Annotated in this window: 55 protein-coding genes and 2 pseudogenes (2 of these 57 running past the window's edge); 33 read left to right on the top strand and 24 right to left on the bottom strand. The window is 62.8% G+C overall.

Annotated elements, in window-relative coordinates:
- Both BHD07_RS21010 and BHD07_RS21005 read right to left on the bottom strand, forming a co-directional pair.
- Positions 1-325, bottom strand: partial view of a GGDEF domain-containing protein gene (locus tag BHD07_RS21010; protein WP_338282941.1) — the 5' end (the start) only. The gene continues 872 nt to the left of window position 1, outside the view; the window shows 325 of its 1197 coding nt (coding positions 1-325); it begins with the start codon at positions 323-325; its stop codon lies off the left edge, out of view.
- Positions 326-412: 87 nt separating this feature from the next.
- Positions 413-1561: an anhydro-N-acetylmuramic acid kinase gene (locus BHD07_RS21005; protein ID WP_338282940.1), complete on the bottom strand. Its 1149-nt coding sequence runs from the start codon at positions 1559-1561 to the stop codon at positions 413-415.
- Positions 1562-1705: 144 nt separating this feature from the next.
- On the opposite strand from BHD07_RS21005, the gene tyrS reads away from it, so the two are divergent.
- On the top strand, positions 1706-2959 hold the full coding sequence (tyrS, locus tag BHD07_RS21000) for a tyrosine--tRNA ligase (RefSeq protein ID WP_338282939.1): 1254 nt from the start codon (positions 1706-1708) through the stop codon (positions 2957-2959).
- Positions 2960-3009: 50 nt separating this feature from the next.
- On the opposite strand, the gene BHD07_RS20995 is transcribed toward tyrS, so the two are convergent.
- Positions 3010-6426: a YhdP family protein gene (locus BHD07_RS20995; RefSeq protein WP_338282937.1), complete on the bottom strand. Its 3417-nt coding sequence runs from the start codon at positions 6424-6426 to the stop codon at positions 3010-3012.
- A gap of 385 nt (positions 6427-6811) precedes the next feature.
- On the opposite strand from BHD07_RS20995, the gene BHD07_RS20990 reads away from it, so the two are divergent.
- From BHD07_RS20990 to BHD07_RS20970, 5 genes are all read left to right on the top strand, one after another.
- Positions 6812-7279: a peroxiredoxin gene (locus BHD07_RS20990; RefSeq protein WP_338282936.1), complete on the top strand. Its 468-nt coding sequence runs from the start codon at positions 6812-6814 to the stop codon at positions 7277-7279.
- Positions 7280-7296: 17 nt separating this feature from the next.
- On the top strand, positions 7297-8124 hold the full coding sequence (locus BHD07_RS20985; RefSeq protein ID WP_338282935.1) for a ferritin-like domain-containing protein: 828 nt from the start codon (positions 7297-7299) through the stop codon (positions 8122-8124).
- A gap of 45 nt (positions 8125-8169) precedes the next feature.
- Entirely contained in the window at positions 8170-9573 is a 1404-nt protein-coding gene (locus tag BHD07_RS20980; RefSeq protein ID WP_338282934.1) for a M23 family metallopeptidase, read from the top strand.
- Positions 9574-9772: 199 nt separating this feature from the next.
- Entirely contained in the window at positions 9773-11272 is a 1500-nt protein-coding gene (locus BHD07_RS20975; protein ID WP_100673166.1) for a DEAD/DEAH box helicase, read from the top strand.
- 10 nt (positions 11273-11282) lie between these two features.
- Positions 11283-11690, top strand: coding sequence for an NUDIX hydrolase (locus tag BHD07_RS20970; RefSeq protein WP_100673165.1), 408 nt, complete (start codon positions 11283-11285; stop codon positions 11688-11690).
- A 15-nt stretch (positions 11691-11705) separates the two neighbouring features.
- On the opposite strand, the gene BHD07_RS20965 is transcribed toward BHD07_RS20970, so the two are convergent.
- Genes BHD07_RS20965 through BHD07_RS20935 form a run of 7 tightly spaced genes read right to left on the bottom strand, consistent with a single transcriptional unit; the run spans position 11706 to position 17476 of the window.
- Positions 11706-12023, bottom strand: coding sequence for a TfoX/Sxy family protein (locus tag BHD07_RS20965; protein ID WP_100673164.1), 318 nt, complete (start codon positions 12021-12023; stop codon positions 11706-11708).
- 3 nt (positions 12024-12026) lie between these two features.
- A complete protein-coding gene (locus BHD07_RS20960) occupies positions 12027-13643 on the bottom strand; it encodes an NTP transferase domain-containing protein (protein ID WP_338282933.1) in 1617 nt (538 codons plus the stop codon).
- Positions 13640-14347 carry an XdhC family protein gene (locus BHD07_RS20955; protein ID WP_100673162.1) on the bottom strand — a complete coding sequence of 236 codons (708 nt, stop codon included), beginning with the start codon at positions 14345-14347 and terminating at the stop codon, positions 13640-13642. The genes BHD07_RS20960 and BHD07_RS20955 overlap by 4 nt, the downstream gene beginning before the upstream one ends.
- Before the next feature lie 3 nt (positions 14348-14350).
- Positions 14351-14683, bottom strand: coding sequence for an XdhC family protein (locus BHD07_RS20950; protein WP_018095058.1), 333 nt, complete (start codon positions 14681-14683; stop codon positions 14351-14353).
- Between the two features lie 43 nt (positions 14684-14726).
- Positions 14727-15989 carry a vWA domain-containing protein gene (locus BHD07_RS20945; RefSeq protein WP_338282932.1) on the bottom strand — a complete coding sequence of 421 codons (1263 nt, stop codon included), beginning with the start codon at positions 15987-15989 and terminating at the stop codon, positions 14727-14729.
- A gap of 5 nt (positions 15990-15994) precedes the next feature.
- Entirely contained in the window at positions 15995-16924 is a 930-nt protein-coding gene (locus tag BHD07_RS20940; protein WP_100673160.1) for an AAA family ATPase, read from the bottom strand.
- A gap of 24 nt (positions 16925-16948) precedes the next feature.
- The gene (locus BHD07_RS20935) at positions 16949-17476 is read right to left on the bottom strand and encodes a flavin reductase family protein (RefSeq protein ID WP_338282931.1); all 528 of its coding nucleotides are present in this window, start codon (positions 17474-17476) and stop codon (positions 16949-16951) included.
- Between the two features lie 159 nt (positions 17477-17635).
- On the opposite strand from BHD07_RS20935, the gene BHD07_RS20930 reads away from it, so the two are divergent.
- The 7 genes from BHD07_RS20930 (at position 17636) to BHD07_RS20900 (ending at position 23589) form a co-directional block, all read left to right on the top strand.
- Positions 17636-18724, top strand: coding sequence for a branched-chain amino acid ABC transporter substrate-binding protein (locus BHD07_RS20930; protein WP_338282930.1), 1089 nt, complete (start codon positions 17636-17638; stop codon positions 18722-18724).
- Positions 18721-19728 (top strand): P1 family peptidase, encoded by a 1008-nt coding sequence (locus BHD07_RS20925; protein ID WP_338282929.1) that lies wholly within the window; start codon positions 18721-18723, stop codon positions 19726-19728. Before BHD07_RS20930 ends, BHD07_RS20925 begins: the two co-directional genes overlap by 4 nt.
- Before the next feature lie 62 nt (positions 19729-19790).
- A complete protein-coding gene (gene rpe, locus BHD07_RS20920) occupies positions 19791-20471 on the top strand; it encodes a ribulose-phosphate 3-epimerase (RefSeq protein ID WP_275597864.1) in 681 nt (226 codons plus the stop codon).
- Positions 20468-21205, top strand: coding sequence for a DUF2259 domain-containing protein (locus BHD07_RS20915; protein ID WP_275599837.1), 738 nt, complete (start codon positions 20468-20470; stop codon positions 21203-21205). The genes rpe and BHD07_RS20915 overlap by 4 nt, the downstream gene beginning before the upstream one ends.
- Positions 21205-21762, top strand: a complete 558-nt coding sequence (locus tag BHD07_RS20910) for a hypothetical protein (protein WP_338282928.1) — start codon at positions 21205-21207, stop codon at positions 21760-21762. The genes BHD07_RS20915 and BHD07_RS20910 overlap by 1 nt, the downstream gene beginning before the upstream one ends.
- A gap of 63 nt (positions 21763-21825) precedes the next feature.
- On the top strand, positions 21826-23133 hold the full coding sequence (gene purB / locus BHD07_RS20905) for an adenylosuccinate lyase (protein WP_338282927.1): 1308 nt from the start codon (positions 21826-21828) through the stop codon (positions 23131-23133).
- Between the two features lie 150 nt (positions 23134-23283).
- Positions 23284-23589 carry a PilZ domain-containing protein gene (locus BHD07_RS20900; RefSeq protein WP_100673155.1) on the top strand — a complete coding sequence of 102 codons (306 nt, stop codon included), beginning with the start codon at positions 23284-23286 and terminating at the stop codon, positions 23587-23589.
- A 63-nt stretch (positions 23590-23652) separates the two neighbouring features.
- Here BHD07_RS20900 and BHD07_RS20895 read toward each other — a convergent pair whose 3' ends face one another.
- Positions 23653-24462, bottom strand: a complete 810-nt coding sequence (locus tag BHD07_RS20895; protein WP_100673154.1) for a DUF2189 domain-containing protein — start codon at positions 24460-24462, stop codon at positions 23653-23655.
- Positions 24463-24626: 164 nt separating this feature from the next.
- Between BHD07_RS20895 and BHD07_RS20890 the strand changes: the two genes are divergently transcribed.
- Complete coding sequence (locus BHD07_RS20890; protein WP_100673153.1) at positions 24627-25181, top strand: RBBP9/YdeN family alpha/beta hydrolase; 555 nt, start codon at positions 24627-24629, stop codon at positions 25179-25181.
- A 26-nt stretch (positions 25182-25207) separates the two neighbouring features.
- Here the strand turns inward: BHD07_RS20890 and BHD07_RS20885 are convergent, their stop codons facing one another.
- On the bottom strand, positions 25208-26446 hold the full coding sequence (locus tag BHD07_RS20885) for a LysR substrate-binding domain-containing protein (protein WP_338282926.1): 1239 nt from the start codon (positions 26444-26446) through the stop codon (positions 25208-25210).
- A 112-nt stretch (positions 26447-26558) separates the two neighbouring features.
- Between BHD07_RS20885 and BHD07_RS20880 the strand changes: the two genes are divergently transcribed.
- The 7 genes and pseudogenes from BHD07_RS20880 (at position 26559) to BHD07_RS20850 (ending at position 32997) form a co-directional block, all read left to right on the top strand.
- Positions 26559-27293 carry a PIG-L deacetylase family protein gene (locus BHD07_RS20880; protein ID WP_338282925.1) on the top strand — a complete coding sequence of 245 codons (735 nt, stop codon included), beginning with the start codon at positions 26559-26561 and terminating at the stop codon, positions 27291-27293.
- Positions 27290-27964 (top strand): 4-carboxy-4-hydroxy-2-oxoadipate aldolase/oxaloacetate decarboxylase, encoded by a 675-nt coding sequence (locus BHD07_RS20875; RefSeq protein ID WP_100673151.1) that lies wholly within the window; start codon positions 27290-27292, stop codon positions 27962-27964. The genes BHD07_RS20880 and BHD07_RS20875 overlap by 4 nt, the downstream gene beginning before the upstream one ends.
- Before the next feature lie 41 nt (positions 27965-28005).
- Positions 28006-28890 carry an NAD(P)-dependent oxidoreductase gene (locus BHD07_RS20870; protein WP_275597858.1) on the top strand — a complete coding sequence of 295 codons (885 nt, stop codon included), beginning with the start codon at positions 28006-28008 and terminating at the stop codon, positions 28888-28890.
- Between the two features lies 1 nt (position 28891).
- Positions 28892-30409: a tripartite tricarboxylate transporter permease gene (locus tag BHD07_RS20865; RefSeq protein ID WP_338282924.1), complete on the top strand. Its 1518-nt coding sequence runs from the start codon at positions 28892-28894 to the stop codon at positions 30407-30409.
- Between the two features lie 24 nt (positions 30410-30433).
- Positions 30434-31412: pseudogene (locus BHD07_RS20860) on the top strand (tripartite tricarboxylate transporter substrate binding protein).
- Positions 31409-31915 carry a tripartite tricarboxylate transporter TctB family protein gene (locus tag BHD07_RS20855; RefSeq protein ID WP_127710039.1) on the top strand — a complete coding sequence of 169 codons (507 nt, stop codon included), beginning with the start codon at positions 31409-31411 and terminating at the stop codon, positions 31913-31915. Before BHD07_RS20860 ends, BHD07_RS20855 begins: the two are co-directional and overlap by 4 nt.
- 23 nt (positions 31916-31938) lie before the next feature.
- Positions 31939-32997 (top strand): 4-oxalomesaconate tautomerase, encoded by a 1059-nt coding sequence (locus BHD07_RS20850; RefSeq protein ID WP_338282922.1) that lies wholly within the window; start codon positions 31939-31941, stop codon positions 32995-32997.
- A gap of 65 nt (positions 32998-33062) precedes the next feature.
- On the opposite strand, the gene BHD07_RS20845 is transcribed toward BHD07_RS20850, so the two are convergent.
- Positions 33063-33377 (bottom strand): DUF1476 domain-containing protein, encoded by a 315-nt coding sequence (locus BHD07_RS20845; protein ID WP_018095079.1) that lies wholly within the window; start codon positions 33375-33377, stop codon positions 33063-33065.
- Positions 33378-33606: 229 nt separating this feature from the next.
- On the opposite strand from BHD07_RS20845, the gene purC reads away from it, so the two are divergent.
- The 4 genes from purC (at position 33607) to BHD07_RS20825 (ending at position 35898) form a co-directional block, all read left to right on the top strand.
- Positions 33607-34371 (top strand): phosphoribosylaminoimidazolesuccinocarboxamide synthase, encoded by a 765-nt coding sequence (gene purC / locus BHD07_RS20840; protein WP_003531407.1) that lies wholly within the window; start codon positions 33607-33609, stop codon positions 34369-34371.
- 18 nt (positions 34372-34389) lie between these two features.
- Positions 34390-34632, top strand: a complete 243-nt coding sequence (purS, locus tag BHD07_RS20835) for a phosphoribosylformylglycinamidine synthase subunit PurS (RefSeq protein ID WP_003531405.1) — start codon at positions 34390-34392, stop codon at positions 34630-34632.
- Between the two features lie 81 nt (positions 34633-34713).
- Positions 34714-35385 (top strand): phosphoribosylformylglycinamidine synthase subunit PurQ, encoded by a 672-nt coding sequence (purQ, locus tag BHD07_RS20830; RefSeq protein ID WP_338282921.1) that lies wholly within the window; start codon positions 34714-34716, stop codon positions 35383-35385.
- Positions 35386-35490: 105 nt separating this feature from the next.
- Complete coding sequence (locus BHD07_RS20825) at positions 35491-35898, top strand: hypothetical protein (protein ID WP_018095082.1); 408 nt, start codon at positions 35491-35493, stop codon at positions 35896-35898.
- Positions 35899-36316: 418 nt separating this feature from the next.
- Here BHD07_RS20825 and BHD07_RS20820 read toward each other — a convergent pair.
- Together BHD07_RS20820 and BHD07_RS20815 are read right to left on the bottom strand one after the other, a co-directional pair.
- Positions 36317-36604, bottom strand: a pseudogene (locus tag BHD07_RS20820) (GIY-YIG nuclease family protein); the annotation flags it as partial.
- Positions 36605-36802: 198 nt separating this feature from the next.
- Positions 36803-37126: a DUF1127 domain-containing protein gene (locus tag BHD07_RS20815; protein WP_275597854.1), complete on the bottom strand. Its 324-nt coding sequence runs from the start codon at positions 37124-37126 to the stop codon at positions 36803-36805.
- Between the two features lies 1 nt (position 37127).
- Here BHD07_RS20815 and BHD07_RS20810 point away from each other — a divergent pair, with 1 nt between their 5' ends.
- The 8 genes from BHD07_RS20810 (at position 37128) to BHD07_RS20775 (ending at position 45709) form a co-directional block, all read left to right on the top strand.
- Positions 37128-38546, top strand: coding sequence for an aminotransferase-like domain-containing protein (locus tag BHD07_RS20810; RefSeq protein ID WP_275597853.1), 1419 nt, complete (start codon positions 37128-37130; stop codon positions 38544-38546).
- 90 nt (positions 38547-38636) lie between these two features.
- A complete protein-coding gene (locus BHD07_RS20805) occupies positions 38637-39224 on the top strand; it encodes an acyloxyacyl hydrolase (RefSeq protein WP_100673144.1) in 588 nt (195 codons plus the stop codon).
- Between the two features lie 182 nt (positions 39225-39406).
- Positions 39407-41638 carry a phosphoribosylformylglycinamidine synthase subunit PurL gene (purL, locus tag BHD07_RS20800; RefSeq protein ID WP_338282920.1) on the top strand — a complete coding sequence of 744 codons (2232 nt, stop codon included), beginning with the start codon at positions 39407-39409 and terminating at the stop codon, positions 41636-41638.
- Between the two features lie 123 nt (positions 41639-41761).
- A complete protein-coding gene (locus tag BHD07_RS20795) occupies positions 41762-41995 on the top strand; it encodes a BolA/IbaG family iron-sulfur metabolism protein (RefSeq protein ID WP_003531391.1) in 234 nt (77 codons plus the stop codon).
- Between the two features lie 7 nt (positions 41996-42002).
- Positions 42003-42245 (top strand): hypothetical protein, encoded by a 243-nt coding sequence (locus BHD07_RS20790; protein ID WP_127712535.1) that lies wholly within the window; start codon positions 42003-42005, stop codon positions 42243-42245.
- A gap of 165 nt (positions 42246-42410) precedes the next feature.
- Complete coding sequence (gene grxD, locus BHD07_RS20785) at positions 42411-42746, top strand: Grx4 family monothiol glutaredoxin (protein ID WP_018095088.1); 336 nt, start codon at positions 42411-42413, stop codon at positions 42744-42746.
- 341 nt (positions 42747-43087) lie between these two features.
- On the top strand, positions 43088-44335 hold the full coding sequence (locus BHD07_RS20780; RefSeq protein ID WP_275597850.1) for a multidrug effflux MFS transporter: 1248 nt from the start codon (positions 43088-43090) through the stop codon (positions 44333-44335).
- A gap of 57 nt (positions 44336-44392) precedes the next feature.
- Entirely contained in the window at positions 44393-45709 is a 1317-nt protein-coding gene (locus BHD07_RS20775; RefSeq protein ID WP_338282919.1) for a multidrug effflux MFS transporter, read from the top strand.
- A gap of 101 nt (positions 45710-45810) precedes the next feature.
- Here the strand turns inward: BHD07_RS20775 and BHD07_RS20770 are convergent, their stop codons facing one another.
- The 9 genes from BHD07_RS20770 to BHD07_RS20730 all read right to left on the bottom strand — a co-directional run.
- Positions 45811-46506 (bottom strand): class I SAM-dependent methyltransferase, encoded by a 696-nt coding sequence (locus tag BHD07_RS20770; RefSeq protein ID WP_338282918.1) that lies wholly within the window; start codon positions 46504-46506, stop codon positions 45811-45813.
- A gap of 300 nt (positions 46507-46806) precedes the next feature.
- Positions 46807-47631, bottom strand: a complete 825-nt coding sequence (locus tag BHD07_RS20765) for an inositol monophosphatase family protein (protein ID WP_018095093.1) — start codon at positions 47629-47631, stop codon at positions 46807-46809.
- On the bottom strand, positions 47628-48512 hold the full coding sequence (gene ttcA / locus BHD07_RS20760) for a tRNA 2-thiocytidine(32) synthetase TtcA (RefSeq protein WP_100673138.1): 885 nt from the start codon (positions 48510-48512) through the stop codon (positions 47628-47630). Before ttcA ends, BHD07_RS20765 begins: the two co-directional genes overlap by 4 nt.
- Positions 48513-48661: 149 nt before the next feature.
- Complete coding sequence (locus BHD07_RS20755) at positions 48662-49609, bottom strand: glutaminase (RefSeq protein ID WP_018095095.1); 948 nt, start codon at positions 49607-49609, stop codon at positions 48662-48664.
- Between the two features lie 144 nt (positions 49610-49753).
- On the bottom strand, positions 49754-50371 hold the full coding sequence (rpsD, locus tag BHD07_RS20750) for a 30S ribosomal protein S4 (protein WP_003533017.1): 618 nt from the start codon (positions 50369-50371) through the stop codon (positions 49754-49756).
- A gap of 253 nt (positions 50372-50624) precedes the next feature.
- Entirely contained in the window at positions 50625-52139 is a 1515-nt protein-coding gene (locus tag BHD07_RS20745; RefSeq protein ID WP_338282917.1) for an ATP-binding protein, read from the bottom strand.
- Positions 52140-52305: 166 nt separating this feature from the next.
- A complete protein-coding gene (gene murI, locus BHD07_RS20740) occupies positions 52306-53142 on the bottom strand; it encodes a glutamate racemase (protein WP_338282916.1) in 837 nt (278 codons plus the stop codon).
- The gene (locus BHD07_RS20735) at positions 53129-53959 is read right to left on the bottom strand and encodes an RNA methyltransferase (protein ID WP_018095098.1); all 831 of its coding nucleotides are present in this window, start codon (positions 53957-53959) and stop codon (positions 53129-53131) included. Before BHD07_RS20735 ends, murI begins: the two co-directional genes overlap by 14 nt.
- Before the next feature lie 50 nt (positions 53960-54009).
- A protein-coding gene (locus BHD07_RS20730; RefSeq protein ID WP_338282915.1) for an FUSC family protein crosses the window boundary here: on the bottom strand, positions 54010-55779 show its 3' portion. 246 nt of this gene lie beyond the right edge of the window; only the last 1770 of its 2016 coding nucleotides appear in the window; its start codon lies beyond the right edge, outside the window; its stop codon occupies positions 54010-54012.

Below are 55779 nucleotides of genomic sequence, written 5' to 3'. Positions count from 1 at the left end.
ACAGATCGAGGATTACCGAAGCGGCGAAGAAAACAGCAAGGGCCCACGGCTTTGACGGTACGCCATAAAAGAGCCCGAGGCCGAAACGCAGGAGACAAAAGCCGGCAAGGACACTTGCGAAAGCCCCGACGGCGAACAGCTTGGGTACAGGCGTAAACGGCAGAACGGCTTCACAAATCGCAGCCAGAGAAGCTATGGCAAATCCAGCGGCGCACCAGGCTGCCGGCCGCCCCGGACGGCGTTTCGCGGCGATGACGAGAAAAGCCGCCGCGAATGTCTGGGCAATGACGAAATTCACCGCCAGAAGTGAAAGTGCACCACCCATCGAAGTTCCGAAAGTCCTTCCGCGGTCAACGAGCCCACGGCTCTCCGCTGTCGTGGCATAGGTTAGCGAAGGCGCGCGAAGAAATCATTAAGCCGACTCGGCTTGTGCGGGTTTTGCGGCCTGCCGACCTCCGCTTACCGGGCGGCTGACGCCGGTCGTCCCCGGATAGGTCAAAGGCAATCCGTACCGCGATCTCACGGCGAGGTAGGCCCAGGCCTCCGCTTCCATCGAATCCCCGTTGAGACCCGCCGCTTCCGCGGCAAGCACGCGCGCGCCCTCCGCTTCCGCAAGCGCGCGAAGGTCGCTCATGATTACGGAATTCAGGCGGCCGCCGCCGCAGACAATGTAGGTTGCCGGACTTGCCGGAAGATGGCGTGCGGACCGGACGATGCCGGCAGCCGTCACATGAGCGAGGGTACGCGCGCCATCCTCGAGGCTGGCATCGCTTGCCGCCGGAGGCGCGAAGTCGTTACGGTCGAGCGAGCGGCGTTTCTCAGCACTGAAGAACGGGTGAGAAAGATAACGGTCGGCGAGTTCCGGCAGGACGCCGCCCTCGCTCGCGATCATGCCGCCCTGATCGTAGGGAATGCCGGCGTGAGCCTCTACCCACTGATCGATCAGCGTATTGCCGGGTCCGCTGTCATAAGCGACGATTTCTTCGCCTGCGCCTATGTAGGTGAGATTGGAAATGCCGCCGATATTGACGAAGACGACGGGAGTGGCGAACGCCCCGATCTCGGAGAGACCGCGCGCCAGGGCGGCGTGATAGGCGGGAATGAGTGGCGCGCCCTGGCCTCCATTGGCCATGTCATTGGCCCGCATGTCATAGACCACGTCGAGCCCGGTCTCCCGCGCCAGCAGATCGCCATCGCCAAGCTGTACCGTCAAGGCTTGGTCAGGGCGATGCAGGACGGTTTGACCGTGAAAACCTATTACATCAACATTATCGGGTAAAATATTGTTTTCATGCAGAAACATCCGGACGGCCAGTGCGTGCCGCAACGTCAGGTCGCGCTCAAGGTCTGCGAGAGTACCCGGCCGCTCTTCTCGTTTGACAATCGACCGGGCATCTTCGAGGCCCTGTTTCAGGCGTTCCCGGAACTGCGGATCATAGGCATATCCGGCGGACGGGCCGCGATCGACGATGGTGTCACCGTCCGTTCGCACGACTGCGATATCTATGCCGTCCATGCTCGTGCCGCTCATCAGGCCGATCGCCGCCAATACCTTGCCCATGCATTATCCTCCGCCGAACGCGCGCCGCTTCCTACCCGCGTCTGCGTTCATAGCAAAACACCCGCCAAGCAAAAACGTGCACTTTCGAAGAAACAGTGATAAAGGCCCGGCGCACACGTTCTACCCAGCCGAAAGAGACAGGTTATGTCCGAGTTCAAGTCCGATTTCCTTCATACTCTCAGCGAACGCGGTTTCATCCATCAGACATCGGATGATGCCGGCCTCGACCAGCTGTTCCGGACGGAAACCGTGACCGCCTATATCGGCTTCGACCCCACGGCTGCGAGCCTGCACGCCGGCGGGCTCATTCAGATCATGATGCTGCACTGGCTGCAGGCGACCGGACACCGTCCTATTTCGCTGATGGGCGGCGGCACGGGCATGGTCGGCGACCCGTCCTTCAAGGACGAGGCGCGGCAACTGATGACGCCCGAAACGATTGCCGCCAACATAGCGAGCATCAAGACGGTCTTTTCGAACTACCTGAGATACGGCGACGGCCTCAGGGACGCGCTGATGATCAACAATGCCGACTGGCTGCTCGGCATCAATTACCTCGAATTTCTGCGCGACGTCGGGCGGCATTTCTCGGTGAACCGCATGCTGTCTTTCGACAGCGTCAAGATGCGGCTCGAGCGCGAGCAGTCGCTGTCCTTCCTTGAATTCAACTACATGATCCTGCAGGCCTACGATTTCGTCGAGCTCTATGAGCGCACCGGATGCCGGCTCCAGATGGGCGGTTCGGATCAGTGGGGCAACATCGTCAATGGCATCGATCTCGGCCACCGGATGGGAACGCCGCAGCTTTACGCCCTCACCTCGCCGCTGCTGACCACGGCCTCCGGCGCGAAGATGGGCAAGTCCTTGAGCGGTGCCGTGTGGCTCAATCCGGATATGCTCGGACCCTACGAGTTCTGGCAGTACTGGCGAAACACCGAGGACGCCGACGTCGCACGCTTCCTCAAACTCTACACGACGCTGCCGATGGCTGAAATCGACCGGCTGTCGAAGCTCGGCGGTTCCGAGATCAACGAGGTCAAAAAGGTTCTGGCAACCGAGGTCACCGCCATGCTGCATGGGCGGGCGGCGGCGGAGCAGGCCGCCGAGACGGCGCGCAAGACCTTCGAGGAAGGTGCGCTTGCCGAGAACCTGCCCTCGGTCGAGGTCCCGGCTCCCGAACTCGAATCGGGGCTTGGCCTGCTGACGCTTCTGGTCCGCGCCGGTCTGGCCGCTTCGAACGGCGAGGCGCGCCGCCATGTTCAGGGCGGCGCCGTCCGGATCAATGACGATCAGGTCAGCGACGAACGCCGCATCATCGGAAGCGGCGACGTGACCGGCGACGGCGTCATCAAGCTCTCGCTCGGCAAGAAGAAGCACCTGCTCGTTCGGCCCGTGTGAGCGGGTGACAAGGCAATGGGAACCTGAGGCCGGCCGCAGCGCCGGCCTTTTTATTGAAACTCGAAAATGTTGCGGAAGACGCCCGGCGCTATGATCGACAGCGGGTTGATCGTCAGATTCGGCTGGCTGAACGGACCGGTGAGTTTGAACGTGATGCCGAGCAGACCGCGGTCACGGCCATTTCCGAGCAGGACACCGATCAGCGGCAGCTCGCCGAAGAGCCGGTTCAATCCATAGGCCGGCATGAACGTTCCCGTCATGTCCATGCGGCCGTTTGAGTCGCGGACGGTACCCTGGAACGTCGCGCCGACGTCGACGCCGCGGACGACCCCGCTGCCGACGCGGATCGCGCCCTGATCCAGCAGGAGTTGCGCGTAACCACGCTCGAACTGAGCCGTACTCACATCGATATCGCGCCGGACCGCCTCATTGAGGCTGCGCCCGTCCTGCCCCGCCCGCGTCGAGACCATCGATTGCAGCCTCTGCTCCCCGACGAGCGAGAACTTGCGGATATCCACGGTCCCACGCCAGGAATTTGCCCCGCGATCACGCAGTCGCAGATTGAGGAGGCCGCCGCGCATATTGCGATAGATATCGATGAAGCGCGCGAAAGCCCCGGCATCGCTTGTCGTCAGTTCCAGTGTGTTGTCCGCCCCGGCCTTTACCAGTCTGGCGACGACGGCCTGACCGCTTGCAGTCAATGCAGAAAGATCGACATCGTCGATCTGCTGGCCGCGGCTCGAATAGGCCAGGTTTACATTCGAGAGCACTTCGCCATTAAAGCCGGTAACCCGATCGAGCCGCGCATTGATCTTCACATTGCCCGACCCTTTCGACCCCGATCCGCTCTTCACGCGGGCGAGCGCCGGCCGGATGTCAGCCGCAGTGCCGGTCAGGTCCACCGAATAGCCTCCATTGCTGCGCCCGACCGTGACGGCGAAATCGTCTCCGCTTGCGAGGCGCACGCCGCGCAGCCGCGCAGCCGCAAGACCCGATTCGTCGACGCGCAATTCGCCGGTGCCGCCAAAACCCTCACCGGTGAGCCGGAGGTCGTTTATTTCCGTGATGCTGCCGACGGGCCGGATTGTGAACGCCGCCTGTGCGGCGATGCCCGCCCCCTTGCTCCAGCCGATCCAGGGAAGCGACAGGACGGCCTTGCCGAGATCGGCCTTCACCGCCTGACTGCCGTCTTCCGCAAGCGATACGTCGATGCCGACGGGCCCCTTGACGATGCCGGACAGCGCCGGGGCGATTTTCGCCCGCGCCGCATCGTCGAGCGTCCCCGAGATTTCTCGCGTTCTCGTCACACCGGCCGAGCCGTCCACCGGTTCGGTGAGCGCGACACGCATCTTCGCACCGTCGATGAGGGCATTCGCCTGAAGCACCGCACGCTCGTTGTCGATCCGCATCTTACCGTCGAGATTGGCGATCGATCGTCCCGCTATGGGCCGCTTTATCGTGACGTCCTCAAGCTGCATTTCCACCTGCCACAGCGGTGGCGGCGGCATCTGGTCGGATATGAGGCCAAACCGCGCGCCCACCAGCGCCGTCATAGGTCCGGCGAAATCCTCCGGCGCGAAAGGCGTCTTCTGAAGGGCCTGGATGGGCTTGTAGCGAACGAGCTCCGCTATCGCGTCCGCCTGTCCGGCGACCTCGATCTTCATTTCCGCCATCAGCGGCTTCTCATAGACGTCGGCGATAACGAAATCCCCGCCGTTCAAGGCGACGGACCGCCCGGACGGGAAAAAGGCGGCACCCTTCCGGACCGCAACGGACATGCGCTCGCCGCTCAGGCTGAAGTGCCCGGCCGTGTCGCGCAGCGGCGGGATCTCACCGGCGATGTTGATGCGCGTCTCGTCGATGGCGAAGTTGATGTTGAGCTCCTTTTCGTCGAGCCTCAACTCACCGCCGCTGCTGGCGATGCGCCCCTCTGGTATCGAGACCTCGATGCGTGCATCGCTCACCGTCCCGCCGAAGAGATTGCCGATCGCCCAGCGGCGAGCCCCCTTCGCGAGCCACCATGGCCACAGCTGCTTCACCGCCCGGGCATGCAGCCTGTCGCTGAGTGCGGCGAAACTGATCCTTGGCGACGTCTTGCCGAAGGCGACCGAGAGCGAGCCCGCCATGGAACCGAGCGGGCTCGATATTGCCAGCTGATCGAAGATCAGCCGGTGCGCGTCGGACTCGAATCGGCCGCTCGCCTTGGCGTCAAAGGCAAGCGGCCGCTCCTGAATGTCTTCGGGATCGGAACTGGCGTTCTTGAGCAGAAGATCGACCGCAAAGCCCTTGCGATCGGCGCCGGCGATCTTGTCGAGGTCGATCAGGGCGCCGGTAAAAGGGAAGCTCGAACGGCCGATCCTGATCATCGACGCTAGAATTTCGACGGAGGCCCGCTCGAAATCGTAGGAGAGGTTCAGGTCAGAGGAATTGAGAGTCGAGACGAGACCGCCGGCGTGGAATGAGCCCTTGGAAGTCTTGACGGTTGCCGTAAGTGCAGGCTTCCTGCCGTCCGTCGCGCGAGACGCGTTGAGCGTGACATCGGCGGTGGTCTCGATGCCGAAGGCCTCCTCCCTGGCCGATTTCCCGTGATAGAGGAACGGCGAGAGCGAGAGCGCGTCGAGGCGGGCCTCGAAGGCAGCAATGCGCCCATTGTTGCCGAGAGCCTTTGCCGTCAGCAGCGACTCTGTCCCATCGACTGCGATCGTACCGGCAACGCGCATCGAACTGTCCGGATCGTGGCTGAATTCCAGCGTCTTGATCTCGACGGGAACAACGCGCCCCCGGACGCCGCTGACTTTCAGGCTGAAATCCGAGAGCACGACGGTCTGCGTCGCCCGCCCCGCGGTCAACCGTGACATCCGGTCGCCCTGCGCGAACAGCTCCTCAAGCGCGTTACCCACATCTGCGATGCGGATGGCGGTGAGATCGATCGGCTCGCCGCGCGGCAAGAGGCCGGTGTCGAGTTCGCCTCCTTCCGCTTCGAGCCTTGAGACGTCGATGCGGCCGGTCGCCAGCGCGAAGGGATCGAGGGCGATCGAGATCGCACCGAGCTTGGCGAGGTGCCGGCCCGAACCGCTCTCCTTCAGAGTCACGCCGCGCGCCTTGAGCGCAATTGCGCCGCCGCCTGTCAAGCGGATGACCGTGCTTTCGACATCGGCGCGGTAACCCTGGCCGAGCGCGGCGTTGAGCGCGTTGCGTGCCCGGGCATTCAACGGTCCGTCGACGACCCCGCTTTCTATGATGGCGACGAGCGAAGCAACGGCGATGAAGACAAGGAGGGAACAGCACAGGAAAAGCCGTGCGCAGAAGCGCCACGCCCCGCCCGGGCGGGGCGTGTGCACAATGACCGGGTCGTGCGCCTGGGCCGAGGGCAACGCGTGCAGCGCGACGATGTCCTCTCTGCGAAAGTCGACTTTTTCGCCGCGGATTTCAGTCATCGGCCCGAGCGTCCGACCTGATCGCCCCATTGCGTGTTTCCCATCGGGCCGCTGCCACGTGAGCGATGGCCGGGTCTTTCATTCGCCCCATTTAGATCGATACTCGTCCAACCAAATCAACATGCTTCGCCTCTCGCGGGAGCGAGAGGACTAGCCATTTCCCCTTTCGCGCAAGATCGCTTGTGGCATTGAGCCAGCACGATTTCACCTCCACTCGAATCCGAGTTAAAGGATCATACAGTAGCTACGAAGCCGTCCGGCACCTGTCAAATCTACCACAACTCTTCTGGACGGACTTCGGCGATCTCCGATATGCCTCAAGCGCACTGCATTCGATCCCGAAGACGCTGCACGATTTTGGGACATGCATTAACCGCGGAATGCCCACAAAACGTGACGTAAGAAAGGTTTGATCATGGCAGGATTGGGACAAGGCGATATCGCCCCGGAATTCGAACTCCCTCGTGATGGCGGCGGTTCGATCTCGCTCGCTGCGCTGCGCGGAAAGCCGATCGTTCTGTTCTTCTACCCGAAGGACGATACCAAAGCCTGCACGGAGGAGGCTATCGCCTTCTCGGCTCTGCAGAAGGAATTCCAGGAAGCGGGGATTGCGCTCGTCGGCATATCGCCCGATTCGGCCAAGAGCCACGATCGTTTTACCAAGAAACACGACCTTACGGTCGCCCTTGGCGCCGACGAGGACAAGGCTGTGGCAAACGCCTACGGCGTGTGGGTCGAGAAGAGCATGTACGGCCGCAAATACATGGGCGTCGAGCGGACCACCTTCTTGATCGATCGGCAGGGCGTGATCAGCCGCGTCTGGGAAAAGGTCAAAGTCCCCGGCCACGCCGACGAGGTTCTGGCCGCCGCAAAGGCGCTTTGAGCAGATACGGCAAGACCATGACGCGACTTCCGCAATTCCACAGCCTGCGCGGCGCCGCCGTCGAAGCGATCCGTGCCGCCGATCTTACCGTCAAGACCGAGCTTGCGCAGGAGGCGGCGCGGCGCTGGCAGGCGCGAACGCTGTCCCTGCGCTCGCCTTTGGACCGCGCCGTGCCCGAACGGCCCGGCCGCCCGGAAAGACCCGTTCTGACGCCACCGACCCAGGTCAAGCGGCGCTCGCTCGGCTCGCTGAAAGGGCGGATCGCTCTGCTGCACGCCATCGCCCACATCGAACTGAACGCCGTCGATCTGGCCCTGGACATCATCGCCCGCTTTGCATCGGAGCCGGTGCCGAATTCCTTCTTCGACGGTTGGATGCAGGTTGCCTTCGAAGAGGCCAAGCATTTTCGCATGGTACGGCAAAGGCTGAACGACCTCGGCGCAGATTATGGCGACCTTCCCGCCCATGACGGCCTCTGGCAGGCGGCGCACGACACGCGCAACGACCTGACCGCCCGCCTGGCCGTCGTTCCGCTGATTCTCGAAGCCCGCGGCCTTGATGTGACTCCGGCACTGCGTGCGAAGATGCGGGAGACCGGCGACGATGAGAGCGCTGCCGTCCTCGACGTCATCTACGAAGACGAGAAGGGCCACGTCGCGGTCGGAGCGAAATGGTTCCGCTTTCTCTGCGCCCGGCAGAAGAAGGACCCCGCGGCCACCTTTCAAACGCTCGTGCGGGCGAATTTCCGGGGACCGCTCAAACCCCCGTTCAACGACATTGCCCGGGCGGAGGCGGGATTGACCCCCTCCTTCTACCGATCGATGACCGCCTCCACCAACATCTGAGATAGCGTCTCGCACACACGCTTTATTAACCCTAACAAAGTGTAATTGCCGTCGAGCAACGCGAACTACGGCGCAGCGCGTCTATTGACGCGCAAACTGGGGCGCATCGGCGGGGGTGATGTGGTGTCTGTTGGTTCGGTAAACGCCTTCGGCAAACGCAGGCAAAGTCACGTCCTGATCCTGGCGAGCGGCGACAGGGTCCGGCACATGACTGTCCGCCCATGGATGGCAACCCTGGCCATCTGTTTCCTGGGAATGTTCGGCACAGGATATCTTGCCGCAACCACGTATCTGGTGCTTCGCGACGATCTGATCGGCGGAACGATCGCACGGCAGGCGCGCATGCAGCATGAATACGAGGACCGGATCGCTGCACTGCGAGCGCAGGTTGACCGTGTCACGAGCCGGCAATTGCTGGATCAGCAGGTTGTCGAGCAGAAGGTCGAGAAGCTTCTGCAGCGGCAGCTGGCACTGACCTCGAGAAGCGGCCAGTTCGGCGCACTCCCGGAAAACGGTACGGCCCTTGATCATGCCGGACAGCAAAACACTTTGCCGGCGACGGAACCGCTGGCCTATGACGGGCGCGCAGAAGCTCGGAGCGGCGTCAAGGCCATCGAGACGATCATGGGCATTGCCGGCAAGGATGATGACCGGCCTCCCCGCTCCGCCGTACTCGGCTATGCACCCGTCTCCTCCGGGAATGTGGATGGCGAAAGCGCTTCCGACCGGGCCGACCGGGTGTTTTCCAATGTTACGCTTTCGCTTAAGGGCGTGGAGCGCGAACAGATGGCGCATCTCCGGCAGATGACGGACAGCGCACTAAGGACGTCCGCGACGATCAGGGCTATCGTGGAGGATACCGGCTTCACGCTTCCCGCAGCCGACGAAGCGCTCGCCACGGATACGGCCGCGGAAGCCGGTGTCGGCGGTCCCTTCGTCGAACCGCAGGACGGAGACGTATTCGATCGGTTCCTGGTCGGTCTCGACACTGCTCTCCTTGAGCTCGAGCAGACCCGTGACGCAGCAAAAAGACTTCCTCTCGCCAGCCCGGCACCGGCAGCCGATGTCTCCAGCGGCTTCGGAAATCGGCTGGATCCGTTTCTCGGCCGTCCGGCGCTGCACGCGGGGACGGACTTTCGCGCACCGACCGGCACGCGAGTCCGCGCGACCGCCGATGGCACCGTAACGGCCGCGGGTTCTGCGGGCGGCTATGGAAACATGATCGAAATCGATCACGGCAACGGCGTCTCGACCCGCTACGCACATCTGTCGGCAATTCTGGTCGATGTCGGAGATGTGGTGAAGGCAGACGCGGTCATTGCCAAGTCGGGAAGTACCGGACGGTCGACGGGACCGCATCTTCACTACGAGGTTCGCCTGAACGGGCACGCCGTCGATCCGGCGCGCTTCCTGAGGGCCGGAACGGAGCTCGCCGGCTATCTCGATTGACAATGGGCGTGCGGGCCGCTACCTCTCCCGCGCCTGACGCGAAAAGCATGAGAATCGGGCGGATTCAACTTCCAGTGTTTCAACGTGCTGGATTTCTTGACTTTCGGCGCCTTTGGTCGTATGAGCGCCGCCACATGCTGCTGCATTTTCCAACGATCGATCAGAGTTCATCAGAACCGGAACGGAAACAGTTTCCCCTTTGACCAATTTCGCTGACCTTGGCCTGAGCCAGAAAGTTCTCTCCGCAGTTACCGATGCGGGCTACACGATACCGACACCGATTCAGGTTGGTGCCATCCCGCCGGCGCTTCAGCGCCGCGACATTCTCGGCATCGCCCAGACCGGAACCGGCAAGACCGCATCCTTCGTGCTGCCGATGCTGACCCTTCTGGAAAAGGGACGCGCACGCGCACGCATGCCGCGTACGCTGATCCTCGAGCCGACGCGCGAACTCGCTGCGCAGGTTGCCGAGAACTTCGACAAATACGGCAAGAATCACAAGCTCAACATCGCGCTTCTGATCGGTGGAGTTTCCTTCGACGAGCAGGACCGCAAGCTCGAGCGTGGCGCCGATGTGCTGATCTGCACGCCCGGCCGCCTGCTCGACCATTGCGAGCGCGGCAAGCTCCTGATGACCGGAGTCGAGATCCTCGTCATCGACGAAGCCGACCGCATGCTCGACATGGGCTTCATTCCCGACATCGAGCGAATCGCGAAGCTCATTCCCTTCACGCGCCAGACCTTGTTCTTCTCCGCGACCATGCCGCCCGAAATCCAGAAGCTTGCGGATCGCTTCCTGCAGAATCCGGAGCGGCTCGAGGTGGCGCGCCGGTCCTCGACGGCCATAACCGTTACGCAGCGTTTCGTAGCCGCACACGGCAAGGATTACGAGAAGCGCGCGGTGCTTCGTGAACTCATTCGGTCCCAGGAGGACCTGAAGAACGCGATCATCTTCTGCAATCGCAAGAAGGATGTCGCCGAACTCTTCCGCTCGCTCGATCGCCATGGCTTTTCGGTCGGCGCGCTGCACGGCGACATGGATCAGCGTTCACGCATGGCCATGCTCGCCAATTTCAAGGACGGCAACATCAAGCTTCTGGTCGCCTCCGACGTCGCGGCGCGAGGGCTCGACATTCCCGACGTCAGCCATGTCTTCAATTTCGACGTGCCGATCCACGCTGAAGACTATGTCCACCGCATCGGCCGAACGGGCCGTGCTGGCCGCTCCGGCGCCGCTTTCACGATCATCACAAAGCGCGAGACGAAGTTTTCCGATGCCATCGAGAAACTGATCGGCCAGAAGGTCGAATGGTTCAACGGCGACCTTTCGGAATTGCCCGAGCCGATGGAGAGCCACGACAGCCGTCGCGACCGCGGCAGCGACGGGCGCAAGGATCGGAAGAGGGAGCGTCCCGGCAAGGTTCACGCCGATCGCAAACCTGTCACGGCTTCAGGCAATAATACAGAAGAACTCGAAACAGTCCCGGAAAGGGTCGACGCGGTGAAGATCGAACGCAATGCCGACAGCAAGGATCGTCATAACGGCCGTAGCGACCGTCCCGGCCGCGCGCAGAATGCAGCCAATGACGACAATCGCGACCGTCGCCAGCGCAACCGCCGCGATCATGACGACGGTCCGACGCCGGTCGGTTTCGGTGACGACATTCCGGCCTTCATGCTGATCATGGGCAAGGCCTGATTCTCCGCTGATGGCACTGCCCGGTATCGATTTCCCCGGTCTCGGCTGCGGTCTGGCAATCCTGCGGGATGGAAAGATCCTCCTTTGCCGACGCCTGAAGGCGCCGGAAGCCGGTCACTGGAGCATCGTCGGCGGTAAAGTCGATCATATGGAGCTCGCGCAGGATGCGGCTCGACGCGAGGCGGAGGAGGAAAGTGGCCTTTCCATCCATTCGACCCGCTTTCTATGCATCAGCGAACAGATGATCGAAGCCGATCGGCAACATTGGATCTCGCTGATCTATGTGACGGAAAATTTTTCCGGCGAGCCGCGTCTCACCGAGCCGGACAAGCTCTCCGACATCCGCTGGTTCGACCTGACCGCCCTGCCCCAGCCTCTCTCCCGATTTGCGGCTGATGCGGTGCGGGCGCTCGCCTGAACCCCGCCACTCACCCTACTTTTTCGCCCTGAGCGCGGCCGCATAGGCAAGTCCAACCCAGCGCGCCATTTCATCCGGGTCGTCCCAAGCCGGCTCGGGGATGCTCCAATAGGGCATTTTCACCGGCTTGCCCTTGCCTTCATAGGTCCACTGCCGCGCGCCTGCTTCCTCGAGCGCCGGCGCCGATTCGGCATCGCCCTTCAAAAGAATTTCGCCGTTCACTTCCAACGCAAGAATGATGCCGTCGAAATAGATGCCCTTGCCGCCGAACATGCGGCGAATCTTGACCGGGCCGAGTGTTTCGAAAATCTCCTCGATTGCCGCATTGTCCATCGCTCAATCCCTCAATAGCCCGCCTGCAGCCACTATCGCCTCCGGCGTGTCGAGATCAAGACGCGCCGCAGCACCGAGTTCGACGTCGATCACCGGCAAGCCGCAGCGCTCGACGATGTGCCTCGCCCCGACGTCGCCGACGAGCTGACGGACGGCATGGAAGGTCTCCTTCGGCAGAATGACCGGGTTGCCGCGCTGCCCGTCGGCGACGGCACGCACCACGGCACGGCCGGATTCGGATTCAAAGGCAGCGATCAACTTCGCCAGGTGTGCCGAAGTGATGCCCGGCATGTCGGCAAGCATGACGAGCATCCCGCCGGCGTCGGCATCGAGGGCGGAGAGACCCGCAATCAGCGAAGCCGCCATCCCGCTCGGGTAATCGGGGTTCGAGACGAATGTGGCCTGCAGCCCCGCGAGTGCCGCCCGGATCTCCGCCTCCCGATGCCCTGTTACCACGATCACTCTGCCCGGAGCCGCGGCGATGGCGGTTTCCACCGACCGGCGCACGAGCGGCATGCCCTCGAACTCCGCAAGCAGCTTGTGGCGGCCATCCGGCCCCATCCGGCTCGCCTGGCCGGCTGCGAGCACCACGATCCAGACGGGACCCGGCCGCTTGCCGCCGGTGCCTTCCCGAGGCTGCGGACGCGTCGGGATTTCCTTGAGCAATCCGCCGACGCCGAGCCCGGTAATGTCGGCATTGCTCGGCCACTCGCCCGCGATCAATCGATCGAGAATCCAGTCGAAGCCGTTTTCTCGCGGGCTTCGTGCACATCCGGGAGCACCCAGGACCGGAATATCCCCTAGCCGCCCGAGCACGAGCAGATTGCCCGGGTCGACCGGCATTCCGACGTGTTCTACGACGCCGCCCGCGCGCCGGATGGCGGCAGGGATCACATCGTCCGGATCAGCCACGGCCGAAGCGCCGAAGACGATGATCAGGTCGTGCGAAACGGCAGCGTCCGAGATCGCGGCGGCGACCGCTTCGGTGGTGTGGGCCACGCGTTGCTCGCTATCGAGGCGGCTGCCGGATTGCAGGAGCCTTGCGGTGAGAACGGCGCGCGTCTTGTCCATCACCTGGCCCTTCAACGAAGGCAGCTCGGTCGCCACCAGGGCCGCGCGCCGCGGCGTGAACGGCTTGACTTCGAAGGCCAGATCCGCCCGAAGCAGTGCCTGCGCTCGCTCCACGAGCGCTTGCTGTACCGCCAGCGGGATGATCTTGATCGTAGCCACCATGTCGCCCGCGTCGACGGCAACATGATCGGCAAGGCAGGCGAGCGTGATCGCCGGATCTATACGGTTCAGCTGATCGACGACGGCGCGATTGGCAACGAAAAGACCGGCAACGGTAGCATAGACGTTGACCCGGCCCGTGGCAGCCCGCGAGAATCGCAGATGATCCGGGGCGATTGCCGCAGCTATGCGCGCCGCGGCTTCGTCCTCCGCCAGGTCGTCCGGCTCGAGCCTCGCGACAATGACTTCCGTAAGATCCGCTTCGGCAAGTGCCGCGACATCGTCGGCGCTCAGGCGATGCCCCTTCGCCAGTTTCATGGTGCCGATCTTTACCGAATGGCCCAGGAGAGCGCCTTCGGCATCGGCGAGCCGCACGGGTCCGAACCTCACTTGGCCCCCTCCACCGGCAGGTTCACGTCGCGACGCCGCAGCGCCCCGATGATTTCCGCCAGCACGGCAACCGCAATCTCGGCCGGGCTCGCGGCACCTATATCGAGGCCGATCGGGGCCTTGATACGTGCGATCGCCTCCCCCTGCACCCCTTGCGCCTGCAGGCGTTCGGTCCGAGCCGCATGGGTTTTGCGGCTGCCAAGCGCGCCGACATAGAAGCATCCCGCTTCCAGCGCCGCGCTGATCGGATAGTCATCGATCTTCGGATCATGCGTGAGAGCGGCGAGTGCCGTATAGCGGTCGAGCGGTCGAGCGGGCAGAACGTCTTCGGGCCAGTCTGCAAGAAGCTCGACGCCATGGAAACGCTCGGCCGTTGCAAAGGCGGTACGCGGATCGATGACCGCCATGTCGAAACCTGCGACCGGCGCCAGACGCGCCAATGCCTGCGAAATGTGAACCGCGCCGATCGCGACGATACGTGGGGGCGGCAGATGAACGTTGATGAAAAACGCCCTTTCCTCGACCTTCAGAAGACGGGGCCGGCCCGAGTGCAGCGCTTCGGAGACGGACGCGACCCATTCGGGCGGAATGCGATCGCCTTCGACAAAAGCCTGACTGCTGCCGTCCGAAAGATCGCCGACGACGACGGCGGCGCGCCGCGACGCACGGGCGAGATTAAGTGTCTGCAGTGTGCTCAGTTCCATCGTTCAGCCGTCAATTCGTTCGACATAGACGCGGATTCGGCCACCGCAGGAAAGGCCGACGCGCCAAGCCGTCTCATCGGCCACTCCGAATTCGAGAACCCGCGGCGTACCGGACGCAATCACCTCGGCCGCCTCCGCAATAACCGCGCCCTCGACGCAGCCGCCGGAAACGGAACCCTGAAAATTGCCTTCGCCGTCGATCACCAGATGGCTGCCGACGGGACGGGGCGCCGAACCCCAGGTTTCGATCACGGTCGCGAGAGCCACGGAGCGACCTTGGCCGTGCCAGGTCTCGGCCACCTCCAGAGGATCGAGGATGTTCGGCTCGTTCTGCATGCTGCAACTCCGAAAATTGCACTCAGGCGATGATCCTGTCACATCACTGTGACGCATTCGCCGGCGCGCGGTCAACGGCCGGCCGTCCATGGTTCAGGAAGCGCCGCGGATCGGCATCGCGCGCTCCGCGCCCGGACAGCGATTTCACCAGATCGGCGACGGATTCCAGGTTGTGGATCGGGCGGAACTCGTCGACATGCGGAAGCATGGCCCTGACGCCTCGGGCGCGCGCCTCGAAACCGTCGAAACGCAGCAACGGATTGAGCCAGACGAGACGGCGGCAGGAGCGATGCAGGCGATCGATCTCGATCTCCAGTTCGGCCGTATCGTCGCGCTCGAGCCCGTCGGTCATCAAGAGGACAACGGCCCCCTGCCCGAGCACCCGGCGCGACCAACGGCGGTTGAATTCGTGAAGCGTCTCTCCGATACGCGTGCCGCCCGACCAGTCCTTGACCGCCGCGATGCAGTCGTCCAGCGCCTCGTCGGGGTCGCGGTTGCGCATCTGCCTCGTGACATTCGTCAACCGCGTCCCGAAAAGGAAAGTATGGACGCGATGGCGCTGTTCGGTCAGGGCGTGCAGAAAATGGAGGAATATCCGGGTATACTTGCTCATCGATCCGGAAATGTCCGCAAGCACGACCAATGGCGGATGGACGAGCCGCGGCTCGCGAAAGCGCGGCAGGATGAAGTCCCCGCCGAACCGCATGGCATCTCGCATGGTGGAGCGCGGATCGATCCGCACCGGGCGGTGGGACCGTCGATAGCGGCGCGTGCGTACCCGGTCGAGCGGCAGCAGGATTGCGGACAATGCCTTTCTTGCCTCCGCGATCTCCGCGGCCGTCATCTGGCCGAAATCCGCCTTGCGGAAGAGTTCGCGCCCCGAGACCGTGTAGCGTGCGTCGACCTCCACCTCCGGCGCTTCGCTTGGCTGCTGCGCGCCATCCCGGCCGGCAAGAAGCGCATCACGGACGCGTTCTTCGCCGGCGCGCCGACGCCGATCCTCCCCGGAACGGGGCATGGCAATGGGCGACATGAGCGCGATCATCTTGTTCACCAGATCCGGCGAGCGCCAGAACAGCCGGAAAGCCTCGTCGAATACGGCCTGGTCTTCATGCCGCTTGACGAAGGTGCATTGGAGCGCTGCATAGAATTCGCCGCGGGAGCCGATGCCGATCAGCTTCACGGCACCGATCGCATCGGCGATGGCGGCCGGACCGATCCGCAGTCCCGTCCGCCTGAGGGCACGGGCGAAGAAGACGATATTATCGGCGAGCCTTCCATCATTCGCATGGGCTCCGGCGGTCATCCTGCTCAGCCCTGCGCCAGCAATTCGGCCTTCACCTCGGCAAGCAGGCGGCGGCCTTCGGCACCTTCGATCCGGGCGATGTCGTCCTGATATTTGAGGAGCGTCCCGAGCGTATCGGCGACCGTCTCGGGATCGAGCGCCAGCGCGTCGAGCTCCGTGAGTGCCGTGGCCCAGTCGATCGTTTCCGCGACGCCGGGGTTCTTGAAGAGGTCGAGCGCCCTCAACCTCTGAACATAGGCAACGATCTCGCGCGAAAGCGCCGCGTTGCAGCCCGGGACCTTGCGGCGGATGATCTCCAGTTCCTGCGCCGCCCTGGGGTAGTCGACCCAGTGATAGAGACAGCGCCTCTTCAAGGCGTCGTGGATTTCGCGCGTCCGGTTGGTGGTGATGATGACGATCGGCGGCTCGTCGGCCCTGATCGTCCCGAGCTCGGGGATCGTGACCTGGAAATCGGAAAGCACCTCCAGGAGAAAGGCCTCGAAAGCTTCGTCGGTGCGGTCGAGCTCGTCGATCAGGAACACCGGCGCCCGCCCGGCCGTCGTCGATATCGCCTGCAGCACCGGCCGTCTTATGAGGAACCGCTCGGAAAAGATGTCCCTTTCCACTCTCTGGCGGTCGACGGTGCCCGCCGCTTCCGACAGGCGGATTTCCAGCATTTGGGCGGGATAGTTCCATTCGTAGACGGCCGAGGCGACGTCCAGTCCCTCGTAGCACTGAAGCCGGATAAGGGGTCGGTCGAGGGCGCGCGCCAGCACCTTGGCGATCTCGGTCTTGCCGACGCCGGCCTCGCCTTCGAGGAATAGCGGGCGCTTCATCCTGAGGGCCAGGAAGAGAACGGTCGCAAGCGCGGTTCCGGCGAGATAATCCTGCGCCTCCAGCATCGCCCTCGTCTCGTCGATGGACTGAGGCAGCTTTCCTGTCACCTGTCTCGCCATGCTTCCTCCCGCGTGGACGAAAACCTATCGCGTGTGATATCCGCGGTCCACATAAATGAGCGGTGGCTGCTTCGGGCCGAGCTGCACATCCACGACCTCGCCGATAAGGATGAGATGTGTGGCCACTTCCTTGACTTCGATCAGGCGGCAGTCGAAGGCAGCGATCGCCTCGACGAGGATGGGTGCACCGGTCGTGCGCTGCGTCCACCGGCCGAGGGCAAAACGTCGTTCCATGTCGAGCTGGTCGCGGCCAGAAAAGGCGTGAGCCAGGGCGTGATGCTGGGAGCCGAGCAGGTTCAGCGCGAAACTGCCGCCACGCGAAAAGATGTCGTTGCGCCGGTTGGCTGCGTTGAGGCAAGCGAGCACTGTCGGCGGATCGTCCGATACCGAACAGGACGCGGTGATCGTGACGCCACGCCGCTCCTTGCCATCGGCCGCCGTGATCAGCTGCACATGCGACGACATGCGGCTCATCGCATCACGGTAGGTTATCGGGTCCAGCCGGGTCTTCTCCAACACATCTCGCTCCGGAACGATATCTCGCACATACATAGACTCTCGCGGAAAATATGAAACCCGGCGATGCGAGAATCTTGCGGATCAGCGGCGCTTGCAATCGATGCGGCGACAAAGCCTCGTTATACCTCGATCTTTTCCTTTGACGGGCGCGCCCACATCCTTAAAACATGGCGGTCGATAGCGGGAAATGACATGCCTAGATCAATCGCCACCAGCCTCTTTGTCGCTGCACTTGCGCTGACCGGTCCTGCTTTCGCCGCCGGCGTTAAGGTCGCGGTCGTGGCTCCCGAGGAAGGGCCTTTCGCCTCCCTCGGCAGGCAGATTTCTGCCGGGGCAGCATTCCAGGCCGGCGACCGCGGAAGCCAGGTGATCCCGATCAACGAAACCTGCGATCCTGCCGGCGGCGAGGCGCTGACGAAGGCCCTGCTCGCAAGCGGCGCTGAAGCGGCGATCGGCTTTCTGTGCACCGAGAGCCTTGAGGCCGCGCTCCCGGCCCTGGCCGAAGCCGGCATTCCAGCGATCACCGTCAGCGTCCGTTCCGACATCCTCATGGAGGACGCACTCAAGAAGGAGTGGCCGTTCTATCGCCTGGCGCCGGGCGGCAACGCTGAAGCGGCGGCGATCACCGATGCCATCGTCGCGAACTGGAAAGGCAGGCCGCTCGCTCTGATCGACGACGGGACGATCCACAGCCGCGAGCTTGTCGAAAGCGTGCGCAACGGGTTGGCCGAGATCGGCATAACGCCGGTTTTCACCGACACCTACCGCCCCTCGCAGGAGCAGCAGGTGAGCCTCGTTCGGCGACTGGCGAAGAGCGGTGCAACGCATGTCTTCACCGGAGGCGATCGCAACGATACGGCGGTGATTGCGCGTGACGCGAAAGCGGAAAACGTCCCGATAACCCTTTTTGGCGGCGACACGCTGAACGCTGCCGATCTCGACGTGCCGCTCGAGAACGGCGTCCTTGCCATGACGATACCCGACCCCGCACGATCGTCGGAGGCTGCGGCGGTGGCAAAGGCCATGCGCGCCGCCGAGATCGAGCCCGAGGGATATGTTCTGCCCGCCTTTGCCGCAGTGTCGCTCCTCGAGCAGGCAAAGGACCAGGCGGCAAAAGACGGCAGCTCGCTTGCCGATGCCCTGACGAAAGGACCCTATTCGACGGTGCTCGGGCCGATCGGGTTCAACAATGCGCACGAGCTTGCCGAAACCCCTTACAGGCTGATGCGATGGCAGGACGGGCGTTTCGTCGATGCAACCGCTACGGACAATATGGAATGATGCGGAAAGGGGCCAGAAATCTCATCACGGACGTGCCCGGATTGCTGGTCGGCAATGCTGAGGATGTCAGGCTGAAATCCGGGGTTACGACCGTGCTTTGCGATCCGCCGGCGACGGCCGCCGTTCAGGTTCTCGGTGGCGCTCCCGGTACGCGCGAGACCGAGCTGCTTGCGCCCCACAATACGGTCCAGGTGGTCGATGCGATCGTGCTCTCCGGTGGCTCGGCCTTCGGCCTCGATGCCGCCTCGGGCGTTCAGGCGGCGCTGCGCGAGATGGGGCGCGGTTTCGCCGTCGGCCCGCATCGTGTGCCGATCGTGCCCGCGGCGATCCTCTTCGATCTGGCAAATGGCGGCGACAAGGATTGGGGACGCTACGCTCCGTATCGCGATCTCGGCTACGAAGCGGCGCGAGCGGTATCGGCGGACTTCGGCACCGGCAGCACCGGCGCAGGCACGGGCGCGCTTACGGCGACCTTCAAGGGCGGTCTCGGCTCCGCGTCGACGGTGCTGGCCAATGGGATCACTGTCGGCGCCCTCGTGGCCGTGAATGCCGTCGGCTCCGCGACCGTCGGCGACACACCTCATTTCTGGGCTGCACCCTTCGAGATGGACGACGAGTTCGGCGGGCTGGGCCAGCCCACGCCCTGGCCGCAGGACGCCGCTACCCCGCGCTTCAAATTTCGGGAGCGGCAAGCGTCGGGGACGAACACGACCATCGCAGTCATAGCCACCGATGCGCTGCTCACCAAGGCGGAGGCCAAGCGTCTGGCGATCGCGGCCCATGACGGCTTTTCGCGTGCCCTGTGGCCGTCTCATACGCCCCTTGACGGCGATCTGGTCTTCGCGCTTTCGACGGGCACGAGCGGAAAGACGCCGCTGCTTCAGGACTTCATCGATCTCAGCGCCGCGGCAGCCGCCACGATGGCCCGTGCGATCGCGCGCGGCGTCCATGATGCACGAGATGCCGGAGACGATCTGATACCTGCCTGGTCCTCACGCTCCTGATCTTCGCGCCGGTTGTTCGGGAGGCCCGAGAATGCTATGGCGCGGGAAAGAGCCGGAGCCCGATGATGACCCACCCAATTCGCATTGCCCCGTCGATCCTGGCGGCCGACTTCTCCAAACTCGGCCAGGAGGTTCGCGACGTCGCCGAAGCCGGCGCAGACTGGATCCATCTCGATGTCATGGATGGACATTTCGTACCGAACATCACCTTCGGGCCCGACGTCATCAAGTCGCTGCGCCCGCACACCCGGGCCACCTTCGACTGCCACCTGATGATCGCGCCGGCCGATCCCTTCCTCGAAGCCTTCGCGAAGGCCGGTTGCGACATCATAACCGTCCATGCCGAAGCAGGCCCGCATTTGCACCGCTCACTGCAGACTGTGAAGTCGCTCGGAAAGAAAGCCGGCGTCTCCATCAATCCGGCGACGCCGGAAAGCGCCATCGAATATGTCCTCGACACCGTCGATCTCGTTCTCGTGATGACGGTCAATCCTGGCTTCGGCGGCCAGAAGTTCATCGGCGCGACGGAGGAGAAGATCCGGCGGATCAAGGCAATGATCGGCAGTCGCCCGATCGAGATCGAGGTGGACGGCGGTATCGCGCCGGATACGGCCGGCGTCGCAGCGAAAGCGGGCGCCAATGTGCTGGTCGCCGGCTCCGCCATCTTCAAGGGCGATTCCGTCGATGCGTATCGAAGCGCCATCGAATTGCTCCGCACACAGGCGGAGAAGGCACGCGGATGAAGGCGCGCGCAGCCACTGCCGGCATCATGGTGGCGATGCTTGCCGCGTCCGGTGCCGCGGCCGGTGACTATGCCGCCTTCCAACCGATCGGCTTTTCATCGGATGGCGATGTCTTCGCCTTCGAGGAATACGGTATCCAGGACGGCTCCGGCTTTCCCTATTCGACGATCTACGTTCTCGACACCAATACCGACGCCTTCCTGCCAGGCGCTCCCGTGCGCGCCGTTGCGGAAGAGGACGGAGCCGATCTGCACACGGCGCGCGGTGAAGCGCACAGGCGCTCTGCGCCGCTCATCGATGCCTATCGTCTCCACCACACGCCGGGAGTGCTCGCCGCCTATAATCCTGTGACCGAGCTCGATGCAGAGCCGCGCACACTGACCTATTCCTCATTTCCCGCCGATGCATCGTTCCGCAAGGTTTATACGCTGAAGCTCGAAGAGAAGGTCTTCGAACCGGAAGGGATTTGCGAGGGCTTTCTGAAAGAGGTCAAAGGCTTCCGTCTGACGATGACCGAGAAGGCCGGAAAACCCGCAGCGGAAATACTCGAAGACGATCAGCGGATCCCACTGAGCCGGCGTTGCCCGACGAGCTACCGCATCGGCGGCGTCGTGACCCATGTCAAGGCCGATGGCTCCGAGGTCCATGCAGTGATGATCCTGGTCGAGTCGCTCGGCTTTGAGGGCACCACCGACGGCCGCTGGATCGCGGTACCGGTGCGGATTCCCGGTTGATGGAGGGGAAGGCCGCGGTCCGGGCAAAGGTGCTCATAGCAGACCTGGACCGGCCCAAGCGCTTCCGTCTCGCGCATTCGGTTCCGAGCCTGCCGGAAGCGATCCTGGGCGCGCTCTGCTGGGGCTTCGCGATGGCGCTCTCGGCGTGGCTTGCACTTTGGTGGCGGGAAAATGACGCCACCTTCCACCTGAAAAGCATCCTCGCGCTTTACGCGTGGGGCGGCCTCATCGCATGGCCGCTCTCGCTATTTGCCGCCCGTTGCCTGTCGCAGAACCGACCGGTCGAGACACGCTTTTCGGCCTTTTTCCTGTGTCTCACCGCCGGCACGATCGGAACGACGGCATTCCTGTTCGCGCTCGACTACCGCGCTTTCTATGCGCAGTGGCATGCGACGACCGGCACTCCCACCTGGATGTTCCAGTTCGCGTTCACGTCGCTGGCCGCCTTCTACCAGTTTCTGGTCCTTGGCGTTCGCCTTTATCTGCCGCTCGGTGCCGTCGCGCTCGTGGCAACGAGTCTGCTGCTCGCGCGATCGGACGCGCGGCAACGGCGTTGAGCTTCACCGCCATCTTTGATAGAGGCACAGCCATCCTCCACTCTCGACGAAAGCTTGAAGCCCATGATCTCCCGTTACTCCCGGCCGGAAATGGTGGCCATCTGGTCGCCGGAAACCAAGTTCCGCATCTGGTTCGAGATCGAGGCGCATGCCTGCGACGCCTTGGCCGAAATCGGCGTAATCCCCAAGGAAGCTGCAAAGACCATATGGGAAAAGGGCGGCGCGGCAACCTTCGACGTCGCCCGCATCGATGAGATCGAAGCCGTCACCAAGCACGATGTCATCGCCTTCCTCACCCATCTTGCGGAATTCGTCGGCCCCGACAGCCGCTTCATCCATCAGGGCATGACCTCTTCCGACGTGCTGGACACCTGCTTCAACGTTCAGCTCGTCCGCGCGACCGATCTCCTGCTCGCCGATCTCGACAAGCTGCTCGAGGCGCTGAAACGGCGTGCCTTCGAGCACAAGGACACGGTAACCATCGGCCGTTCGCACGGCATTCACGCCGAGCCGACGACCTTCGGCGTCAAGCTCGCGCTTGCCTATGCGGAGTTCGACCGCTGCAAGCAGCGCCTTCTCGCTGCACGCGAGGAGATCGCGACCTGCGCCATTTCCGGAGCGGTCGGCACCTTCGCCAATATCGATCCCCGCGTCGAGGAACATGTGGCAGAAGCACTCGGCCTCAAGGCTGAACCCGTCTCGACCCAGGTGATCCCGCGCGATCGCCACGCGATGTATTTCGCAACGCTCGGCGTCGTCGCCTCCTCCATCGAGCGTCTCGCAACCGAGATCCGGCATTTGCAGCGCACCGAGGTCCTGGAGGCGGAGGAATATTTCTCTCCGGGCCAGAAGGGCTCTTCCGCCATGCCTCACAAGCGCAATCCGGTGCTGACGGAGAACCTGACGGGACTCTCCCGCATGGTCCGCGCCTTCGTCGTTCCGGCCATGGAAAACGTCGCCCTGTGGCACGAACGCGATATCACGCATTCGTCGGTCGAGCGCATGATCGGTCCGGATGCGACGGTCACGCTCGATTTCGCGCTGGCCCGGCTGACCGGCGTCATCGACAAGCTTCTCGTCTACCCGGACAATATGTTGAAGAATATGAACAAGTTCCGCGGACTTGTTCACTCGCAGCGTGTTCTTCTCGCCCTCACCCAGGCCGGTGTTTCGCGCGAGGATGCCTACCGGCTCGTACAGCGCAATGCCATGAAGGTCTGGGAACAGGGCAAGGACTTCCTCGAAGAACTGCTCGCTGACACGGAAGTCCGTGCAGCTCTTTCCGAAGAGGACATCCGGGAGAAATTCGACCTCGGCTATCATACCAAGCACGTCGACACGATCTTCCGGCGGGTTTTCGGTTCCGTCTAGGTAGAACGGAAACCGCTGATCCCGGAATGGCGCACGTTTTCCATGGCCCGCATTTGACGTCCTTCGTTCAAATGCGGGCGAAGTCTTTAGCGGTCCTTTAGGTGCTCCATGTGAAGCTTGCGCCTGTCGCAATCAGGTTTCGAGAAAACCATGGTTTACAAGGACAGCCTTCAGCGCGCCTCTTCGCGCGAAAAGACGAAGATAACCGGGACCGTCACGTGCAAGACGGGTTCGACCAACGGGATTGTGGTCGATCTTTCCGACGAAGGCATCTGCTTCAGGCTGTTCTTCGATATCGGCGCGCGCACCGGTCAGGAAGTGACGATCCGGAGCGAGGAGCTCGGCTTTCTCTCCGGCATGGTGCGCTGGGTCCGCGGCGACAGGATCGGCATCAAGCTGAACCTGTCCTCGAACACGGCAGCCCAGATCTCATCCTATTACAAGTTCTTTCGCTGATCAGTGGCGATCCGAGCGGGATGTTGAGGCGGTCGCTCCCAACTCCCCGCTCGAGCGGGAGACCTATCGCGCCGGACCGGCCGGTTCCACCAGCTTGCGGTAGAGATGCCACGTCGCGTGGCCGAAGATCGGCATGATGACGGCAAGGCCGACGAAGACCGGGATGGAGCCGATCACCAGTCCGGCGGCGATGATCAAGCCCCATAGGGCCACCGGCACCGGATTGGCGAGCGTCGCTCTGACCGATGTTTCCATCGCCGTCAGCGCACCGACGTCGCGATCTAGGAGCAGCGGGAAGGTGACGACGCTTATCGACAGCACGACGACGGCAAAGACGAAGCCGACAAGATTGCCGACCAGGATCAGGTTCCACCCCTGCTCGGTGGTGGTCACACTGGTCCAGAACTCCGAGATCGAAGCCGGAGGCGTCGAACCGAAGATGGTTAGATAAAGACCCTGGGCGACCAGCAGCCAGACGACGAAGATGACGAAGAGGACAGCGGCAACCGCGAGGATCGAGGGAATTGCCGGATGGCGATGCAGCCGCATTGCGTGCGGCCACCGCGCGTCCATGCCGAGTTCGCGACGCCTGCTGACCTCGTAGAGGGCGATGGCGGCAACAGGCCCGATGAGGGCAAAGCCGGAAGCGAGCGGATAGAGCAGCGGCAACATGTTCGCTCCCGCACTCCACGTCATCAGCACGACGCCGGCGATTGGATATATGAGGCACAGAAAAACATAATGCGACGGCTTTTCCCGGAAGTCATCCAGCCCGAGACGCAACGCGTCGAACACATCCGCAATGCCAATCTTTCGTATGCCGGGATGCGCGACGGTCGGATCTGCCCCCGACAGAACATGGAAGGTTGTCATGGCTCACACTCCTCAACGAACCAGAGCAGCCACGGACCCGCGACAGTGGTGTTAAAAGATGGGCCGCTGTCGAACCGCGACTGTGAGTGTGATTATACAGAAAATGCCGCCTCTGTCGCCTCCGCCTTGACTTCGGCCTTTTTCGACTTCAAATCGCGACGATCATGAAGGTTTCCGAAACACATATCCTCATCGTTCCCGGCTACACCAACTCGGGCCCGAACCATTGGCAGACCCGATGGGAGCGTAAACTGTCGACCGCGCGCCGCGTCGAGCAGGCAGAATGGTCGAAGCCGGTGCGGGAGGATTGGGTGGCGCGCATGATCGAGGAGGTCAATGCCGCAGAGAAGCCGGTCGTCATTGTCGCGCATTCGCTCGGCGTTGCCACGGCGATCCACGCACTGCCTCACTGCACGCGGCAGATTGCCGGCGCATTCCTGGTTGCGCCGCCGGACGTCGCCAACCCGAATATCCGGCCGAAGCACCTGATGACCTTCGGCCCCTATCCGCGCGATCCCCTGCCCTTCCCGTCGATCATGGTGGCCAGCCGCAACGATTCCTTCGGCTCCTACGAGCACGCCGGCGACATCGCCAACGCCTGGGGATCGCTGCTCGTCGATGCCGGCGACGCCGGCCACATCAATACGGAGTCCGGCCACGGCCCCTGGCCGGAAGGTTCGATGGTCTTCGCCCAGTTCCTGAGCCGCCTGCGGGCGTAGGACACGTCAGCGTTGGACGCCGCAACTCACGCCTGGCGGAGACCCGCTGCCGCCACACGCAGGTATTCGAGAAAGGTCTTCTGAAGCCTGCTCGGCAACCAGTTCTCCCGAACGGTGACACCGATCGTGCGCGTCCGGAGCCGGCTGCGCACCTCATCGGCGACCGGAATGCAGCCAAGGAGATTTTCTCTTTCCTCGATGGCGATCTGGCGGCGAGAGAGCATCGACAGCCGGTCGCTTTCCAGAATGATGGCACGCGTGAGAACGAGCGAGCTCGTCTCGATACTCGCCCTTGGCGCGTCCCCGCAACCAGCAAAAAGCGCATCGAAGGCGGCGCGTATAGGCGTGCCGGGACGCTGGGCGACCCATTGCTGGGCGGCGAGCTGGTCAAGTGATGCACCCTTTCCGCTGCTGTTGAGAAGCGGGTGCCCGAATCGTCCGACCACAGCGTAGGGGTCCTCGAAAAGGGGCTCCGCCCGCAACCCCTCGAGGTCGTTGCCCGAACGCAGCGCTCCGATCAGAATGTCGCTCGCGCCGGTGCGCAACTGCTGCGACAGAGCCTCGTAGGAGCCATCCATGACTTCCACCCGGGCATTCGGGTGCTCCGCCATAAGGGGGTTGACGGCGCGCGCAATCAACAGGGTGCGCGCAAGCGGAAGACTTGCAATCTTGATCCGCCCCTCCATGCGCCCTTCGATTTCGCGGATTTCATCCAGCGCCTGCTCCAGTTCGGTGAGGGCCACCTGCCAGCGCATCGCGAGGCGGCGGCCTAATGTATTCGGCGCAACGCCGGCCGGGCTGCGCATGAGGATGGTCCTGCCGATATTGGTCTGCAGGTCATGCAATGCCCGGTGCAGCGCCGCCGGCGAGCCGCCGCCGCTGCGCGCCGCCTCGGTGATGGAACCGTTGCCGGAAAGGGCGATCAGCGCCTCGATCTGCCGAAAGGTTATTCGCGCGATACATTTGGCGACCAGCGTCGGATCGCGCTGCGAACTCATGCCGAAGAGCTCGGTCAGCGCCAATGCGATCTGGTTCTCCATGCGGCGTATCCGCGTCAAGAGAACCTCGCCGGCCGCCGTCGGCTGACTGCCGGCAGCATAGCGCGACAGGAGTTTCGCGCCGAAGCGGCGCTCGATCCCCGCGAGCGCCACCGAGACGGCGGGTTGTGAAATGTGCAGCTCGGCGGCCGCGCGGTTGAGGCTGCCCGTCTCGCAGACCTGCATGAAGACCCGCAGATGCCGGATGTTGATATCCATTGCGATCATCTGTGCTCCGGAGGCAGATTCGAAAAAAACTATAGCTCGGCTCGGCTTTCGTATTAGCACTCGGGCCCTGTCGGATGCCAGTGTCCACTCCGAAGAATGAAGGAGCATGGATATGCATCAAAAGACCGGACTCGTCGTCAGCGCTCATTCGGCCGACTTCGTCTGGAGGGCTGGCGGCGCGATCGCCGCCCACGCAAGACAGGGTTATGCAGTCACAGTCGTTTGCCTGTCCTTCGGCGAGCGCGGCGAGTCGGCGAAGCTCTGGAAGAAGTCGGGAATGACTCTCGAGGCCGTGAAGGCGGACCGTCGGCGCGAGGCGGAAAACGCCGCGAAGGCGCTCGGCGTTCGCGATATCCTGTTCTACGATCTCGGCGACTACCCCATGCAGGTGACGCCGGAAGCCTTCGATCGGCTGGTGGACCTCTACCGCGAAATACGCCCGGAGTTCATGCTGACGCACTCGCGGCAGGACCCTTATAACTTCGATCACCCGATGGCGACCGACTTTGCGCAGCATGCGCGTGTCATAGCCCAGGCGCATGGGCACAAGCCCGGCACGCCCGTACTCGGCGCCCCGCCTGTCTATCTCTTCGAGCCGCACCAGCCGGAACAATGCAATTGGAAGCCAAACTTGCTGCTCGACATCACCGATGTCTGGGAGAAGAAACTGGCGGCGATCAAGTGCATGGAGGGACAAGAGCATCTCTGGGAATATTATACCCGTGTCGCCCTCCAGCGAGGCGTCCAGGCCTCGCGCAATTCCGACTACAAGATCACCTATGGAGAGGCCTACGAGGCCGTCTTTCCGCATATCACCGGTACACTAGGACATGGAGCGCTGGCATGAGCGTCGTTCACCGGAATATCGAGCGGACCGGTCAGAGCCTTGTCGATGCCCTGGCCGAGTGCGGCGTCGCGACGGTCCACGAGGCGATGGGCCGCACCGGCCTGATGCAGTCCTATATGCGCCCCGTCTGGCGCGGGGCGCGCGTGGCGGGTACGGCGGTGACGGTCTCGATACCGCCTGCCGACAACTGGATGATCCATGTGGCGGTCGAGCAGTGCCGCGAAGGCGACATTCTCGTGGTCGCACCGACCTCGCTGTGCGACGCCGGCTATTTCGGCGAATTGCTTGCAACCTCCCTTATGGTGCGTGGCGTGCGCGGTCTGATCATCGAGGCCGGGGTCCGGGACGTCAGCGAATTGGAGGAAATCGGCTTTCCCGTCTGGTCACGGTTCGTCTCGGCACAGGGAACGGTGAAGGCGACGCTTGGTTCGGTCAACGTGCCGATCGTCTGCGCAGGCGCCACCGTGGCCCCCGGCGATGTCGTCATCGCCGACGACGACGGGGTCATGGTCGTGCCGAAAGCGCAGGCAGAACAAGCCGTCGCGGCCTCGCGCGCGAGGCTTGAGAAGGAGCGCAAGACGCGTGAGCGGCTGGCCGCCGGCGAACTGGGACTGGACATCTACGACATGCGCGGCGCACTCGCAGCCAAAGGACTGAAATACATCGATTGAAGCGGGAGATGGCGCAGGAGCCATTTCCGCAGGGAGGACGAATGACCACGATTGCATTCATCGGCTTCGGCGAGGCTGCGCAGTCCATCGCCGGTGGGCTTGGCGGCCGGAACGCCGCACGGCTCGCCGCTTACGATTTGCGCTTCAACGACCCGGCTGCTTCCGACGCCCTGCGCGCACGGGCGGCGGAACTCGGTGTCGAACCGCTCGACGACGTGGCCGGCATTGCTTCCGCGGATGTCGTCCTGTCGCTCGTCGTCGGTGCCGCGACGAAGGCCGTCGCCGCCTCGGCGGCGCCGCATCTTTCCGGCGAGGCGGTCTTCATCGACCTCAACTCCGTCGGGCCGGACACCAAGGCCCTCGCAGCCGGCGCGATCGCTACCGGGAAGGGCAGCTTCGTGGAAGGCGCCGTCATGGCGCGCGTGCCACCCTATGCCGAGAAGGTTCCGATCCTCGTCGCGGGCAAGCGTGCCGTCGAGGTGGCGGGGCGCCTGAACGCGCTCGGCATGAACCTCGAAGCGGTCGGCGATACCCCGGGCCAGGCTTCGTCGCTGAAGATGATCCGTTCGGTGATGATCAAAGGTGTCGAGGCCCTGCTGATCGAAGCTCTGTCCTCGGCGGAGCGGGCCGGCGTTACCGAGCGCATTCTTGATTCGGTCCAGGAGACCTTTCCCGGCCTCGACTGGCGGAATGTGGCCGACTATTACCTGTCCCGAACCTTCGAGCACGGCGCCCGTCGCGTGACAGAGATGACCGAAGCAGCCGAGACGATCGAATCGCTCGGACTGAACGCCCCCATGTCGCGGGCTGCCTGCGAGACGATCGCTGCCGCTCATGCGGCGATGAAGGATCAGGGGCTCTCCGTAAATGACGGCTATCGCGGTTTCGTGCCGGTGCTCGCACGCCGCCTGGCGAAGGACAGTTGAGATGGACGGTATCTTACAGTCGCTCGGCGTCATCTTCAGCCTTTCCGGCGTTGCCGTACTCGTCACCGGGGCCCTGCTCGGGATCGTCATCGGCGCCCTGCCCGGGCTTGGTCCGTCGATCGGATTGAGCCTGCTCATCCCGTTCACCTACAATCTCGGCCCCGAGCTCAGCATGCTGCTGATGATCTCGCTCTATACCTCAGCCGAATATGGCGGCTCTATCAGCGCGATCCTCCTGTCGACCCCGGGCACGGCCGCCGCTGCGGCGACCGCGATCGACGGCTATTCCATGGCTCGACAGGGCAAGGCGAATGAGGCGATCTCGATTTCGCTGACTGCCTCCACCGTCGGCGGGGTTCTCGGCGGGCTTGCGCTGCTGCTGCTGGCCATGCCGCTCGCCTCGCTGGCGTTGAAGTTCGGACCGGCCGGGTACTTCGCCGTCGGCGTGTTCGGCCTGAGCTCGGTCGCGGCACTGTCCGGTGGTTCGCTGGTGAAGGGTCTTGCCTGTGCCGCCTTCGGTCTTGCGCTGGCGACGGTGGGCATAGATCCGATCGCCGGCACGCCGCGCTTCACCTTCGGACTTTTCCAGCTCTATGAGGGCGTACCGTTTCTGGCGGCACTCATCGGCCTCTTCGCCGTGTCGGAAGCGCTCGCGATGGTCGAGAGCCGCGTGGTGTCTGCGCCGTCCATCAAGGACAAGGTCGGCCACGTGTTCATGTCAGCGGCCCTGTGGAAGGAAACCTGGCGCTCCATGCTCTCCGGTTCGGTCATCGGCACCCTGCTCGGAATTCTTCCCGGTGTCGGCGGCAACATCGCCTGCTGGGTCGCCCGCGATTATGCCCGCGCCCGCGACCGTCATCCCGAAGAGTTCGGCAATGGCTCCGCAAACGGCATCGCGGCACCTGAAGCCGCCAACAACGCCGCGGTCGGCGGCGCACTCGTGCCCCTCCTTGCGCTCGGTGTCCCCGGTTCCCCGACGACCGCGATCATGGTCGGCGCACTCATTATGCACGGACTGCATCCCGGTCCGCAGCTCTTCAACGAAGCGCCGTCGCTGGTCTATGCGATCCTTTTCGGGACAATCATCGCGTCGCTGGTGCAATATGCCGCGGGCTCTCTTTTCCTGCCGCTCATGGCCCGGGTGATGCGGCTGCCCGACGCGGTGATCGCCGTCGGCATCATGGCCTTTGCCGTTCTCGGCGCCTTCGCCATCCGCAACCTGATGTTCGACGTCTACCTGATGCTCGGCTTCGGAGTCGTCGGCTATCTCATGAAGAAGCTCCGCTTCCCGGTCGCCCCCGTCATTCTGGCTATGGTACTCGGCTATCTGGTGGAGTCGAACTATCGTACCGCGCTCGTGTCCTCGCAAGGCGACTACACGATCTTCGTCACCGATCCGATCAGCCTGATCTTCCTCATCCTGAGCCTCGTCAGCCTGCTGACGCCGCTTTGGCGACTGATCCAGGCGCGCCGCGCCAGTGCGCGGACCGAAGAAACGGCGGACTGCACTGTCCGTTGAAAGCATCCAACTGGAGGAGAAGACATGAGTATTACAAGAAGAACATTCGGCGCGCGCATGGCAGGCGCGGCTGTGGGGCTGGCCCTCGTCCTGTCCGGATTTGCAGCACCGGCGAACTCCCTCGCCGCGGAATTTCCGGAAAAGCCGGTGACGCTGGTGGTTTGGGCGGGTGCCGGGGGAGCGCTCGACACTTACGGCCGCAAGCTCGCCGAGCTCCTGGAAAAGGAGGCAGGGTGGACGGTGAAAGTGGACAACAGGCCGGGCGGCAGCGGCGCCGTCGGCGTCTCGCAGATCATGACGCAGCCGGCCGACGGCTACAACATCCTCGTCCTCACCGGGACACTGACCTTCGGCATCGCCCAAGGCCTCATTCCCTTCGAACTCGAGGATTTCCGCCTGCTTCGGGCCATGCAGTCGGAGCCGTCTTCGCTTGCAGTGCTTTCCGACAGCCAATTCAAGACCGTCGACGATTTCATCGGATACATGAAGGACAATCCGAACGGCCTGAAAGTCGGCGGCCATGCGCCCGGAGGCTTTCATCAGTACATGCTGTACCAGCTCATGAAGAAGGGCGGCTTCGAAAGCGGCTGGATCCCGCATGACGCGTCGGGCAAGGTGACGCTCGGCCTCCTCGGCAAGCACCTCGATGCTGCCATCGACCGGCCTTGCGCAGGTCAAAAGCGGCGAAATCAAGCTGCTTGGCGTTTCGACCGACGAGCGTAGCGCATTCCTGCCCGACGTACCGACGTTCAAAGAGCAGGGCTACGACATCGAGGGGGCGGTCTGGCGCGGTATCGCGGTAAAGGCGGGAACACCCGACGACGCCGTCGGCGCCATCCAGGCTGCAGTGGACAAAGTGACTGCATCCGAGGACTGGAAGAAGTTCCAGACCGAGCAGTTCCAGGATAGCCCCGACTGGAAGGAAGAGGATTTCACCAAACGGGCGCAGAGCGATCTCACCAACCAGCTCGAATTTCTCAAGGCCAACGGATACGTCGAATGAGCGGTCACGCATCGGGTGCTCCGGAACATGATCTCTCCGCCGGGCACGGCGGGGAGGCACCTCACGGGCACTATTGGCAAAACCTCGTCGCGGCTCTTGTGTGCATCGGCTGGAATGCGGGCTTCCTGCTGTTGAGCCTCGGGCTGCCGGCTGGACATTCACGAGGCGATGTCGGGCCGGGTTCGCTGCCCATTCAGGTTGCTGTCTTCGGTACGGCGGTGTCGGCTGTCTATCTCGTTCAGGTCCTAAGGGGCGTCGATCTCGGCGGAACGCACGGCAGGGTCGACATTGCGCGCGTCAGCGGCCTGATGGCCCTCTTCGTCGCCGTGTGTCTCGGCGCGAACTGGATCGGGCTGGCCCTTTGCCTCGGAATCGGCGCGGGCGTGGCGACGCTGCTCTTTCCGGGCGAGAAGCCGCTCGTCCGAGCCGCAGCAACCGGGGCCGGCTTCTGGGCGATCGCCTATCTGGTATTCGGCAAGCTGCTCGCGCTTCCTCTTCCTTGAAACGACCTGACAGGAGTGAACACATGACGCCAGACGGCATTGCGTGCATGATGATGAGAGGCGGCACGTCGAAAGGCGCCTATTTTCTCGCGGACGATCTTCCGACCGACGCTGGGGAGCGCAACCGGCTCCTGCTGCGCATCATGGGGTCGCCCGACCCGCGCCAGATCGACGGCATTGGAGGGGCCGATCCGCTGACAAGCAAAGTGGCCGTCGTCCGCGCCTCGGCTCGGCCCGGTTTCGACGTAGATTTTCTCTTTCTCCAGGTCTTCGTCGATCAGGCAGTGGTAAGCGACAGCCAGAATTGCGGCAATATCCTTGCCGGTGTCGGCGCTTTTGCCGTCGAGCGCGGGCTGGTCGAAGCCGCGGAAGGCGAAACCGCCATCCGCATCTACATGGAGAACACGTCCCAGTCTGCTGTCGCGCGCATCCGCACCGCGAATGGCCGACCGGTCTATACGGGCGACGCGTCGATCGACGGGGTGCCGACTCCCGCCGCACCCGTCTATCTGACCTTCACGGACGCCGCCGGCTCAAGCTGCGGCGCATTGCTGCCGACCGGCTCGGCCGCAAACGAGATCGAGGGTGTTGCCTGCACGCTGATCGACAACGGAATGCCGGTCGTGGTCATGCGGGCGGCGGATTTCGGCCTGACGGGATATGAGACCCGCGAAGAGCTCGAGGCGAACGAGTCTGTCAAGGCGCGTATCGAGCGCATCCGCCTCGCCGCAGGACCGCTGATGCATTTGGGCGACGTCACGAAAAAGTCGGTCCCCAAGATGACCTTGGTCGCCCTTCCGGTGAATGGCGGCGCCATCATGACCCGCAGCCTCATTCCCCACCGCGTGCATGCTTCGATCGGCGTCTTTGGCGCGCTCAGCGTGGCCACGGCGTGCCTGCTGCCAAACAGTCCCGCAGCGTCCCTCGCCACCTTGCCGGAGGGCGAGGAAAAGACTCTGGCCGTCGAGCACCCGACGGGCCGTATGGAAATCCTGCTTCGGCTCGACGACGCCGGCAGCGTGGAGGAATGCTCGTTTCTGCGAACCGCGCGAAAACTCTTCGATGGTCGCGTCTTCGCATGACAACGGGGGCGCCGCTCAAAGAAACGCCGCCCGGTCTCTGCCGGGCGGCGGCATGCAGGTGTCGTCTAGTTTTTCTGTAGCTGTGCAACCGCTTCCGAGAGCAATTCAATCATGCGGACGCGAATGTCGTCCTCGGATATGGCAACGCCAGCCGCGTCGAAATCGGCCTTGATCTTGCGCACGACGTCCTCGTGCCCGGCCTCTTCGAAATCCGCGGCGACGATCTCGCTCGCATAGGCTTCCGGGTCCGACTTGGCGAGAAGACCGGCGGCCCAAAGGCCAAGCAGTTTGTTGCGGCGCGCGGTGGCCTTGAACCTCAATTCCTCGTCCAACGCGAACTTCGCCTCGAAAGCCTTTTCGCGGTCCTGCATCGTCGTCATCAATCGATCTCCCTGAAAAATATGCTGCCCGAAGCACCATCGCCATAAACCAAAAGGCTCTCGAAAGTGCAATGCGCCTTTTCGCCTTCGGCGACTTTCATGATAGCCTAATCTAATCCGGGGATGGAAAGACACGCCGATTGTTAATTGTCTTCTTTTCGGATATGGACCCGCTGAGAAAATTCCCAATGCGCCTCCCAAGAGCGCCAACAACCACAGAGACAGATCCATGAATCGTCGCCGCCGTATCTACGAGGGCAAGGCCAAGATCCTTTACGAGGGTCCGGAACCGGGCACGCTGATCCAGTTCTTCAAGGACGACGCCACCGCCTTCAACAAGAAGAAACATGACGTCATCGACGGCAAGGGCGTACTCAACAACCGCATTTCCGAGTACATCTTCACGCATCTGAACAAGATCGGCATCCCGACCCATTTCATCCGCCGCCTCAACATGCGCGAGCAGTTGATCAAGGAAGTGGAGATCATCCCGCTGGAGATCGTGGTGCGCAATGTTGCCGCCGGCTCTCTCGCCAAGCGCCTCGGTATCGAGGAAGGCACTGTCCTGCCGCGCTCGATCATCGAATTCTATTACAAGGCCGACGCCCTCGACGACCCGATGGTCTCCGAGGAGCACATCACGGCTTTCGGCTGGGCGAGCCCGCAGGAACTCGACGACATCATGGCGCTCGCCATCCGCATCAACGATTTCCTTTCCGGCCTCTTCCTCGGCGTCGGCATCCAGCTGGTCGACTTCAAGGTCGAATGCGGCCGCCTCTATGAGGGCGACATGATGCGCATCGTCCTGGCCGACGAGATCTCCCCCGACAGCTGCCGTCTCTGGGACATAGAGACGAAGGAAAAGATGGACAAGGACCGGTTCCGCCGCGATATGGGCGGACTTGTCGAAGCCTATCAGGAAGTGGCCCGCCGCCTCGGCATCATCAATGAAAACGAGCCGCCGCGCGGTTCGGGTCCGGTGCTGGTCAAGTAATCTCGGGGATAAGCAAAAGTGATCAAGGCACGCGTAACCGTGACGCTGAAGAACGGTGTTCTCGACCCGCAGGGCAAGGCGATCGAAGGCGCTCTCGGCGCTCTCGGCTTTGACGGAATCGGCCAGGTGCGACAGGGCAAGGTCTTCGATCTGCAGCTGGAAACCGCCGATAAGGCCAAGGCTGAAGCCGACCTCAAGGCCATGTGCGAAAAGCTGCTCGCCAACACCGTTATCGAAAACTACAGCATCTCCCTCGCCTGACGGCGGGGGCGGCCATTGCACTGCGTTGAAACAGCCCCGGAAATCCTTATATGCCGGGGGCAAAGGCAAGATAGGTACGTCATGAAGTCCGCCGTCGTTCAGCTTCCTGGTCTCAATCGCGACCGCGACATGATCGCGGCGCTGACGAAGATTTCCGGCAAGGCGCCTGTCACCGTCTGGCAGACCGAGACCGAAATCCCGGATGTGGATCTGATCGTCATTCCCGGCGGCTTTTCCTACGGGGACTATCTGCGCTGCGGCGCGATCGCTGCACGGATGCCGGTGATGCAGGCGATCAAAGCCAAGGCGGAGCAAGGCGTACGCGTCCTCGGCGTCTGCAACGGTTTCCAGATCCTCGTCGAAGCGGGCCTCCTGCCCGGCGCGCTGATGCGCAACGCCTCGCTGAAGTTCGTCTGCCGCGAGGTGAAGCTGGAAGTCGTCAACGCCGACACCGCTTTCACCCGCGCCTACGCCAAGGGTCAGGTAATCCGCAGCCCTGTCGCCCACCATGATGGCAACTATTTCGCCGATGCGGAAACGTTGAAGGCAATCGAAGGCAGCGGCCAGGTCGTGTTCCGCTATGCCGAAGGCACCAATCCGAACGGCTCCGTCAACGACATCGCCGGCATCCTGAACGCGAAGGGCAATGTGCTCGGCATGATGCCGCATCCGGAAAATCTGATCGAGTCCGCCCATGGCGGCGCGGACGGCCGAGGACTCTTCGCCTCGGCGCTGGACGTAATTGCTGCTTAAGTTTTGTCATGTAGCACTACGGGCGGAAAACCACTTCGTACTTATGAAATTGCTCCGGTCGCCGCTGGAAGGCGGCATTCGCCACCAGTTCCCGTGAGACCTCCTATGTCATCCATTGTTAACGGACGTTCCCTTGCGCTCGCCTGCGTTGCCGCCAGCCTGACGCTTGTCGCCGGTTGCCAGTCGGGGCGTCCCGCAGCACCGGCCGCGAGTTCCGCCGCGCTGCCGACCATGGAACGCATCGCTCTCGGCGCGAATGGCTGTTGGTTCAAGTCGGGCGATGCGGCGTTCAAAGCCTATCGCCTCGCCCCCGAACTCAACTCCTTCTCCGGACGCCCGCGCATCCTGATTGTCCCGCGCAAATCACCGGAATCGCGCCCGCTTGCCGTGGTCGAGGCCGAGGGTCAACCAGCCCGCCTGCAGGCGTTCGGCCCGCTGATGAGCGAGCCCGTAGGGACGCGCATCGCCGCGGACGTGCGCCGTTGGGCCGCCGGCGGCAAAGGCTGCAGCTGATCCGACCATCTTCGGCAACGCGCCCTTCCGCGAGGCGATGCTCTCGCGGAGGAGTCCGGCCAATCCATGGGCTGGAAAGGCTCCTCCGCGCCGCAGACGCGGCGCTGCTGGATCCCTGTGACGAGCACAGGGATGAGGATGGAAGGGGTGCGGTCCCTCGAAGCACTTCCCATAGGCCGTGCGGATAGGGGAGCGAAGGTTGCCGTAACACCCGTGCCCGCCTCCCTCGTATCTGCATGTTAGAAATTTCGTGCGATGCCGCACATCCCCGGACCCTCATTCCTGTGCTTGTCACAGGAATCCAGCCAGACCAAGTCCTTGGGCTGGAAAGACTCTTCCGCGCCGCAGACGCGGCGCGGCTCTCATCCCTGTGACGAGCACAGCGATGAGGGTGGAGAAGGTCCCTCGGCGCGTTCCATAAACCGTGAAGATAGTGGGAGATATCTTCCCATTCCGGGTTCAATTCTTCTATCAACTTAAGCTTCCACTTCCTCGGCCATTTCTTCATCGTCTTCTCCCGCATGATGGCGGAAGTCAGCAGGTCGAACTCCTCGAACCACACCAAGGTCTTCACGCCGTATCTGGACGTGAACCCAGGCGTCAGATCGTTCTGGTGCTCGAGGAGGCGGCGCGGCAGGTCCCGGGTTACGCCCGTGTACAGCGTCCCGTTTCGCTTCGATGCGAGAATGTAGACGTAACCCTTCATTGCGTGAAAGGTTGACCATTCCCTCGCATATTCGCAATCGGACGTTGTAGAGACCAAACCTCCCCGGCCCTCATTCCTGTGCTTGTCACAGGAATCCAGCCAGACCAAGTCATTGGACTGGAAGGACTCTTCCGCGCCGCAGACGCGGCGCCGCTCTCATCGCTGTGACGAGACAGCGAGGAAGCAATCGCCGGACACCTACCGCCAGAAAGGGACGGCCGACTCACGCCGCGCCTCTTTTTCACTCACACCGATATCGTCGAGCAGATGCGTGCTCAGTTCGTCGAGCGCCAGACGGCTGCGCCTCTTGGACGCCAGTTTGCTATAAAGCTGCCAAAGCCGCGACAACAAGTTTCCCGCGCCACTTCGTGAATCAATGCCGAAGCGGGCCGGTGGCCGCGGATTGCGCTCCCGGGGCTGAATTGCATCAATTGCACCCATTGTCATCACCATTGCTCGCATTGCATCTGCTGCCATAGAGATAATTGACATGAAATGTCGCGCAATATAGAGAATTGTCACTATGACAACTTGGCTTCCCGACATTGAAGAAGGTCACGGGCCGCTTTACGCGCGCATCGCCGACCAGATCGAAGAGGCGATCGGCAACGGCACCCTGCCCGCGGGTACGAAGCTGCCGCCCCAGCGCAATCTCGCCTTCGATGTAGGGGTCACGATCGGCACGATCGGGCGCGCCTACGGCATTGTCCGCGAACGTGGCCTTGTCAGCGGCGAGGTCGGCCGCGGCACCTACGTTCTCGATCATCCGGAAAGCCGGCCGCCGGAGCAGTCGGATCCGCTGACGACGTCGCTTTCAGGGACGCGCCCGCTCATAGCGCCCGCCGGCAAGCTCCGCTTCGACAGCACCGCCGCTCCTGATATCGGACAGGGCGACATCCTGGCGCAATTGCTCGGAGACATCAGCCGCGAGCATCACGGGGACATTGCGAGCTATGCCCGCAACTTTCCGGATCATTGGTTCGAGGCTGGATCTCAATGGCTGGCACGCGGCAATTTCCGGCCAGGGCCGGAAACGGTCGTCCCGACGCTTGGGGCTCATGCCGCAGTCGTCGCGGTGATCTCGGCCGTCACCTCCCCGGGCGACCGCATCGCCTTCGAGACGCTGACCTATTCCCAGATCAGCCGCAGCGCGGGCCTCATCGGCCGGCGGATCGCGCTGGTGGAATGCGACGAATTCGGGATGCGGCCGGAAGATTTCGAGCGTGTCTGTGCCCAGCAGCACCCGAAACTCGCCTTTCTGATGCCCGGCGCGCAGAACCCTACGGTGGCGGTCATGCCGCTCGACCGGCGCCAGGCAATCGCCGACATCGCGCGCAAATACGGCGTCTGGCTGGTCGAGGACAATCTCTACGGTTCCATGACCGGGGACCCGCTGCCATTGCTGATGGAACTTGCGCCCGAGCGAACCTTCCTCGTCGGCGGTCTTTCGAAGTCCGTTGCTGCCGGCGTACGCGGCGGCTGGGTCGCCTGCCCGCCGCATTTCAGCCAGCGCATCCGCGTAGCCCACAAGATGGTGAGCGGCGGCCTGCCTTTCATTCTCGCGGAGCTTTGCGCCCGTCTGGTCCTGTCCGGATCGGCGTCGGTATTGCGCAATCGCGGCGTCGAGGAAATAGGCGCACGCGAAGCTCTGGCGCGCGAAATCTTCACGGGCTTCGATTTCAACTCGCATCCGAAGATTCCGTTTTTCTGGCTGAAGCTGCCCGAGCCCTGGCTTTCCGGAACCTTCAAGCAGGCCGCCCTGCAGGAGGGCGTGCTTATCGACGATGAGGATGAATTCAAGGCCGGACGCTCCGACCGGGTTTTTCACCGTATCCGCGTCGGTTTCTCCTCGCCCACCGAACGATCCGAGGTGCGAAGAGGCTTCGAAATACTACGCCGTCTCCTCGATAGCGGGCGCGCCGGATACGACAGTTTCGATTGATTACTTTTTAGAGGTGACTTTCGCACAAGCCTCGGCAATCTATTCTTGCTTTTGATCCCGCAGAATTGATTCGCACTGGAAGGTTTGAGCATGAAGGATTTCCGCTCGTTTGCAGGTCGGGGACCGTTTACATTCGTTGCAGCAGCCCTGACGCTTTCGAGCGCACTCATCGGTTCTCAGGCCGGTGCAGCAGAAGGTGTCTTCGATGAATTGCGGTTCGGCGCTACGACCTCGATCGGCAACGGCTCAAATCAGGAAGACGGGGTCTTCCCCTCCGCTACATTGTTCTTCGATCCGCTCGGCGCCGGCAGCGCAAGCGGCCTTGTCGAGAAAATCCTGCGGCCGCGGATCCATGCCGGCGCGTCCGTCGCGACCTCGTCCAGCGGCGTAAACGAAATCTACGCCGGCTTGAGTTGGAATGCCGACATCACCGAGCGCGTTTTCATCGAGCTCGGCGCCGGCGGCACGGTGCATGACGGCGATCTCAATGACGATGGATCGGACGGACCGAAACTCGGCTGCAGGCTGCTGTTCCGCGAATATGCAGCCGTGGGCTACCGTTTCGACGATCACTGGAATCTCTCGGCCACGGTCGAGCATGCGTCCAATGCCAACCTCTGCGACGGCCCGAACGACGGGCTCACGCGCGCGGGGCTGATGCTCGGCTACCAGTTCTAGAGTCCCGGTCCGACGGGCTGAAATCCGGGCTGCCGCCCTGTTGATCGACCGTATTTTTCTGTCGCGCCGCGCCGCAGCATAGGCTAAAGAAGCCGCAAAGCGCCCCTGTTACGTTGCGGTACGCACGCGCCTTCCCTTTGAAGCGAGGGTTGCGCGCCGCCCGAAGGATTTGACGGTCGACGATGACGATTTCCAACACCCGCCCCATCACCCCGGACCTGATCGCCTCGCACGGGCTCAAGCCCGACGAATACGAACGCATCCTGAACCTGATCGGGCGCGAGCCGACCTTTACGGAGCTTGGCATCTTCTCGGCCATGTGGAACGAGCATTGCTCGTACAAATCCTCGAAGAAATGGCTGCGCACGCTCCCGACCAAGGGGCCTCGCGTCATCCAGGGCCCGGGCGAGAACGCCGGCGTGGTCGACATCGACGACGGTGACTGCGTCGTCTTCAAGATGGAGAGCCACAACCACCCCTCCTACATCGAGCCCTACCAGGGAGCGGCAACGGGCGTCGGCGGCATCCTGCGTGATGTCTTCACGATGGGTGCGCGTCCGGTAGCGGCGATGAACGCGCTGCGCTTCGGTTCACCGGATCACCCGAAGACCCGCCACCTCGTCTCGGGCGTCGTCGCAGGCGTCGGCGGCTACGGCAATTCCTTCGGCGTGCCGACGGTCGGCGGCGAAGTCGAGTTCGACGCGCGCTACAATGGCAACATCCTCGTCAATGCCTTCGCTGCGGGGCTCGCCAAGACCGACGCGATCTTCTACTCGAAGGCGGAAGGCGTCGGCCTCCCGGTCGTCTATCTCGGCGCCAAGACCGGACGCGACGGTGTCGGCGGGGCGACGATGGCGTCGGCCGAGTTCGACGAGTCGATCGAGGAGAAGCGCCCGACCGTTCAGGTTGGCGATCCCTTCACCGAGAAGTGCCTGCTCGAAGCCTGCCTGGAGCTGATGCAGACCGGTGCGGTCATTGCGATCCAGGACATGGGCGCTGCCGGCCTCACCTGCTCGGCCGTCGAAATGGGCGCCAAGGGCGATCTCGGCATCGAACTCGATCTCAACAAGGTGCCGGTGCGCGAAGAGCGCATGACAGCCTATGAGATGATGCTTTCGGAAAGCCAGGAGCGCATGCTGATGGTGCTGCGCCCGGAAAAGGAAGAGGAAGCCAAGGCCATCTTCGTCAAATGGGGCCTCGATTTCGCGATCGTCGGCAAGACCACCGACGACCTGCGTTTCCGCATCCTGCACCAGGGCGAAGAAGTCGCGAACCTGCCGATCAAGGAACTCGGAGACGAGGCGCCGGAATACGACCGCCCCTGGACGCCGGCAAGGACACCCTCGCCGCTCGCCACCAACGACATTCCGCAGGCTGATGTGTCCGATGCGCTTCTGAAGCTTGTCGGTTCCGCCAACAATTCCTCGCGCCGCTGGGTCTATGAGCAGTATGACACGCTGATCCAGGGTAATTCGCTGCAGCTTCCGGGCGGCGACGCCGGCGTAATCCGCGTCGAGGGTCATGAGACCAAGGCACTTGCCTTTTCTTCGGACGTTACGCCGCGCTACGTCGAAGCCGATCCGTTCGAGGGCGGCAAGCAGGCGGTCGCCGAGTGCTGGCGCAACCTGACTGCGACCGGCGCGCTGCCGCTCGCCGCCACAGATAATTTGAACTTCGGCAATCCCGAACGGCCGGAGATCATGAGCCAGCTCGTGCATGCGATCAAAGGCATCGGCGAAGCCTGCCAGGCACTCGACTTCCCGATCGTCTCCGGCAACGTCTCGCTCTACAACGAGACCAACGGCCAGGCGATCCTGCCGACCCCTACCATCGGAGGCGTCGGCCTCGTCCGCGACTGGTCGAAGATGGCGCGGATTCGCTTTGCTGCGGCGAACGAGACCATCCTCCTCGCCGGTGCTCCGCAGAGCTGGGGAACGCACATTGGCCAGTCGGTCTACATGCGCGACATTCATGGCCGCACCGACGGTCCGGCGCCGCATGTCGACCTCGGCCATGAACGCAAGGTCGGCGATTTCGTTCGCGGGCTGATCGAGGACGGCCTGGTTACGGCCGTGCACGACTGCTCCTCGGGGGGACTTGCGCTCGCCGTGGCCGAGATGGCCATCGCTTCCGGCATCGGCGCGACGATCGATGCACCTGCGGAACACGACCCGATCCCGGTCTTCTACGGCGAAGACCAGGGCCGCTATGTCGTGACCGTCGCGGAGAGTTCGACCGAGACGGTGGCCGCGCGGGCAAAAGCCGCCGGCGTTGCGCTGCCGGTGATCGGCAGGACAGGCGGAAATGCGGTGCAGCTCGGAAACGCCAGGCCCGTATCCGTCGATGAATTGCGTTCCGCACATGAGGCGTGGTTCCCCAATTACATGGGTGGCGATCTCGCACCGGACAATTGACCCGCCGGCCGGCAGACGGTCGAAACAGCATTTGCCTTCGGCCCCTGAATCGTGTTCCCTTTAGTGCATAGCGGGCGGCGGCAATGCCGCCGCGCCGCAAAATTACAAGGGAGTTGGCGTATCATGCCCATGGCACCAGGCGATATCGAAGACATGATCAAGGCCGGGATTCCCGGCGCAAAGGTCACGATTCGTGATTTGGCCGGTGACGGCGACCACTATGCCGCCGAAGTCGTGGCCGAAGCGTTTCGTGGCAAGACGCGCGTGCAGCAGCACCAGATGGTCTACAACGCCTTGAAGGGCAACATGGGCGGCATTCTGCATGCGCTCGCCCTTCAAACTAGCGCGCCGGAGTAAGACGGAAATGGCCGACCTGATCAAGGAGCTCGTAAGCGGGGTCGTTGACAGCGCGTTGAAAGAGATCCTCAAGAAAACCAGAGCGGCCGGAACCGCGGCCAAGCGGGCGAAACGGCGAAGCAGGAAAGCCAAGTCTGGCGGCATACTGGCTGACATCGTCGAGGCGGCCTTGCGTAAACCGGCAAAGAAGCAGGTGAGCCGTCGCCGGACCGCGGCTTCCCGGAGCAAACTGCGCCGCCGCTCGGCCTAGATCCCGATGGCCTAGCCCTCGTGCCCCGCTGATAGTGGTGCGGAAGCCGAACTTTGAGGGACCATCAATAATTTTGCGATTGGGTGGTGAAAACCACGTCCATGCGTGCTATCTAGACCCCAATCGACATCCGGTCCTTGAAACCGGCGCAGGAAGGAAGACAAGATGAGCGGAATCAACGATTTCATCGATAACGAGGTCAAGAGCAACGACGTCGTTCTTTTCATGAAGGGAACGCCGCAGTTTCCGCAGTGCGGTTTCTCCGGCCAGGTGGTGCAGATCCTGGATTACGTCGGCGTCGACTATAAGGGCATCAACGTGCTCGCCGATGCCGATCTGCGTCAGGGCATCAAGGATTATTCCAATTGGCCGACCATTCCGCAGCTTTACGTAAAGGGCGAGTTCGTCGGCGGTTGCGACATCGTGCGGGAGATGTTCCAGGCGGGCGAGTTGCAGACGCTTCTTCAGGGACAGGGTATTTCCGTCAAGGGCGCCGCTTGACACCCTCCGAACCGCATCTTTGCGATGATCGGAAAAGGCGGGTAACCGCCTTTTTTGATTCCGAAGCAATATGCCGCACGCCTAATGTTCGATACGCTTCATGAGCGGGCGGCGAAATTCACGCCGATCATGGGCGTCATGGACGACCGGGCGCGCGGTCTCGTATGCAGCCCTGCCCAGGGGTGCGGCCTCCTTCGATTTGCGCCGGCGAGTACTGCGTCCTTTTCGATCCGACACAACAAAAGACTGAATTTATTCAGCAGATCCTAATCATTGCGAAACATGCCACGCACTGGCTCGGCGTGGCAAAGAACGGCTGCGGGAAAGCGGCAGCCGGCAGGATGTATGAAATGACAAGGCCCATAGACCAAGCCGCCACCCTCTCCGGGCTGACGAAAGTCCAGTTCATTGCATTGATGGCCATGCTGATGTCCATCAATGCGATCTCGATCGACATCATGTTGCCCGGGCTGCAGGAAATCGGCGCGAGCCTCGGCGTGGCCGATGAGAACCATCGGCAATACGTCATAACCGCCTACCTGCTCGGCATGGGGTTCGCGCAACTGTTCTTCGGCCCCCTGTCCGACCGCTTCGGGCGAAAGGCACCCTTGTTGGGCGGGCTGGCCCTTTACGGCGTCAGCGCCCTCGCGATCGTGTTCGTACCGACCTTCACGACACTCCTCTTCCTTCGGCTCGTCCAGGGCATAGGCGCGGCGGCAACCCGCGTCATCACCGTTTCCATCGTGCGCGATGTCTATGGCGGGCGGCAGATGGCCGAGATCATGTCGCTGGTAATGATGGTGTTCATGATCGTCCCGGTCATCGCGCCGAGCATCGGACAATTGATCATGCTCTTTTCCGAATGGCACATGATCTTCGTCGTGATCGCACTGTTCGCGGTTGCCGTAGCGCTTCCGGTCGCCTTGCGCCTTCGTGAGACTTTGGCCCCCGCCAACCGGCGCCCCTTCACGGCCTCGTCCATACTTGCGGGCTTCCGCATCGTGCTGACGAACCGGCTGGCGCTGTTCTATACGCTCGCGACGTCGGCTCTCCTTGGCGGTCTCTTCGGTTTCATCAACTCGGCGCAACAAATTCTCGTCGGCGTCTATGGCCTGGGCGTCTGGTTTCCGGCAGTATTCGCCGCTTTCGCCGGCATGATGGCGGTCGCCTCCTTTACCAATTCGCGACTTGTCCGGACGTTCGGCATGCGGGCATTGTCGCACGCCGCGCTTCTCGGCTTCACCCTGGCAAGTTTCATCTGGATGTCGGCTTCATTGATCGGGCCGCTGCCTTTGCCGGTCTTCATGCTCCTTCATGCCGCCACCATGTTCCAGTTCGGGCTGATCGCCGCCAACTTCAACGCCATGGCGATGGAACCGCTCGGCCACGTTGCCGGCACCGCCTCATCCGTTCTCGGCTTCACGCAGACGATCGGCGGCGGAATCATCGGCGCGTTCATCGGCCAGGCATTCGATAACAGCGTCACGCCCCTTGCGGTCGGCTTCTTCACGGTCGCACTCGTGGCGCTTGTCTGCGTGCTGATCGCAGAGGGCGGCAAGCTCTTCAAACCGCACAATCCGGCAGGCTAGCCGGATCGGCTCGAGGCCACCGATTTTTCCTCCCAGTCCATTTTGGATGTTTTGAACATGACTTCCGTTTCCCAACAATCTTCGCTTGGTGAACAATCATCGGGCCATGCCGATCAGGCTTCGGGCGCCGCGCGTCTCGGAATGGGCCTTGTCGAATTCATCGTCACCATTGCAGTCATGACCGCGAGCATTGCGCTCGCGATCGACAGCATGCTGCCGGCTCTGCCGAGCATCGGCCAGACGCTCAACGTTGCCAACGCCAACGATACGCAACTCGTGATCGGCGTCTTCTTTCTCGGCTTCGGCCTCTCCCAGATATTCTTCGGGAGCCTTTCGGATGCCTTCGGGCGCCGGTCCGTTCTCCTTTGCGGCCTTGCACTCTTCAGCGTGTCGATGTTCGCCGCCTCCTGGGTCGAAAGCATAGAGACGCTGCTCCTGCTCCGCTTCATCCAGGGAATCGGCGGTGCCGCCGTCCGCATCACGACCATGGCGATCGTCCGCGACTGTTTCGGCGGCCGCGACATGGCGCGCGTCATGTCCTATGTCATGATCGTCTTCATGATCGTGCCGATCGTCGCTCCGACACTTGGCCAAGTGGTGATCGCCTATGCCGACTGGCACTGGATCTTCATCCTGATCGGCGTCGTCGGCACCGCCCTGTTCGTCTGGGCGCTGACCCGGATGAAGGAGTCCCTGCCGAAGGAGGAACGTCTGCCGCTTTCGGTGGGAGCGGTCCTTTCCGGCTTCCGCACGGTGCTCACGAACCGCATCACCTGCGGCTACATGATCGGAATGACCCTGTTTACCGCCGTCATTTGCGCCTATGTCGTCAGCGTTCAGCAGGTCTTCGGCGAGGTCTACAACCTCAGTGACTGGATGCCTATCGCCTTTGCAGGCACCGCCGGCGGGATAGCGGTCGCGAACTTCGCCAACGGCTATTTCGTGCGCAGTTTCGGCATGCGACGCATCTCGCATGCCGCGATGATCCTCTTCACCCTCTTTGCTGCGACCGGTTACGTCCTGTCGCTCGCGGGCACTCCGGCCTTCGCCATCAGCTATCTCCTGTTTTCGTTATTGCTGATGTTCTTCGCCGTCATCGCCACCAACTTCACGGCCATCAGCCTCGAGCCTATGGGACATCTGGCGGGCACGGCAACCGCCGTCACCGGTTTCGTCTCCACCACCGGCGGTGCGCTGATCGGCGGTGCCGTCGGCCAGCTCTTCAACGGCACGCTGCAGCCGCTCTTCGGCGGCTACGCCCTGTTCGGCGTGCTGACCATCCTCGCAACGCTCTGGGCGGAAAATGGAAAGCTGTTCACCCATCCGGGCGACAGCGATGGGACGCACGAACACGGCGGCGGCGGACACCTTTAGAGCCCCCGATTGATGGCAAGCAGTGCCCACCCAGGAGGGCACTGCTTTTGTTGTCTGCTTCGCGAGCGATTGACATTGGCTTTGCCCCACAAGAGTGGCCCTCACGCTTTCACCGCCGAAAAGAAGAGAAATCGCGGCTTGGTCGTCAGGGTCTGATATGCTTCTGGGAAGCGTGAGTGGGCCCCAGGATCGGGCTGAGGTTCGTTCAGCGACTCGAGTTGGAACCCCGCTGCCCTCAATGAATCAACCATGGCGTGAAGTGGACGATGCCAGAAGCGCATTGTGATGGCCTTCCCGCCACGCTGCCACGTTTCGCTGAAGCTATAGGTCTCGAAATAGTTCTCGCGACCCGCCAACTGGTGATCCATAAAAGGGTGGTGCGTGGAGAAAACCAGGCGGCCGCCTTGGGGCAGCAGACGGGCGAATTCCGAAAGGGGATGTGACCAGTCTGGCAGATAGTGCATGACAAGGGAGGCAAGGATCAAATCGAAGCAACCATCGTCGAAGGGCAGCGGTTCGTTCAGATCCGCCACCAACAATCGCGCCCGGCCTTCAAGGCGGCGTTGTGCGATCTCGAGCAGTCCCGCACTTGCGTCGATACCGGTTAGGATTGCCCCTCGGTCGAGGAGCGCCGCAGCATGGGCTCCGCCGCCGCACCCTGCGTCAAGCACCCGAAGCCCGGTGACATCTCCAACCATCGAAAGAATGGCTGGCCGCTCGTAATAGGCATTCCAGGCATTGTTCTCGTTGTCAGCGTCATAGGCCGCTGCAAACGCATCATAATCATTCTCAGACAATGTTTACTCCAGCGCCAAAGACCTCGTCCGAAGACGATCACTTATCGGCTTCTGGTATCATTGATACGCCAATCAAGGCCATGCGTTCGGCTTTGATCAAATTGAGTCTCAAAATTCGCTGGCAGAGCTTCTAGGATTCTTCCGCGCCTTTCGACGTATCCAACCTTCCTGTTCAGGGTGATCCGCCAGAGCTTGGACACGGTGTCGAATACCGTGTAGCGGTTTTCCGTGCATCGGGTCTAACGACAGAGGCCGCCCGGAAAACCGGGCGGCCCCTGTCGTTCGAAAGGGCTTTTCAGATCAGACGGTGAAGACCTCGCGCCGCAACTCCTCCCAGCTCTCCTTGTCGGTCGCCAGAAGCAGCCCGCCGTTCGTGTGCGCGGGCAGATAACGCGAGCCGTCGAAACGGGCCGCATAGGCGCCGGCCTCTTCGGCGATCAGGGTGCCGGCAAGGTGGTCCCAGGGCATAAGCTTCTGATACATCAGGAAGTGCAGATGACCGCCGGCAAAGATTCGGTATTCATGCGCCGCGCAGCGATAGCTCGTGGCCATCCGGACCTTCGCCATATTGCCCATGACGATGCGGCGCTCGGCCTGCGCGTAAAACCCGGCCGATGCGACGCCCACCATGTTGTCGACGGTGACCCCGGCTGTGACCGACAGTCTCTCCTGCGTCCCGTCGGGCCGGCACATCCACGCGCCGGAGCCCCGCTCGGCGATGACCCAGTCGTTGCCGAGCGGATCGTAGATGATCCCTGCGACGGTCTCTCCCCCGGCAACGACGCTCGCCATCACTCCGAAGAGCGGCAGGCCGGCTGCGAAATTGAAGGTGCCGTCGATCGGATCGACGACGATCGCGAGATCTGCACCGGCGAGCTTGTCGAGGAGCGCCGGATCGGCGGCGACGGATTCCTCGCCGATGAACACGGCCCCCGGCGCAATCGCGTCTATATTCGCCTTGATCAGCCTCTCGGCGGCCTCGTCGCCTTCCGTCACCAGGTCGATCGCTTCCGATTTCATCCGCACATCGCCGGAGCCGAGATTGCGAAAGCGCGGGAGGATTTCCTTTACCGCCGCTTCCTGCAGCAGGTTGGCAAGTGCGGCGATGTCGACGGAATGGCTCATTCTTTGGGCTCCGGAGAGAGGGATTGGAAGTCGAAAAGCTTCGGATCGAGCAGATGCGAGGCGTTCACGTGTCCGAGCGCGCGCAGCATCGTGTCCTTGCGGCCCGGCATGCGCCGCTCGATATCCGCAAGCATCGCCTTCATTGCATTGCGCTCGAGCCCATCCTGCGAGCCACAGAGGTCGCAGGGGATGATCGGGAACTCCATGGCCGCGGCGAACTTCGCCAGATCGTCCTCTGCCGCATAGGCAAGCGGCCGCAGAACCATCAGATCGCCCTCGTCGTTGAGAAGCTTTGCCGGCATCGACGCCAGGCGCCCGCCATGGAAAAAGTTCATGAAAAAGGTTTCGAGGATGTCTTCCCGATGATGGCCAAGCACCAATGCGTCGCAGCCCTCCTCCCGGGCGATGCGATAAAGATTGCCGCGCCGCAGCCGTGAACAGAGCGAACAATAGGTCGCGCCCGCCGGCACCTTCTCTTTCACTATCGAATAGGTGTCGCGGTATTCGATGCGGTGCTCGACGCCGATGGACCGGAGATAGTCGGGCAGGACATGCTTCGGAAAGTTCGGCTGCCCCTGATCCAGATTGCAGGCGACGATTTCGACGGGAAGCAGACCCCGCCACTGCAGGTCCATCAGCAGCGCCAGCAGGCTGTAGCTGTCCTTTCCACCCGACACGCCGACAAGCCAGCGTCTGGAGCCCTTGAGCATGCCGAAATCGTCGAGCGTCTGGCGCACCTGCCTGAGCAGGCGCTTGCGCAGCTTGTTGAAGGAGACGGAGGACGGCATGCGCGAAAAAAGCGGATGGGCCGCACCTTCGAAGGCGGCGTCATCGGGAATGACGCTGTCTGTTTCGTCCGGGGAGGATTGTGCGACTTCCATGGCGGCAATCTCGGATTGTGCAGAGCGCAGGTGGCGCTTCGTTTTCTGAAGCAGCACTTGCCCCGTCCGGCCGGGAAGATCAAGAAAAAACGGGCATGCGGGCCCGTGGCGTCCTGTGAAGGGTACAGGGGCGGCTACTTTCCGCGCGCTTACGGCCCGAACACCGACCAACCCGTACGCGCAGCCAGCATTTCGAGCGCCAGCGACCCCAGCAGCGAATTGCCGTATTCGTTGAGCCCCGGCGACCAGACGGCGATAGACGCCTTGCCCGGCGCCACCGCCATGATGCCGCCGCCGACGCCGCTCTTCCCCGGCAGACCGACGCGATAGGCAAAATCGCCGGAGCCGTCATAATGGCCGCAGGTGAGCATAAGCGCATTGATGCGCCGCGCGCGCTGGCGCGACACGACCGAGTGGCCGGTCAGCGGGTTGGTGCCGCCGGCTGCCAGAAACAGGCCGGCCTTGGCGAGCTGGCTACAGGTCATCGCGAGCGCGCAATGATGGAAATAGACGCCGAGCACGTGCTCGACCGGATGATCGAGCCGGCCGAAGGACCGCATGAAATTCGCAAGCGCGATGTTGCGGTAACCGGTCGCGGTCTCCGAGCGTGCGACTTCGTGGTCGATCACGATGTCCTCGTCATCCGCGAGATAACGAACGAAGCGAACGATCTCTCCGATCAGTTCCTTCGGCGTGTGGCCGGCGAGAATGAGGTCGCTTATCCTGATCGCGCCGGCATTGATGAAGGGGTTGCGCGGCTTACCACCCTCATGCTCGAGCTGCACGATCGAGTTGAAGGCCGAGCCCGAAGGCTCGCGCCCCACCCGGTTCCAGATGTTTTCGCCGTGTTTGCCCAGCGCCAGCGTGAGCGTGAACACCTTGGAGATGCTCTGAATGGAGAACGGCATCTCCGCATCGCCGGCGCGATAGACCTTGCCGCCGGTTGTGACGATCGCCATGCCGAAGTGACGGGCATCGACGCGTGCTAGCTGTGGAATATAATCCGCAACCTTCCCTTCGCCGAGGCGCGGCGTCAGTTCCAGAAAGATGTCGTCGATGATCGCCTGGAGGTCTTCTTGCGGTTTCGGCTCGCGCATACGGCACTTCTCACTTCGGAAGCGGTCTCGTTCAGGACACGCCGTCCTGCACCCGCCTCCAGTCTATGGGATTCGTCCGGCAACTTCGTACAAAAAAACCGCCCGTCTCCGGGCGGTTTTCCAATTCGTTCAGGCGAGCCCTGATTAACGCGAATAAAATTCGACGACCAGGTGCGGCTCCATGACGACCGGGTACGGCACGTCCGAGAGCGCGGGAACGCGAACGAAGGTCGCGACCATCTTGTTGTGATCGGCTTCGATGTAATCAGGAACGTCACGCTCGGCGAGCTGTACGGCTTCGAGAACCGTAACGAGCTGCTTGGATTTTTCTTTGACTTCGATGACGTCGCCCGGCTTGCAGCGGTAGGAACCGATGTTGACGCGAACGCCATTGACCTTGACGTGGCCATGGTTGACGAACTGGCGCGCGGCGAAAACGGTCGGAACGAACTTGGCGCGGTAAACGATCGCGTCGAGGCGCGATTCGAGCAGGCCGACCAGGTTCTCCGGGGTGTCGCCCTTGCGGCGCGATGCTTCGGCGAAGATCGCACGGAACTGCTTTTCACGGATATCGCCGTAGTAGCCCTTCAGCTTCTGCTTGGCGCGCAGCTGCACGCCGAAGTCGGAAAGCTTGGACTTGCGGCGCTGGCCGTGCTGGCCCGGGCCATATTCGCGACGGTTCACCGGGGACTTCGGACGGCCCCAGATATTTTCGCCCATACGGCGGTCAATTTTGTACTTGGACGACTCGCGCTTGCTCATCGCATTTCCTTTCAAAATGTTACACCGGTTTGCTGCCAAACCGGATCAAGGAAACACGCCCTCCTCTGAACCCATTTTAGGGGCTCTGACAGGTCTCTCACGATCACGCTGCCGGAGAAACCACGGGACATGTCAAATGAAACACCGGGCATCACTGCCCGGCGTTGAGCGGGTCTTTAAGCACTGGGCGGCGAATTGTCAACGGAATATGACAGGAACAATGGCAAATTCAGCCGCACGTCCGAATGCAAATTCACTCGGCGGCCGCGCGCGCTGAATCGCCCGTGTCCGGGGCATTGGCGTCGCCCGGAGCCGTTTCCTTGCCGAGATCCGGGAAAGCGACGATGCGCTTGCCCGAGAAATCCGCATGCACGACGACAAGCCCCTGCTCTTCGAAATAACCGAGCAATCGCCGTGCGCGACGGGCCGAATGCGTTCCGTAGGCGCGGGCAATCATAGCGTCCGACGGACAAGGCAGCCCGCGCAGGGCCGCCTGTGCCAGCATCAGGAAGACTGCCTGCAGGTCTTCCGTCACCCGGTCGGCCAGCCCAAGCGCCGAGGCCCAATCCTCGCTTTCCGCCGTCTCGGCATCGATGCCCGATCGGGCGACGGCCATCTTGCGGCGGAATGCGCCCAAGGAGAGCGCGGGTCCGGGGACGCGGCGAATGCGGCAGCGCACGAGAAAGTCCTGGTAGAGCTCAGCATCGGGCCTGAACGCGGCTTCCGGATTTGCGACGATTTCGGCAAAGAGGCTGCCGATCAGCGCCTCCCGCTCCTCCGCTGAGATTTCCGGTTGCACCGGCTTGGCTTCCACGGGCGCTGCGGGCTCGGGCCTTGGCCGCGACAGCTCCGCGAGAATATCGCTTGCGGGGCGCGGCTGCGGCGCTGTGCGGCGGGTAACCGGGCGGGTGAATTCCTCCGGGTCGGGCGTGAAGATCAGGTCCGCCACGTCCTGCGGCGCTTCGGGCAGCGGCATCAGCTTCGGGCTCATCGACCGTGCCGAGGTCTCGACCGAACCGATCGTCACCCTCAACGGCCGGCGGGAAAGCGCGGGACCGAGCGCCACGAAGGAGCCGCGCTTCAGGTCGCGAAACATCTCGGCGGTGCGCCGGTCCATGCCGAGCAGATCGGCGGCGCGCAGCATATCGATGTCGAGGAAGGTGCGTCCCATCAGGAAGTTCGAGGCCTCTGCCGCCACGTTCTTGGCGAGCTTGGCGAGGCGCTGCGTGGCGACGACGCCGGCAAGCCCGCGCTTGCGGCCGCGGCACATGAGATTGGTCATTGCGCCGAGTGAAACCTTGCGTATTTCCTCCGAAACGTCGCCGCCGACGGACGGTGCGAACATCTGCGCCTCGTCGACGACCACCAGAACGGGATACCAATATTCCCGGTCCGCATCGAACATTGCATTCAGAAACACGCCGGCGCTGCGCATCTGCTGCTCGACATCCAGCCCTTCGAGCGAAAGCACGCAGGAAACGCGGTACTGGCGGATGCGGGTGGCGATGCCGATGAGCTCCGCATCGGTACGCTCCCCCTCGATCACCACATGGCCGAACTTGTCTGCAAGCGTGACGAAATCGCCTTCCGGATCGATGATGCACTGCTGCACCCAAGGCGCGGATTGTTCCAGCAGACGGCGGAGCAGATGCGACTTGCCGGAGCCGGAATTGCCCTGCACGAGAAGACGCGTCGCCAGAAGCTCTTCGATATCGAGCGAGGCCGAAGTCCCTTCGGACGTCGTTCCCATGTCGATGCCGACTTTCATCCTTACCTCTTCGTGACGGGTTGATTCGCGGCCGCGGACGGGTCGCCAAAACGGGCAACACCTAGCATGGATCGCGCTCGAACGTGCCGCCGATTATGGAAACCCACAGGGAATAGTTGCGCTCGAATGCCGCTCTCGGACATGCGCAGCAATGTCGTGCGCCGATTCAGGTGACCGCTTCGCGCCTGTCCGCAGTTGCGGCAGCGGCAACAACTCTCAAGCCGAAGCCTTGCATCAGACGGCGTGTCGCGAAATCGGGATTGCCCGATGTGAAGATCGCCGGGTCCTCGCCGTTCAATGGCTCGAACCCGTTCGGCAGCGGCACCAGCGAACGCGCCCGCCTCGCGATCGCTTCGGCCGGATCCAGCCAGTCTACCGGCCAGGGCGCCAGCCGGCGGAAAACATTGGCCATGAAAGGATAGTGCGTGCAGGCCAGCACGACGATATCGGTTCTCTTTCCCTCCGCCTCCACGAAGCAGGGCGCGATCTCGGCGAGAACCGCCTCGTCACCCAATGCGTCGCCGCGAATATAGGCTTCCGCCATGCGCGCGAGGTTCTCCGAGCCGACCAGTCTGACGTGACATTGCGAGGCGAAGGACTGGATGAGATCGCGGGTATAGGCGCGCTTCACGGTTCCCGGAGTCGCAAGCACCGAAACGAGGCCGGAACGGGTGCGCTCGGCCGCAGGCTTGATGGCCGGAACGGTGCCGACGAAGGTCATCTGCGGATAGGCGGCGCGCAGATCCGCGCCGACGAGCGTGAATGCCGTATTGCAGGCGATGATGCAGATTTCCGGATCATGCTCGGCAAGCAGCCCACCGAATAGAGCGATCACCCGCTCCTTCAGAGCGCCCTCCTCCCAGCCACCATAGGGAAAACCGGCATCGTCGGCGACGTAGATGAAATGCCGCTCCGGCATCAGCACGCGCGCCTCGCGCAGCACCGTCAGGCCACCGATCCCGCTGTCGAAGACGAGAATGGGCTTCAGCTCAGTCTTTGTCACCGCCGCTCTGTTCTTTCCTGCTATGCCCGGGCGGAGCTGCGGAGCCACGCGGATTTTCGCGCGTGAAACGGTCGAGCGAAGAAATGACGCCGCGCAGCACCTGGATTTCCGATTCGGTAAAGGATGGTCTGGTCAGAACCGCGCGCAGATTCTCGACCAATTTCGGCTTTTTGTCGGCGGAACGGAAATAGTTGCGCGCGTCGAGTGCCTCTTCCAGATGCTCGCAGAGCCCATGCAACTGCTCCTTCGTCGCCGGGCGCTGCTGGCTCGCCTGGAAAGATGTCTCGTCCTCGGAGGTCATGCCGGTCTTCAGCCACTCATAGGACATGAGCAGCACTGCCTGGGCGAGGTTCAGCGAAGCGAAGGCGGGATTGACCGGGAAGGTCACGATCTCGTCGGCAAGCGCGACCTCGGCATTGGTCAGTCCGGTGCGCTCGCGGCCGAAAATGATGCCGACCTTCTCGCCCTCCTTGAACCGGTGACGGAGTTCCCGGGCGGCGACGATCGGCGAGCGCACGGGTTTGAAGCCGTCGCGGTCGCGCGCGGTGGTCGCGTAGACGAAATTGAGGTCGGCGAGCGCCTCTTCGAGCGTTTCGTAGAGCTTGGCACCGTCGATCACGTGATCGGCGCGGCTGGCGGCGGAGCGTGCCTTTTCACTCGGCCAGCCATCGCGCGGGCTGACGAGGCGCAGTTCGGACAGGCCGAAATTCGCCATGGCGCGCGCCACCATGCCGATATTCTCGCCGAGCTGGGGAAAGGCGAGAATGATCGCCGGACCTTCCGTCAAAAGTTCGCGCTCGCTGTTTGTGCCTGCCATCGCCTGTGTGCCTTCTGTTCGGCGCTTCCCTCGCATATATGGACGCGGATTTAAAGCCCGCGCTCCTGCCCGGCGGGCCGCACGCGCGGCGAATGAAGACGCTCGAGCGAAACGGCAACCATCTCCAGTCCAAGGCCTGCGTCGTCGCGCGATACCGGCAGATGACGCTCGACCGGCGCAGCGACGCTCCGGGACCGGTAGAAATAGTCCGCTCCGGTTTCGCGCACCTTGCTTGCGAGCTTCAGATTTTCCGCGATCTGCGCCGCGAAGTCATCCGGGCTTTCCGCGGCCTGCGACATCTTTCGCGCGAATATGCGCGCCCAATAGGTGCAGCCCATGAACACCGCCAGGGTCTGGCGCACATGCCCCGGGCGGGTGACGAGCTGCCAGGAGACGCCGAGCGGTTTGGCGGCAGCGGCCAGGTCCCTGTAGGCGCGGTCGAGCGCCTGCGACCGGGTGACGAGATCAAGGCCGGACGTTCCCCTCCTTGCCTCCTCCAGCAATTCGGCGAGCTTGTCGCACCAGTTTCTGATCGCGCCATCGAGCGTCGTGCGGGTCTTCGTCGGAAACACGACGAAAGCCACCGCCGCGCCGGCGACCGAGCCGACAAGGGTCTCCTCGAGACGCAGCTCCAGAAGCTGCGGCGTCAAAACGCCGAGCAGGCTGTAGGCGAGAGAGAGGACGACCGAGACGAAGAAGGTCATGGTCGCGTAGGAGACCGGGAGGAAATAGAAGGCCAGAAAGATGCAGGCCGCACCAAGGGGCAGGACTATATAGACAGTCCCGCCGATCGCGCTTGCCGCCGCGAGTCCGACGACGATGCCCGCCAATGTGCCGGCCGACCGCTGCAAGGCCTTCACTGCGGTATCACCGCGGGAGCGCGTATTGGTGAAGACGAGGAACGCAGCGAGAACCGCCCAGAACCAGCGCTCGCGTGAAAGCATCAGGCCGAACACCATTGCGATGCCCGAGGCGAGGGTAATCTGGATCGCGCTCCGTAAAGCCGGGTCGGCCATGGAAAAGCGAGCCGTTGCCGCCGAGGGCTCAGGAGATGGCACCGGATGCGGTTCGTCGAGGTCCGCCTCCTTGAGGGCGCCCAGACTGCGATCGAGCCGATCTCGAACCGTATGAAGCCAAAGCAGAGCCCTGGCAGCCTCGAGCTGCCTGACATTCGCCTCGCCCAGCGACTGCATTCCCCGTTCTATCTCGTCCGAATTTTTCGCCAGGGCTGCGTCGACAACTATCGCAGGCGGCATTGCCTGAAGGCTGAGCACGATCACGCTCTCGGCCGCAAGATGAATGTCGAAGAGCCCGATGGCGAGGTCCGCAGAGACGACGCCGGGTTCCGGCGCCGGGCGGCGGTTGTCCGTCGCAATGAAGCTCTCCGCCATCAACACGGCTTCCTTCAATCTCTCCTCCAGCGCGTGCAGCCTGCGGCGATCGGCAGCCTTGAGAATGGGCCTGCGCGCAGCCGCTGCGATCTCATGAAGGATTTCATCCACTCTCTGCTGGACGCTCGCGATCGCCCTCAGGAGATCACGGTAGCGGTCGTCCGGAAGAAGGACGGTTCGCACAAGATGCGCGGTCGCCGCCGAGATCCCGGCACCGAGAACGAGCGCCGGCAACTGATCCAGCGACGGGCGCAGATAGGCTCCGGTGAAATAGGACATGAAGGCGAACATGCCGACGGCGAACCACCGCTGACCGAAGGCGCGGCCATAGACGGCTACGAAGATGACCACGAGAAAAACGAGATCGGAAACGTGCCGGTAGCGCTCCAGCGTAGAGGCGAGCGTGACCATCGCAACGCCCGTGACGAC

Source organism: Sinorhizobium sp. KGO-5, assembly GCF_036245905.1.
Classification (GTDB): Bacteria; Pseudomonadota; Alphaproteobacteria; order Rhizobiales; family Rhizobiaceae; genus Sinorhizobium; species Sinorhizobium meliloti_A.
Note: the sequence above shows the minus strand (reverse complement) of the source record. Positions and strands in the feature narration are given on the sequence as shown.

What these genes read in the sequence shown, in the direction of transcription:
- BHD07_RS20930 (WP_338282930.1), top strand. Translation starts at nt 17,636, where the DNA reads ATGCCTAGATCAATCGCCACCAGCCTCTTTGTCGCTGCACTTGCGCTG.
- BHD07_RS20775 (WP_338282919.1), top strand. Translation starts at nt 44,393, where the DNA reads ATGACTTCCGTTTCCCAACAATCTTCGCTTGGTGAACAATCATCGGGC.
- BHD07_RS20810 (WP_275597853.1), top strand. Translation starts at nt 37,128, where the DNA reads ATGACAACTTGGCTTCCCGACATTGAAGAAGGTCACGGGCCGCTTTAC.
- BHD07_RS20990 (WP_338282936.1), top strand. Translation starts at nt 6,812, where the DNA reads ATGGCAGGATTGGGACAAGGCGATATCGCCCCGGAATTCGAACTCCCT.
- purQ (WP_338282921.1), top strand. Translation starts at nt 34,714, where the DNA reads ATGAAGTCCGCCGTCGTTCAGCTTCCTGGTCTCAATCGCGACCGCGAC.
- BHD07_RS20865 (WP_338282924.1), top strand. Translation starts at nt 28,892, where the DNA reads ATGGACGGTATCTTACAGTCGCTCGGCGTCATCTTCAGCCTTTCCGGC.
- BHD07_RS20850 (WP_338282922.1), top strand. Translation starts at nt 31,939, where the DNA reads ATGACGCCAGACGGCATTGCGTGCATGATGATGAGAGGCGGCACGTCG.
- BHD07_RS20735 (WP_018095098.1), bottom strand. Translation starts at nt 53,959, where the DNA reads ATGGCAGGCACAAACAGCGAGCGCGAACTTTTGACGGAAGGTCCGGCG.
- BHD07_RS20900 (WP_100673155.1), top strand. Translation starts at nt 23,284, where the DNA reads ATGGTTTACAAGGACAGCCTTCAGCGCGCCTCTTCGCGCGAAAAGACG.
- BHD07_RS20950 (WP_018095058.1), bottom strand. Translation starts at nt 14,683, where the DNA reads ATGCAGAACGAGCCGAACATCCTCGATCCTCTGGAGGTGGCCGAGACC.
- BHD07_RS20995 (WP_338282937.1), bottom strand. Translation starts at nt 6,426, where the DNA reads ATGGGGCGATCAGGTCGGACGCTCGGGCCGATGACTGAAATCCGCGGC.
- BHD07_RS20875 (WP_100673151.1), top strand. Translation starts at nt 27,290, where the DNA reads ATGAGCGTCGTTCACCGGAATATCGAGCGGACCGGTCAGAGCCTTGTC.
- BHD07_RS20795 (WP_003531391.1), top strand. Translation starts at nt 41,762, where the DNA reads ATGCCCATGGCACCAGGCGATATCGAAGACATGATCAAGGCCGGGATT.
- BHD07_RS20765 (WP_018095093.1), bottom strand. Translation starts at nt 47,631, where the DNA reads ATGAGCCATTCCGTCGACATCGCCGCACTTGCCAACCTGCTGCAGGAA.
- BHD07_RS20805 (WP_100673144.1), top strand. Translation starts at nt 38,637, where the DNA reads ATGAAGGATTTCCGCTCGTTTGCAGGTCGGGGACCGTTTACATTCGTT.
- BHD07_RS20870 (WP_275597858.1), top strand. Translation starts at nt 28,006, where the DNA reads ATGACCACGATTGCATTCATCGGCTTCGGCGAGGCTGCGCAGTCCATC.
- BHD07_RS20790 (WP_127712535.1), top strand. Translation starts at nt 42,003, where the DNA reads ATGGCCGACCTGATCAAGGAGCTCGTAAGCGGGGTCGTTGACAGCGCG.
- BHD07_RS20985 (WP_338282935.1), top strand. Translation starts at nt 7,297, where the DNA reads ATGACGCGACTTCCGCAATTCCACAGCCTGCGCGGCGCCGCCGTCGAA.
- BHD07_RS20890 (WP_100673153.1), top strand. Translation starts at nt 24,627, where the DNA reads ATGAAGGTTTCCGAAACACATATCCTCATCGTTCCCGGCTACACCAAC.
- grxD (WP_018095088.1), top strand. Translation starts at nt 42,411, where the DNA reads ATGAGCGGAATCAACGATTTCATCGATAACGAGGTCAAGAGCAACGAC.
- purL (WP_338282920.1), top strand. Translation starts at nt 39,407, where the DNA reads ATGACGATTTCCAACACCCGCCCCATCACCCCGGACCTGATCGCCTCG.
- BHD07_RS20880 (WP_338282925.1), top strand. Translation starts at nt 26,559, where the DNA reads ATGCATCAAAAGACCGGACTCGTCGTCAGCGCTCATTCGGCCGACTTC.
- BHD07_RS20955 (WP_100673162.1), bottom strand. Translation starts at nt 14,347, where the DNA reads ATGGAACTGAGCACACTGCAGACACTTAATCTCGCCCGTGCGTCGCGG.
- BHD07_RS20885 (WP_338282926.1), bottom strand. Translation starts at nt 26,446, where the DNA reads ATGATCGCAATGGATATCAACATCCGGCATCTGCGGGTCTTCATGCAG.
- BHD07_RS20935 (WP_338282931.1), bottom strand. Translation starts at nt 17,476, where the DNA reads ATGTATGTGCGAGATATCGTTCCGGAGCGAGATGTGTTGGAGAAGACC.
- BHD07_RS20895 (WP_100673154.1), bottom strand. Translation starts at nt 24,462, where the DNA reads ATGACAACCTTCCATGTTCTGTCGGGGGCAGATCCGACCGTCGCGCAT.
- rpsD (WP_003533017.1), bottom strand. Translation starts at nt 50,371, where the DNA reads ATGAGCAAGCGCGAGTCGTCCAAGTACAAAATTGACCGCCGTATGGGC.
- BHD07_RS20825 (WP_018095082.1), top strand. Translation starts at nt 35,491, where the DNA reads ATGTCATCCATTGTTAACGGACGTTCCCTTGCGCTCGCCTGCGTTGCC.
- purC (WP_003531407.1), top strand. Translation starts at nt 33,607, where the DNA reads ATGAATCGTCGCCGCCGTATCTACGAGGGCAAGGCCAAGATCCTTTAC.
- BHD07_RS20945 (WP_338282932.1), bottom strand. Translation starts at nt 15,989, where the DNA reads ATGACCGCCGGAGCCCATGCGAATGATGGAAGGCTCGCCGATAATATC.
- BHD07_RS20925 (WP_338282929.1), top strand. Translation starts at nt 18,721, where the DNA reads ATGATGCGGAAAGGGGCCAGAAATCTCATCACGGACGTGCCCGGATTG.
- tyrS (WP_338282939.1), top strand. Translation starts at nt 1,706, where the DNA reads ATGTCCGAGTTCAAGTCCGATTTCCTTCATACTCTCAGCGAACGCGGT.
- rpe (WP_275597864.1), top strand. Translation starts at nt 19,791, where the DNA reads ATGATGACCCACCCAATTCGCATTGCCCCGTCGATCCTGGCGGCCGAC.
- BHD07_RS20915 (WP_275599837.1), top strand. Translation starts at nt 20,468, where the DNA reads ATGAAGGCGCGCGCAGCCACTGCCGGCATCATGGTGGCGATGCTTGCC.
- BHD07_RS20940 (WP_100673160.1), bottom strand. Translation starts at nt 16,924, where the DNA reads ATGGCGAGACAGGTGACAGGAAAGCTGCCTCAGTCCATCGACGAGACG.
- BHD07_RS20965 (WP_100673164.1), bottom strand. Translation starts at nt 12,023, where the DNA reads ATGGACAATGCGGCAATCGAGGAGATTTTCGAAACACTCGGCCCGGTC.
- BHD07_RS20845 (WP_018095079.1), bottom strand. Translation starts at nt 33,377, where the DNA reads ATGACGACGATGCAGGACCGCGAAAAGGCTTTCGAGGCGAAGTTCGCG.
- BHD07_RS20970 (WP_100673165.1), top strand. Translation starts at nt 11,283, where the DNA reads ATGGCACTGCCCGGTATCGATTTCCCCGGTCTCGGCTGCGGTCTGGCA.
- purB (WP_338282927.1), top strand. Translation starts at nt 21,826, where the DNA reads ATGATCTCCCGTTACTCCCGGCCGGAAATGGTGGCCATCTGGTCGCCG.
- BHD07_RS20780 (WP_275597850.1), top strand. Translation starts at nt 43,088, where the DNA reads ATGTATGAAATGACAAGGCCCATAGACCAAGCCGCCACCCTCTCCGGG.
- ttcA (WP_100673138.1), bottom strand. Translation starts at nt 48,512, where the DNA reads ATGGAAGTCGCACAATCCTCCCCGGACGAAACAGACAGCGTCATTCCC.
- BHD07_RS21005 (WP_338282940.1), bottom strand. Translation starts at nt 1,561, where the DNA reads ATGGGCAAGGTATTGGCGGCGATCGGCCTGATGAGCGGCACGAGCATG.
- BHD07_RS20755 (WP_018095095.1), bottom strand. Translation starts at nt 49,609, where the DNA reads ATGCGCGAGCCGAAACCGCAAGAAGACCTCCAGGCGATCATCGACGAC.
- BHD07_RS20855 (WP_127710039.1), top strand. Translation starts at nt 31,409, where the DNA reads ATGAGCGGTCACGCATCGGGTGCTCCGGAACATGATCTCTCCGCCGGG.
- BHD07_RS20910 (WP_338282928.1), top strand. Translation starts at nt 21,205, where the DNA reads ATGGAGGGGAAGGCCGCGGTCCGGGCAAAGGTGCTCATAGCAGACCTG.
- BHD07_RS20745 (WP_338282917.1), bottom strand. Translation starts at nt 52,139, where the DNA reads ATGAAAGTCGGCATCGACATGGGAACGACGTCCGAAGGGACTTCGGCC.